Here is a 57671-nt window from a genome sequence, read left to right as displayed (position 1 = left end):
GTGTCTACATTATCTGAGATGTCTCGTGGGACTAAAGCCATGTTAACTGAAAAGCGTGGTAAATTGGGATTGACAGAAACTGGGCAGGTGTCTGCTATCATGGTGAAAGATACCTGGATTGCCTCGCCTAAAATTACAAAACGTTTATTTGAGATGATGACCCAAGTTGGTCGATTTGAAATGACGATGGCACAAGTATTGGATTCAGTGACGAAAGTGGTTGAACATGATATGCCAATTATGTTAGCCAATGCAGAGCAACTGGAAACCCTGCTTGGTAAGCCAAAACAAGTGCCAAAGAAAAAAGTAACAGAAAAAATGACTGGTATATTCAAAGGCGAAGAAATTACTTTTGCTAAAGAATGGAGTGGGCATGTTTTTACTGATGATGAACTAACCAAAATGTTAAACGGTGCCGAAATTAGTTTTCAAGCAAAGTCTAAACGTGGAAAAATCTACACGGCGACTGGTAAACTAGCCAAACAAACATTTAAAGGTAGCACATTTTATGGGTTTAAACTTAATCCGAAATCTTAATTAAATCAACATAAAAAGCATGTCAGTGTGATATCTCTCACACTGACATGCTTTTTAGTTTTCCTGTCGTCGATCAGGTAAAAACAGGGCCGAGAATGCCCCAATAAATAAGGCAATCATAAATATTATAAAAATGTAATCCACTGTGATATGCCGATCTAACAGAAAACCAACTAATAACGGGCCAATGATTGCACCTAATCGGCCAATACCTTGTGCGAAACCAGTCATTGTACCACGATGTTCAGGTAAATATTGGCCGGGTGTTAAGGCAATAATAGTGCCATATGCACCAAGATTAAAGAATGAGAGTAAACTACCAAATAGTAGCGTTGTAAATGTGTTATGTGCTTGTCCGAATGCAAACGCGCTGATACCAGTACCTAACATGTAAGCGATAAATACCCAACGTACACGTATTTTACCCATCAACCAGGCTGCCAAAAAATACCCTGGTAATTGCGCAAGCGTGATGATGACTGTATAACCGAATCCAGTCACTAAAGTATTACCACGCGTGGCTAAAATAGTTGGTAGCCACATAAACATACCGTAATAACTAAACATCACCATTAACCAAGTTAACCACAATAGCGCGGTTTGATAATTGAAAGTAGATTTAAGACTTTGGACAAGCGTTGGAGTGTAAGCAGCTATAGGGTGGGCATCAGTCAATTTACTACGTATGACCAAGGCAAAACCAACTGGTAATGCTGTCAGAATAAGCAAGCCACGCCAGCCAAGACTGTCAGCAAACAAAAAAGCTAACAAGGATGCAATTAACCAACCAACAGCCCAGAAACTATCAGCTAAAATGAGCAAACGAGATTGCAACGTACCTTTAAAGTGATCAGCGAGAAAGGTCGCTGCCACAGGTAATTCACCACCTAGACCTAAGCCAACGAAAAAACGAATGACTAAGAACCAAGTATAGTTTGGTGAAAAAGCCAAAGCTAGATTACCGAGAGAAAATAATAATAAACTAGCAGTTAAGGCGTTCTTACGACCAAATTTATCAGCAGCTTTACCGAAACCAACCGCACCAATAGCCATACCAACCGCACTAATGGCAGATAAAAATCCAGTTTGTGTCGCTGCCAAATGCCATTCAGATTGCACAAGTGGCATGATAAAAGAGAGTAAGGCGACGTCCAAGGCGTCAAATAGCCAGGCTGTGCCAATGATGAGCAATGTTTTTCGAGCAAAAGATGAGAACATAAAAAAACTCCTTTTAAGTATATAATACCTTTATTGGAGTTAAGAATAACATGCTATTAATTAAAAGTCAAATATACTTTAATTCATATAATTTCGCTGGCCGTCCCTTACCAACGACGGTAACATGCCCAGTTTCTGAAAAGAGATGATCATGTGTTTTTCGGAAATTTGAATTATCAATCGTTAATTCCGAAACACCGAGAAAATTAGCATAAATTTTACGTGCATTTTTGAGTGTGAAAGTAGGCCCTAGAATACGTAAAATTGAGGGTGCATAGTCTAGTTTATTACGGACACGTGTTATGGCTGTTCGTATGACTAGTTCATGGTCAAAAGCCAATTGTGGTTGTCGATTACCTGTGGTGCGTTCCTGATAGAACAAATCTGATGGCATGTCAGGTAATGTGACAACAAAATCAGGATGATTTAAAGTAAAAATGGTGTCCGTACTATTCATTGGTACCCAAGCCACATCTGTGGCACCAACACCGGCGGTCAAAGTAGGTAGATTGGGTAGAAAAGTCATATATGCAAGCGCAAGTTGTCTGTCAGTTGATGTCCGATTGACTGATGAAAAAGTAGCTAACTGTTCAGTATGATAATTGTCGAGTTGAATACCAATTTTGTCTGAGATTAATCGTAAAGCAGCGGTATCAGCATCCTCAGTAGCACGTAGAAAGGTTTCTGGTAAGCTCCAAAAGTTTTTGAAGGGTTCATCTGCTTTTTTAGTCAGTAATAACACAACTTTTTCGGATGTAAAATCGTAACTCCAAATCACATTAGTGACGGTTACAATGGGGCGTGAAATAATTTCTGACATCTTGTAATATACCTCCTGAACTTATTATATCCTAGTTTATAGCTAAAAAAAGCTTAGGCATGATTAGTACAGTGCATAAGCTTTTGATTATTTGACCCTTAGTTGTTTAATTCACCATCAGCAATCGCAGCGAGGGTATCTCGAGAAGGAATAAAAAAGAGTTGGCCGGATAAGATATCTGAAAAGCTCAACAAGAAATCTGATTGTGCTAACATGTTTTCAAGCATGCCTTTGGTAACCGACCAGTAGCGGGAATAGCCCATAAAGTAGGTACCAGTTTTATCTGAAGCAGGCTCTGAAAAAGGCACATTCATCCGAATGATTTTTTGTTCCTCTCCATTCTTTTCAAATTTTGAAGCAACATTATGGGCGTTTTTAAATTTGTCTTTATCTTCTAGTTCAAGATCAGTAAATTTTTCTCGTCCAATTGCTTTTTCTTGTGCCTCAGTTTTTAAATGTTGCCAAAAATCCATATTATGTAACCATTTTTGCGCAAAAGCGTAAGACCCATTGATGAACGATTTATCTTCATCCCCGACAAGTGCATACTGTGCCGCATCTTCAACTGCTGGGGCTTCCGTACCATCTATAAAGCCAATAATGGCACGACCTTCAAAATAGCGAAAGCCTTTTGTTTCGTCGACTACGGTGGTAAAATCTTTCAAAAAACGCCTAAATTGTGTTTGTGCTTCATAAACAACAGCTTCGTTACTGGCACGAATATGGAAAAAGAGGTCACCCTCAGTCGCCGGCATGCTGTATTTGGGACCATTTAATGTTTTGTAAGTTTCTAATTCATTTGGTTTAGCTGCGTTGGGAAATAGATAATCCCATGCTGCATTACTAAAACCAAAGGCAACTTTTAATCCGGATTCAGTTGCTAAATGTGAATCACGAATTTTCAACGATCTAATGATAGCCTGTGAGCGATCAGCAAACGCCTGAATCGCTTTTTGTTCGGCTAATTGATTGGTTCTGTTTAACTTTAAAACAGTGAATTGTACATGTTCGCCAATATCACGCCAAACGTCTTGTGCTTTTGCTGAATCAATTGTCATTTTGTGTCCTCCATAACTGTTATCCTTCTTTCATAGTACACCAGAATGACTTCTTTATCAAGAATGATTCTAATTTAAATACAAGCACAACAAAAAAACCGTCACTAATAATTTGGTACACTCCCTTAAAAAGAGACAGTTTAAATAATAAAACTGTTTTATAAAGGGAGTTTTTGTATGTCCAAAAATAAGGTTCATTATCTTAAAAAATTAGAGATTATTTCGAAAATTAACACTCAAGGTTTAACAGTCAGATCAGTTAGTCATGATTATAATATCTCAGTTTCGACTATCAAAGATTGGCTTCGATTATATGATAGTTTTGGTATTTCAGGGCTTGTTCCTGGTACTAGTATTAAGTATCCAAACGAAATAAAAATGAAGGCAATAGAAGATATTTTGGTCAATCATTTATCGAAGGCAGATGTGCTGAAAAAGTATAAAATAACACAAAACTCGGTTTTAAATCATTGGATAAAACGTTATAATAACGACAAAACCCTCAAACAAAGAGGTGTTGGAGTTAGAAAAATGAATAAAGGTCGTATAACAACTTTTATTGAGAGAATAGCCATCGTTAAGGAAATCATTGCCTCAGATTTCAATTATCAGGCGTTGTCTGAACAGTCTGGTGTGTCATATCAACAGTCTTATTCATGGACACAAAAATACAAAGCCCATGGTGAACAAGGATTGCAAGATCGACGTGGCAAGTCTAGAAGCAGTGACCAGCAACTGACTGAAACCGAACAGCTAAAAATAGAAAATAAAGCACTCAAAGCCAAAAATGAGCTATTAGAAATCGAGAATCAACTCGCAAAAAAATTATTGGAGTTCGAGAAAGACGTTACACGTTCTCTTTAGCTAGAAACGAACAACTTTATCGCGCAATTTTCGAACTCCATAATCAAAAACAATTCAGTGTTACGCAACTATGTCAAGCTGCCAACGTAAGCCGTAGCGGTTATTATAAGTGGATTAAGAGTGTCCCATCTCAACGTGAAAAGCAGGCCATTGAGATAGGACAAGAAATTAAACGGATATTCAAAGCATCAGATAGCACATTCGGTGTTATCCGTATTCAATGTGCATTGAAACGTGAACTAGGTTTAAGCATTAACCACAAAACGATTCGGAGAGCCCTCCATATTATGAATCTTAAATCAGAAATTAGGCGTGTTAAACCGAAATATAATTGGACACAGTCTAATGCTGTGTACACAAAAGAAAACATTATTGGCCGTAATTTTGTCGCTAACAAGGCCAATGAAAAGTGGTTCACAGACATTAGCTATTTGAAGTATGGTAATCAACAGAAAGCCTACATTAGTGCCGTAATAGATGCCTATGATAAAAGCATTGTGTCATATGTAATTAGTAAAGAAAATAATAATCAACTCGTCATTGACACTATACAGAAAGCTTTTGAAAATAATCCAAAAGCAAAACCAATTATCCATAGTGATCGTGGCTTTCAATACACCTCACAAAGTTATCACAATTTACGATTAAAGCATCAATTTAGTAGTAGTATGTCACGACCAAGCAAATGCCTTGATAATCAACCGATTGAATCATTTTGGGGAACATTTAAAAGTGAATATTATTATCGAAGACAATTTGAAAGTTATCCTAGTCTACACACAGGCATTGATTCATACATTGATTATTATTCTAACAAGCGATATGTCCCAAAATTTGGTGGTCTTACACCGCTAGAATATCGCAAAATTGCATAAAAAAAGCTATCCAAAGATAGCTAATATTTTTATTATTTACTATGTCTACTTGACAGGTAGTGGTTCATTTATTTAGTAACGGTTTTTTGTTTAATTAAATGTTAAATTGCCATCTTTCTTGGACCCAAGCAGCTTCCCAGAAGCGCCATTCCATTTCCAAGCTTAACAAGAATGTTTGTGCAACATGTTCTTGTTGTTGTGGGGTTAGTTTAGCAACTTCGCGATCTAATGCTTCAAAGCGCCAAATAGTATAACTTTTACTATCATCATTTGGGGCATAGAGTTCAATCCATTCTTTTAGTGGATTTTGCTCATTGTTAGCACCAGCTGCGACCAATTCACGACCCATTACTTCATAACTCCAAGCGCAGGGTAACAATGCAGCTAATGTATCAGCGTAGGTACCTCGATAAGCAGATTCATACATATGATTCACATAAAGAAGTGTTTCAGGACCACGACGCCAATTTTCGACTTGGTGTCCAGTAATGCCTAACATCACCTCATGTGCCTTTGATTCATTACCAATAAATTGGGCAACATCAAGTAGTTTTGCAATATCTTCATGATTATCAGTTTGTGTGACTGCTAAGGCAGTAATCGTGAGATAATCTTTTAAATAATGTTCGTCTTGTTCGACATAATAATTTAACACATCATCGGGCACATTACCTTCAGCAATAGCTTTCAGAAAAGGATGTACCATAATGGCGTCCATTGCAGGTTGCGCGCGTGTTAGTAGGTCTTGTGAAAATGACATTAAAATTCTCCTTAGTACCAGTTCGGGATTAAAAGTAGTTGAAAAGCAATCAAGATGATAATTAATATTAACCAATCGCGTTTGGCAATTGAGACAACTTGTAGATGCGTGCGCGGTGCACCTTCAGTGAAACCGTGACTAACCATACCTTCAGCTAGATTTTGTGACCAGCGAATTGCTGATAAAATCGCTTTAAAATACAATTGTGCTTGCCAAATGTGCAAAGTTTGACCACGCATTTGCGAAGCAACACGGATAGTTTTAATTTGTTGGTTAACTGCTGGCATAAAGTTAAGAACACCAACTAGCGCATAGACAAATGTGGCGCTTAACTTAGCTTTTTGTTCGAGCGTTGCTAAGAAGACATCACGTTCCTCAGTTAACTTGAGGGTAAATAGACCACCTAACCAAAGATAAGCAAACACACGTGTTAGCATAACCCAAGCCATATGTACATGGTCACCAGTACCAAAGTACATCAGCGAGAACCATGAACCAAAACCAGGTAGCAAAGGTAAGATGAATAACCATAGCCATTGTTTCCAGCTTAATTTCAAGAACAGATAAAGAAATGCACTCACACCAATGATAATCAGATTGATGGTGACACTTTTGATAAAAGTTAGCTCCAAGGCAATCACCATGACGATGGCGAATTTCATTAATGGATTCATACTTCACCTCCAACATAACTTAATTGTTCATTTTCAAAATGCAAATGAAAATCAAACCAATCTGTGACAGCTTGTAATTGGTGACTAATCACTAATACAGTTTGATGTTGACGGGTGGTAAAGTCGGCAATGATGTTTAACAAACATTGCTGTGAGTCATTATCTAATCCTGCTAATGGTTCGTCAAATAATAGGGTAGGTGTACCAACAATGAGCATCAATAAGACTTGCAGTTTCTTCTGTTGTCCACCAGATAGTTGATAGACAACATGTTGACGTAGGTCAACTAAATTGAGCTGTGTTAATATCTCTGTTATTGTTTCATCTGTCCAAATCTCAGGATGATTACTAAATTGTTGTGCCTGAATTAATTCTTCAGACATTGTCATAGCAACAAATTGTTGTTCTGCATTTTGAAAAACTAAGGCAATATCACGGACATGTTGTGCAATTTTCCGCTTAGCAATATCTTGTTGATTGTAGGTAATTAAACCACTATATGGATATAGCTTAACTAAAGTGGAAAAAAGTGTTGATTTACCAACACCATTTGGGCCGGTAATTAAAATACGTTTTTCTTTTGGAATAGCCAACGATGTGGTGCGTAACAATTGACGGGTACCATTTTTTAAGGCAACTTTTTTGAGTTCAATGATGTGTTCCTGTTCATCCGGTAATGCAGTTTTAATTTGAGTTTGAACTGGTACTTCATGTAATATTTTGGTCCGCTCAGCCTCGTCTGCTTGATGGAGATGACCATGGTTCATGACGAAGACATCATCAATCATGTCAGTGTAACCACTCCAATCATGATCAGTTATTAGAATTGTTTTCCCTTGTTGTTGATAATGCTTAATGGCTTGAATGAGTTGTAAACGGGCAACAGGGTCAACATTGGCAAACGGTTCATCTAAAAGCAAATACTCACTGTCCATTGCCAAAGCAGCGGCTAGGGCAATTTTTTGTTTTTCACCACCAGATAATGTTGACAAGTCATGATGCGTGAAATCAGTCATACCAACGGTTTCTAATACTTTTTCAATGCGATCTGTCATGTCTGTTGGCGTGACTTGTAAATTTTCTAAACTAAAGCGTAATTCTTCAAATGGTGTTTGCATCACAAATTGACGGGTAGGATTTTGAAATAAATAGCCAAGACGTGCGACACGTTGAAAAGGAACAATATCATTGATATCATAGCCATCAAGAGTCAGTTTACCATCTAAAGTACCTCCACTAAAGGTCGGATAAAGACCAGAAAGAAGTTTTAACAAGGTCGATTTACCACTACCACTAGGACCAACTAATAGATTAAAACTGTTAGGTTTTAATTTGAGGGAGACGTGAGAAAGCACCTTACCAGTAGGATAAGAAAAGTGAACGTCTTCAACAATTAAATTAGTCACGACGTAGGACACCAGCCTTCTCAATCAATTTTTGAATAGCAACAACAAGGACACCACCAAAGAAAAGAAGAGAAATAAAGCGTGTGATGAATAGTGCAACGAGTAGACCAAAGCTATATGATGTGTAACCATCTCTAAATAGTGACCAGACAAAAGTCACGATAGTTCCTGTTACAGCTGAAGCGAAAATCGCTTGCCAGCGCCAATTCTTGTAGCCTAAAATGGCAAATCCAGCTTCACTACCAACACCTTGTACTAATCCTGAGAGTAGTGTTGCCACACCCCATTGACCGCCAAGTAACATTTCAACTGCTGCAGCAAAAACTTCGCCAAGCACACCAGCACCGGCTTGTTTGATTAAGATACTGGCTAATGGTGCGGCCATCATCCAACCACCCAGCAAAAGGTTATTTGCAAAAGGTTCTAGGCCCATAGGGGTAAGGGCTGCTGAAAGGATATTATAAACTGGACCAAGAACCCAGAAAATAAAACCGATAAATACGGCAACGAACGCTAGTAACAAGACATCGCGTAATGCCCAGCGTGTTGATTTTGACTTTGAAATAGTTTGCATAATTAATATGCCTCCAGAATTTTTTTTGTAGCTTTTATCACATTTCTGGTCCAAATAGAATTGAGTCACAGTTTTTGCTTATGAATTAGTGGAAACAAAAAACTCTCGAGTCATTAATGAGCCGAGAGTTTGCTTATCTTTCTACTAAAAAAGCAATTCTCCCTTCGCTGGTGCTAGCCAGATCAGGTTCAATGGGTATCTCTCAGCCAAAGGGCACCCCAGATTGTTGAATATTAAACTACATACTAAATTTAACATAATTGTGTGCTTTACGCAAACAATTATGAGAATAACTAACATGAGAATATTAAACGAATATTTAAAAAATAACAGGTGATTATTTGATAAAAATTAGCTACAAAAAAAGCGATCAATCAGATCGCTAAGTTATTGCCCCTGCTGGATTCGAACCAGCGCGTAGTGGCACCAGAAGCCACCGCCTTACCGCTTGGCCAAGGGGCAATTACTCTAACTATTTTACATACTTTTACTTTGTATTGCAAGTACAATTTTTATCTTTGTCAGAAAATGTTTTTTCGTTTATACTATTAAAAAAAGCCTAAGGGGGAACACCATGCAGTACGCAACATACGAGAATACCGTTGAAAAACTCAAAAAGCATGACATTACCTTACATGATATTGCGGTCATCGCCTATGATAGTGAAGCTTCTTATGTACCTAATCTGACAATAGTCCAAGTTGAAGAGGCACTCGTTAGCATATTGCATAAGCGGGTTGTTCAGCATCAAATATGGGTTGCTTTAGAATTAGATCGTCTAGCTGAAGCACACTTATTGGAATCACCTTTGCAAGATTTAATCGATAACGATGATGCTTTGTTTGGGGTTGATGAGACGCTTGGTACAGCTATTGCTATGTCGTTTGACACGATTGGCGTCACTAATTATGGTTACATTGATAAGATAAAAGTCGGATTGGTTGGCGAACTAGACCGTAAAGGGAAGACAACATCTGCTGTGACAACCTTTGCTGATGACATTGTTGGCGCTTTAGCGGCTGCAGCTGCTTCTAAAGTGGCGCATAAATATGCGACCAATATTGTAGCTTCTGATAAACACTTGGCGAAATAATATTTCGCTTTTTTTATTTTAAATATATTTATTTGCAAAATCGGTCTATACCAATTATAATAAGGTTAATAAATCAGGAGGAATGTGTCGTGGATGCGTATCATTTGTAGCCATTGGCATACGTGAAATAATGGCAAAATTACTCAAAAATATTAATCTTTATACGGGTTACAAGCATATGCCGGATGCATTTATGCGGTTTACAGATAGTATTCAAGAAGTTGGTTATATGGTCGACTTTGTGGCACAAAATGATGATGAAATCGTCAAAGAGGCAACCGGTAAGTTAATTGTGCCAGGTTTTATTGACGTTCATAAGCATGGTGGCTATGGGTTAGATACAATGGATGGTGATGCTGATGCGCTCGATGAAATGGTCAATAAAATGGTCACCGAAGGTATTACATCACTATTTCCAACGACTATGACACAATCACCGCAACGTATTGAACGTGCCTTATCAACTATTAATCAAGTAGCAAAAACAAATCCAGTTATTCAGGGGATTCATCTTGAAGGTCCATTTATTAATAAAACATTTATGGGTGCGCAACCTGAAGCATACATTATCAATCCAGACACCGCACTATTAAAAAAGTGGTACGAATTATCAGGTGAACGTATTCGTTTGGTTACTTATACCCCTGAAAATGGTGGATTACCTGATTTTGAAACATTCATGTTGGCACACCAAATTGTGCCTTCGATTGGTCATTCTAATGCCACACGTGATCAATTACGCCATTCACGCGCCACGCACATGACACATTTGTATAATGCGCAACGCCCGCTACACCATCGAGAACCAGGTGTGACGGGGCATGGTATGATTGAAGAATCAATTACTGGTGAACTAATTGCGGATGGTTTCCATGTCGTACCAGAAATGTTAGAAATTGCCTTTAGATTAAAGGGTGCGCACAGATTAGATTTAGTGACAGATTCAATGCGTGCTGAAGGACTGGGAAACGGTATTTCTGAATTGGGTGGACAAAAAGTTACGGTTAAAGATAAGCAGGCGCGCTTGGATAATGGTCATTTAGCCGGATCAGTTTTGTCATACGATGATGCCTTTAGTAATATTCAGAAATTTACATCTGCAAGTATTCAAGATGCAGTACAAATGAGTTCAGTTAATCAGGCACAGGAATTTGGTTTAACTCAGAAAGGTCATCTGGCAGCTGGGAAAGATGCTGATTTTAATATTTTTGACGAGGAAAGGATGCACTTAGTGGCAACATATTCATATGGTCGCCGCTTTGCACGAGAAAGTTAATGGGAAAACCAATAATACCACGCTATATTCAAATTCATAATCAAATCAAGTCGCGTGTTGAGGCGGGTGAATGGCAAGCACAGGAGCGTTTACCAGCTGAGCGTGAGTTAGCAGATGAGTTTGATGTATCACGTATGACCTTACGTCAAGCTATTCAAACATTGGTTGATGAGGGACTGTTAGAACGAAAAGTAGGGTCTGGTACCTACGTGGCTGAACAAAAAGTATCCGAGCGTGTGCTGGGTATCACAAGTTTTACTGAGTTAATGGCAAGCACAGGGCGTGTGGCCAAGACAAAGACGGTAAGCTACAAAATTACGTCACCATCAGCATCAGAAATGATGCATCTGAAACTCTTTGAAAATGATGAAGTTTTAGTGATGGAACGGTTGCGAATGGGCGATGATGAACCAATTTTGTTAGAGCGAACGACATTACCAGTTAAATTAATTGAAGATTTTTCAAAAAATGAATTGACTGAATCGCTCTATGCGACGCTTGAAAGAGCAAACATTGTTCCAGGTCGGGCAACACAAACAATTTCTGCTGGTTTAGCTAACGAACGTTTATCTGAACTTTTGCAAATTAAACGCGGGGATGCCATTTTGACTGTCCGTCAAGTGTCATTTGCCGAAAATACTGAGTTACCGTTTGAATATGTGCGTTCGTACTATGTTGGCGAACGTTTTGAATTTACGTTGACGCGATAAAATAGATGACAAAAAACGATGGTGTGATTAACCATCGTTTTTTTGTCATCTATGATTATTTGTGACTGAACTTTTTGGCTAGGATGTCACCAACGACTTGTACAATTAATACAAATACCAAAACAAGTAGCGTTGCTAACCAAGTGGTATCGTTCGCATAGCGTTGGTAACCATAAGATAAGGCCATAGTACCAAGACCACCAGCACCAATGGCACCTGCCATGGCTGTTAAACCAATCAAACTAATCAGAGTAACAGTTGACACACGGATAATTTCAGAACGGCCTTCACGCAAATAGACACCGAAGACAATGTCCCAAAAGGATGAACCAATGGCTTGAGCAGCCTCGACAATACCACCATCAACTTCTGCCAAAGCCACTTGGATTTGACGAGCATAGAATGGGAAGACACCTAATGATAACGGTACGAGGGCTGCAGTGCTACCAATTTGTGTACCAACAATTAGTTTTGTTAGAGGTGCAATGGCGGCTAGTAAAATAATAAAAGGGACCGCACGGAACGTAGAAACAACTTTATCAAGAATCCAAAAAACTGTTCGATTGGGAGAAATACCGTTAGATGATGTAATAATCAGACCCATACCAAAAATCAGTCCCAATATACCACCAAAAAGTGCTGATCCAAAAGTCATATAAAATGTTTGGCCGATGGCAGTTAGCCAACCAGTATCACCAGTCCATCCTTGGTAAACAACATTTGGAAATGTATCTGCAAACCATTTACTCATAATTATTTGCCTCCTTTAATAACTTCAATGACAACATGATGGTCGGCCAACGTTGCGATGGCTGACTTAACTTGCTCAGCAGTACCAGCTAAAATAATTAACAATGAGCCTACAGGTGTGTCCTGTAAAATTTCAATATTACCGTACAAAATGTTAGCTGTTACTTGGAAATCTCGGAATAAACCAGTAATTAAAGGCTCATCGGTTGTGTCACCCACATAAGATAATCGTACAAATAATTCATTGGGCTTCAAATTTGTGACCAATGGTTGTGCACTAATCGTTGCGATGGCTTTATCAATATTTGTGGCAGTTTCAATAAATTCTTTGGTTAGTTGTTCATTAGGTTGTGCGAAAATATCAAGTAATGAGCCGCGTTCAATAATCTCACCATCCTGCATGACGGCAACTTTATTGGCGATTTCTTTAACGGCTTGCATTTCGTGTGTAATCAAAACAATTGTTAATCCAAATTCTTTGTTCAATTTTTTAAGCAAGGCTAAAATTTGATTAGTTGTTTTTGGATCTAAAGCAGATGTTGCTTCATCGGAAATTAAAATTTCAGGGTCATTTGCTAAAGCACGTGCAATAGCAACGCGCTGCTTTTGTCCACCAGAAAGTTGTGAAGGATATTGTTCGGCACGATCTGATAAATCAACAAGTGCTAGTAAGTCACGGACTTTTTCAGCTTTTTCTTTTGCTGGTAATTCACTGTTTTGTAGTGCAAAAGCGACGTTTTCTGTGACAGTACGTTCATTGAGCAAATTAAAATGCTGGAAAATCATGCCAATTTTACGACGACGATTACGTAGGTCGTTATTGGTAATGCGTGTTTTTTTAGCACCTTCACTATCAGCTTGGAAAAAAGTTTCATCATTTACAACAACAGAACCACTGGTTGGTTCTTGTAAGAGGTTAATGACACGAACAAGGGTTGATTTACCAGCACCTGAATAGCCCACGATACCGTAAACATCACCACGTTCGACGTGTACTGAGACATTTTTAACGGCTTCAATGGTGCGTTTCTTTTGATGGAAAGTCACATTAATATTATCAAGTGCAATAATGGGATTACTCATAATTCATAACTCCTAATCAGTTCTTTAATCACGTCTATATGTTGATTATAGTCAGTTAGACGAATATTTTCGTTTGGGGCATGGTCTAAGGCATGGCTATAGCCAATACCTAAACTAGCAATAGGGGCTTGTAGGGCCTCATGGATATAAAACATAGGACCAGTTCCGGGAGAAGTTGGTATCACTATTGGTTGGGCTTTGTAATAATATGCAGTGACATCAATAACACGTAAAATTTCAGAATCAGACATGTCACTACGATAACCAGGTTGCCCCAGCGTCTTGGTTACTACTATATCTGACAAACCTTGTTCTTGCAAATGATCTTTGATTCGCTGTAAAGTAACATCTGGATCCATATTAGGCACCAGACGAGCTTCGGCTTTAGCGGTGGCTGTAGCTGGTAAAACGGTTTTAACGCCAGCACTATTATAACCCGATTGAATGCCTTCAATGTTGATTGTTGGCTTGAAATAAAGGGTTTCTTTTAAATCATCACCGTTACGATCAGTATATAGTGGGACTTTAATACCATGTTGCGTAATTAGTGAGTCGCGTGTTAGTGGTAACGCTGCAACGAGTTGTTTTTCGCGCGCGTTTGGTATGGCAATGTCATCATAGAAGTGAGGAACAGCAATGTTACCATGATGATCAAATAAGGACGCAATAGCTTGTGATAAACGCAGTGATGCTGAATCAACAATAGCAGATAACGACGAATGTAAATCATTATTTGCTGTTTTAGCGGTCATGTCAAAGGTAACAATGCCTTTATTACCGCCGAAAATCTCAATTTCCTCATTCACATTTTTACCGCCTGATTCCCAAATAACCAAGTCAGCACTTAAATGATGATGATGTTTAGCCAGGTAGTCGTCTAGATGGCGTGATGAAGTTTCTTCAGATCCTTCGACAATAAAGGTAATGTTTATCGGTAATTGATTATTATGTTCAGTTAAATATTCCGCAATAGCTGACAACCTTGCCGTTAAATTACCTTTATCATCATCAACACCACGGCCATACAACTTACCATTTTTTTCTGTTAGGGTCCAAGCATCTGTTGCCCACAAATCTAGTGGTTCAGCAGGTTGTACATCATAATGATTATAAATCACAAGCTGCTTGGCATTTGGTACTGTGCTCTGGAAAGTTGCTAGGATGAATGGTGCAAAATAAGTATCGTCATAAATGACATCAGCACCTAATCCACGAAAAGCATCAGCTATGAGATGTGCTGCTTCGGGTAAATAGGCTTCTTTTGCAGAGACACTTGGTATAGCAACCAATTCACGTAATAATTCAATATACTGTTTGCGTATTTCCATGGCTGACTTCCTTTTCAAAAATAGTAATTGTTGCAGTATGTACATGACAGATTATACTATCATGTGTTGATATAAAAATTAAAAACTTACTTTTTATAGTCCCATACAGTAATTTGTGATGAACCATAAAGTTTTTTAACAAGATCTTTTGTTTCTTTTGTCTGGAAAGCTTTTACAACATCTTTATAAACGGCTTTATCTTTGTCTTTCTTATTAGCGGCAATAAAGTTGAAGTACTTTTCCGTGTCTTTATTCAGGCCTTCAATATAAATGGCTGAATCAAGGTCTAACTTAGCAGATTTAGCAAAGTTTGTATTGATAACTGCCGCACCGACTTTGGGATCCTTTAGTGATGAAGGTGTTTGTGAAGCGTCTACTGGTGTGACTTTTAAGTTTTTAGGATTAGAGGTGATATCTTTTGGTGTAGCTGTGTTGGTATCTTTAATTTTAAGTAAGCCTGCATCAGCTAAAAGATGAATGCCACGATCTTCGTTGGTAGTATCATTGGCAACTGTAATTTGATCACCGGATTTAATTTCTGATATCTTTTTATGCTGGTTTGAATAAATACGTAATGGGGTAGTCCAAGTATCACCAATTGATACAATATCTGTTTTGTATTGTTTGTTCCAGTTTTCTAAGAATGGGTAGTTTTGGAAAGCGTTTAAATCAATATCGCCATCTGCTAGCGCCTTGTTAGGTTGCAAATAATCTGTGAATTTTTTCGTTTTTAGTGTAATGCCATACTTATCTTTAGCTGTTTTAGTAACAGAATCCCAGATTTCATCTTCGCTTTTACTACCAGACATCACACCAACTGTAACAGTTTTATTATCTGCTGACTTTGATGTACCAAAACTCACATAAGCAACAGCGGCGACCACAACAACTGCAACACCAGCAATAATCCAATTTGTTCTTTTACTCATAAATTTTCTCCTTTTTTACATATAAATATGTCATTTAGTAACTTACTTACTAAAATCAGTATCCCAAGCAGCTAACTCAACACCCTTGTATTCTTTTTGGATGGTATCTTTAGTTGCTTTTGTTTGATAGGCTTTGACGACATTTTTCAATATAGCTTTATCTTTATCTTTTTTGTTAGCAGCAATGATATTGACCCATTGATGTGAATCCTTGTTAATTGGTTCGACATAGATGGCTTTCTTATAGTCTAAGCCTGCTGTATCAGCGTATGTACCATTAACAACAGCACCTTCTACATCTGATAATGAGCGTGCTGTTTGGTCAGCAGCTAGTTCTTTAATTTTCAGTTGCTTAGGGTTTTTGGTAATATCTTTGGCGGTAGCTGTCTGTAAGCCAGACTTTAAATCAATTAATCCTGCTGCCTTTAAGACATACAATGAACGACTTTCGTTTGAAGTGTCATTCGGTACTGCAATTGTGTCACCTTTTTTGTATTCTGATAATTTTTTGTGGGTATTTGAATACAAACGAATGGGTGAGATAACTGTGTCACCGATAGCAACAATGTCGTCACCAGTGGATTTGTTTGATGCATTTAAGAAAGAGTAATGTTGAAAAGCGTTCAAATCAATATCACCATCAGCTAGTGCTTTGTTTGGTTGAGTATAATCTGAAAATTCCTTGAACTTCAGGGTGATACCATACTTATCTTTGGCTGTATTAGCAACAGTTTTCCAAATTTCGGCATCTTGTTTTGAACCTGACATAATGCCTACTTTAACAACTTTATCATCTGATTTTGATGAATTGCGACCTAAAGTAGCATATGCAATGCCACCAATGACGATAACAGCAATACCGCCGATAAGCCATTTACTTGTTTTACTCATTACTATAATCTCCTATACATGTGTCTGTTGTTTAGATTTTAGAAATACGATTAAACAGTAACCAATGCTTTGGTGAGGGACGTGTCATAATTAATAGAAAACAAAAAAACCGCCCTGTATTTAACATACAGAAGCGGCTAAAAAGCGCGTTACCATTCTGAGTTTTAGCCTGTTATTACTAACGGGCTGCTCACTAACCATCGGGTGTCGGGATATGATCCTAACCGAATGGTGTGCCCAGTAACGAGGGCCAAACCGTTGTCAGCTAAATGGTAAACCAATTCGCTAACACCAATCACAGGTCATTTTCGCAGTTGCACGCACACTAATTTTCATCGACCATTAGTTTTCTAAGCTTTGTTTAACTACTACTTTTCTGTTCAACTTGTTTATTTCTAAAATCGTTATCTTTAATCATACTAATCAGCACGTTATTTGTCAACACTTTTATTTTGAATGATCATGGATAATAAAGAAAATAGTAATCAGAACTACACTAGAAACCACCAAGGTTAGTTCTTTAAAGTAGTTTGTTAGAAAAGCGGATATCAGTGCGCCAAATAAAAAAGCGAGGATAATTAATGAAAATAAGCCAGCATTTTGGCGTGCTTTGGGTTCTCTAGTATAGAAGAAAGTAACCAAATTAGCACCAACACTACGTAAATTACCAGTTGACATCACGCTAGTGAATGGGAGACCTTGAACTTTTGGAAAGGCGTCTAATTGAATAGCTAAGAAAAAAGATAATAACGTAATAAAAGCAGTTCCAGATAGGTGATTACTTAATAATACCACCATAATAATACCTATTGATTCCACCAGCAGGCTATGTTGTTGTGTGGATAACAGTCCAGGTTTAAAGTTGTGTTTCAAAACACTGTTAAAAGCCGCACCTAATAGAAAGAATACAATCGGTATGATAAAATCCAAAGCATCAAGAAATTGTCCTCTAGCTAAAAAAATGCCAGCTTGAATAATATTACCGGTTTGCAAGCTAGCGAAACGGTCGGCGTGGTATTGAAAGGTATAAGCATCGACAAATCCTGCATTAGTAGCTAGTAATAAAGCTATAGGTAGTCGCTCGTGAATGGGGTGTACAGTACAAATTTCTGACATATTAAAGCACGTAAGCACTTAGTATATGACAATGGTATTAGTCATGAATAGTGCGGTTCCTTCCAAAATTTTTTTACTTTTTTATTTTACGCTAATTCGAGTCTATTTTGGTAATTATAATTAACGATAGCCATTTTTGGGGTTTGGTACTCGTATTTTTTATGTAAAAAATCATCTATATTACTGCTTGCGCGGGTGCAAGTGCTTTGGTACAATGAAGTTATGATAATTCCTGAGGGAGTAACTGGCGGTTTTTTCCGCGATAATACCGTCAAAGCAAGTAAGGCTAAAGGCCTTACTTATATCGAACGACAGTTCCGGTACTATCTTAAATAGTGAGACTCATGTAAATGGCTGGTGCGTAATCGTTTCAGCCCATTTATGTGAGCTTTTTTATTTGAAGTGAGACACAGGAGTAAAGCCGCAACAGGCGTAGGAGGAATTTTATGGCAGACAAGCCATTATACAATCAAGATAATGCGACAGTATTGTCAGATTTACAGACAGAGGCACAGTCTGGACTAACAAGTTCGGAAGCAGCAAATCGTTTAGAAAAGAATGGTCCTAACCAACTAAACGAAGCAAAATCAACTTCATTGTTTGAAAAATTTATCAATCAATTTAAAGATTTTATGATTATTATTTTATTGGTTGCTGCTTTAGTAGCGGCATTTACCGGTGAATTAGTTGATGCTGTTTTTATTTTAGCTATTGTTATTATTAATGCCGTATTTGGTGTTTTTCAAGAAGCTAAGGCTGAAAATGCTATTAATGCGCTGAAGGAAATGTCAACACCAAATGCTAACGTTGTTCGTGATGGCAAAGACATGTCGGTAAAGTCAACAGAGTTAGTTGCTGGTGACATTGTAAGCTTGGAGGCGGGAGATATTGTTCCAGCTGACCTACGTTTTATTAAAACAGTTTCCTTACAAATTGAAGAAGCTTCCTTAACTGGTGAATCCGTTCCGGTAGATAAGGTATCTGACGTGTTGTCCGATACAGATTTGCCATTAGGTGATCGAACTAATCTTGGTTTCATGAATACAAACGTGACTTATGGTCGTGGTATTGGTGTGGTAACAGGCACTGGTATGCACACAGAAATTGGTCATATCGCTGGTATGCTTGAAAAAGCCGATGATACAAAGACACCACTACAAGAAGATTTGATGAAATTAGGTCGTGTCCTTACTTATTTGATCTTAGGTATTGCCGCTGTGACATTTGTTGTCGGTATTCTTCGTGGTAAAGAGACAATTATTGATATGTTGTTAACATCAATATCTCTTGCTGTTGCCGCTATTCCTGAAGGTTTGCCAGCTATTGTGACAATCACATTGGCACTTGGTACAACACGCATGGCTGCGCGTAATGCGTTAATTCGTAAGTTGCCAGCTGTTGAGACACTTGGTTCAACTGAAATTATTGGTTCAGATAAGACAGGTACATTGACACAGAATAAGATGACTGTGGAAAAACTTGTTGTTAATGCTGAAGTATCTGATGCGGCTACAACCGAAGAGTTAACAGGGACGTATGCCCGGTTGGCTGATATACTAGCTTTAAATAATGACACCAAACGTACAGATAATGGTTATGTTGGTGATCCAACAGAAACTGCTCTAATTGCGTTTAATGAAAACCATAAACGTGATATTGATAAGTTATTTACTGATATGCCACGTTTATCAGAAATTCCCTTTGATTCAGAGCGTAAACTAATGTCAACAGTGCATCCTGCACCAGAAGGCTATATCATTACGGTTAAAGGTGCGCCGGATGAATTATTGAAACGTGCAACGCAAATTGAAATGAATGGTGAAGTTGTCACATTGTCAGAAGATATTCGAGCTAAATTGTTGTCAATTAACTCGGATTTAGCAACGCAGGCTTTACGTGTGTTGGGATTTGCTTATAAGCTAAGTGATAAAGTACCTATTCCTGATGACATGACATCTGAACTTGTTGAAAATAACTTGATTTTTACTGGTTTCGTTGGCATGATTGACCCAGAACGTCCAGAAGTGGCACAAGCTGTCGCTGAAGCTAAGGCAGCCGGTATTCGTCCGATGATGATTACAGGAGATCACCGTGACACAGCCGCAGCAATTGCGATGCGTTTAGGTATTTTGGATGAAGCAGACAAAGAGACAGCTGTTATATCTGGTTCTGATTTAGACAACATGACAGACGAAGAGTTTGCTGCAAATGTGCACAAGTATAATGTTTATGCACGTGTTGCACCAGAACACAAAGTTAAGATTGTTAATGCTTGGAAAAACAAAGGCAAGGTTGTGGCGATGACTGGTGATGGTGTGAATGATGCGCCTGCACTAAAAGCAGCTGATATTGGTATTGCTATGGGAATCACTGGAACCGAAGTGTCTAAGGGTGCTTCTGATATGGTGCTAGCGGATGATAACTTTGCTACCATTGTTCACGCCGTTGAAGAAGGACGTAAGGTTTTTGCTAACATCCAAAAAGCGTTGCAATACTTGCTAGCATCTAACTTGGCTGAAGTCATTTCTATCTTTGTCATGACATTATTAGGTTGGAACATTTTAGCACCAATCATGATTTTGTGGATTAATTTGGTGACTGATACTTTGCCAGCTATTGCATTAGGTATTGAGCCAGCTGAAAAAGGTGTTATGTCCCACCAACCACGTGGTCGTACTGCTAGTTTCTTATCTGGTGGTGTTGGGCCTGCAATTATGTGGCAAGGTGTATTGCAAGCGGTTATCGTTTTGTCAGTTTACGGTTTTGCTTTGGCCTATCCCGTACACGCGGGTGATCATTTGGCGCACCAAGATGCGTTGACAATGTCATTTATGACACTTGGTTTGATGCAAATGTTTAATGCCATTAACGTTAAATCAGTTTATGGCTCAATGCTTGGTCCGCAAGCATTTAAAAATAAGAGTTTCAACTGGGCTTTGTTGGGATCATTGTTAGTGATGTCTGCAGTTGTGGTCATTCCTGCGTTGAACCCGCTCTTTCACGTATCTCATTTGGATACCTACCAATGGGCAATTGTATTATTTGCAGGTATTAGTATCATTTTGATCGTTGAATTGGTAAAATTGATACAACGTACAATTTTCAAAAAAGGACATAAGAATATTGCCAAAATTTAATCCAAAACAAGCACAAGCTTACATGAAAACTTTGCAGGTTGTGTTAACAAATACAGAAGAAACAGCCACACATGTGGAACCATTTTTTACAAAATTGGATGATGCTAAAACAGCAGATAAGATTTCAGAAATACCTGCTGCTGAATTTGCAGAAATCAAAGCAGAATTTGAAGATGCAGTAGAAAATTATCGTCACAATGCTGAGCAGTTAAACCAAGCTGTCGCGCCTGTTCGGTTATTGGGAACGCACAAATCACTGGCTGCTGCTTACACATACTACGCTGATGCAACAGAATTAATGGCAGATGCTGTTATTGTATCTGAACAAAAGATTGATGATGCCAAGTATGAAAAATCTGAAGAAGAACAAGGTCTATACCTTGGAAAAATTCAAACAGCAGTGTCAAAAATTATGAATTCACACATGTAAACACGAAAATAAACTATAAATAAAAGAGCAACCAGATTTAATCTGGTTGCTCTTTTATTTTGCATCTTCTGGGTTAACACCATAAACTTCTATATGGAAGCCTGTAATATTTAGCCCACTAACTTCACGAGCTGCTTTAAAAAGCGGCTCAACATCAAAATTATCAGCATCAATAATTTCTTTAGTCACATTATTAATAATGTGATAATGTGGTTCACCATAGAAATCATAATGCCTTTTTTCATCTTGATGTGTATCAATCACAATGACGATACCATCATCGACAAATTTATCAAGGGTATTATAAATCGTGGCTAAACTAATATCCGTTAAATCAGAATGAATCATCTCTGCTGTTGGATGCGTTTTGTGTGTCATTAAATATTTTAAAATTGATAAACGCTGGAAAGTGATTTTAAAACCGTGACTTTGCAGTATCTCGCGAGCATTTTTATCATCCATGGCACACCTCCTAATGCTTAATATTATACCATGTAATCTGGAATATTTCTAATTAACTTGATTTATGACTTAAAGTTTGGTATAAATAAGACTAGAATAATTCTAAAGGGGGAGAAGATGGACAAGCAAAGTTTAATGCAACGAAACAATATTATTCGTGCAGCGGTTATGGGGGCTAATGATGGTATTTTGTCTGTTTCTGGTATTGTTTTAGGTGTAGCGGGTGCCACAAGTCATACTGATACAATTTTGTTAGCAGGTTTTGCAGGTATGTTGGCTGGTACGGTTTCAATGGCGATGGGTGAGTATGTTTCTGTTAGTTCGCAACATGATGCGCAAGAACGTGTACGTCGAGAACAAATGGCTGCGCTGGCAAATGATTATGATAGTGAATTTATTTTTGTGAAAGAAAAATATGAAACGGCAGGCATCTCAACGCAATTAGCGCAACAGGCCACACAAGAAATGATGGCACAAGATCCATTAGTTACGACTGTACGAGAGCGTTATAATTTTACGTTGGATCATGAATTAAGTGCCAAAGGTGCAGCATTTGCTTCGTTAGTGAGTTTTCCAGTGGGGTCTATTTTACCAATGGTCGCCATCTCTATGACACCCACCAGTTTGCGTGAAATTACTACTTTCTTAGCGGTTATTGTTGCTTTAACGTTGACGGGTTATGCATCTGCTGTATTAAATGGTGCGAACAAAACGCGGGCGTCAGTTCGTAATGTCATTGCGGGTGTCTTTACAATGGCTATCACATTTGCGATAGGATCGTTGTTTAGATAAAGAGGGGGAATGAGTGTTGAACTCATTGTTAACAAAGAATGGATATAAAAATTAGACAAAATAATAAATCAAAAAAAGAACACATGACAATGGATGAAAAGCTAAATGCTGTTCGTGCCGGTGTGTTAGGTTCAAATGATGGTATTTTAACAGTTGTTGGTGTGTTGTTTTCTGTTGCTGCAGCTACAACAAATAGTTTTGCAATTTTTATTGCTGGCTTAGCTGATTTATTAGCCTGTGCCTTATCAATGGCCTCTGGTGAATACGCATCAGTTAGCTCGCAATCAGATAGTGAGAAAGTTGTTGTTGAACAAGAACGAGAGCTATTGAAAACAGACTTTGCTAGTGAACATAAAACAGTTGAAAATTTTTACGTTGATCGTGGTGTGACACGTCATACAGCAGAACTTATTGCAGATGAACTACTATCAAAAAGTCCATTAGAAACAATGCTTAGCGTTAAATACGATATTACGTTAGGACATTATTTGAATCCTTGGTCTGCTGCTTGGGCATCATTATTTAGTGCGGCGCTCGGTGGTATATTTCCGTTAGCTGCTTTGATTTTGTCACCAGTGCGTTATCAATTCATAGCCACAATTGGCGCTACGGTTGTAGCAGTAGCTTTAACAGGCTTTTTAAGTGCTTCAATGTCAAATGGTTTAGTAAAACGAGCAATGCTACGCAATGTTATCATTGGTTTGGTAACAATTATGATCCACTATGGCGTTGGAAAAATATTTTAAACACAATTCCAACAATATTTAGTCAATCTTTGGCATAATAGAGGTATGATTAATCAAGCAAAACAATATTGGCGGGTATTAGATACGCGTTTTAAACTGTCAACATTAGGTGAAATGTTCTCACGATCCCAAGTTGGATATGTGGGACCTACTTTTGCTTATTATGTGATTTTGACGGTTTTCCCAATTGTGATATCTGCGGGTATTATTATTTCAATTACTAATGTCAGCCAAACGAGCTTAATTACGGCAGTAGAAAATGTATTGCCAAGTAACATTGAAACGGTATTATTGCCAATTTTAAAATCAGTTTTGTCATCACAGAGCACATCGTTACTGTCGTTGTCTGTTTTGTTTACATTGTGGACCGTTTCGCGTGTGATTGCTGTTTTTAGAAAATCCTTTAATATGATTTCAGATGTTGATGAACGGATTAGTGATCTATTAACTCGGCTCTGGTCTTTTATTTGGTTATTGGTTATCATTGCCGTATTTGTTGCGTTAATGATTGGTAGTAATATTTTGACACTTGTTATTCAAGTTTTGCCAAATAACGATTTGACCCATTTTTTGCAACATCAATCACGATGGTTTATCTGGATTGGTATGTGGGTTGCGTTGGTGATGTTGAATTATTTTTTACCAACAAAGGCAGGGAGAGCACCAGTACGCTTTGTTTTGGTTGGCAGCATAATTGAGCTGATCATGTTAAATTTACTGAATATTGGATTTACATGGTACGCCAAAATTGGTATTAGACAATACGATTTTTACCAATCAATGAGTTCAATTATCGTATTATTGATTTGGTTAAATCTTATTGCGACGATTTTAGTAGCAGGCTTCGTTTTGATTAAGTGGATAACACTTATTCAACTTGATGATGAGACACGTTTGAGAATACCTAAAAAAAGTTGAGAGAGTAATTTAAATGTTTGAAGCGAGTGATTTTGAGATTTTTGATGAACAGACGTTAGCCGGACGCATGGCATTAATTCGCGATGTGATTGATCCAAAATTTGAGCAATTTGCTGAAATTGCTTTGCCTATTTTGAATCAGGATGGGCAAAGTTGGTTTGCTCATATTGCTAAGCATCTTCGTCGTACAACTTATGCTCCGGATAATACGTGGGTAGCTTTTGCACCAAATAAACGCGGCTATAAAATGATGCCGCATTTTGAATTAGGTATATGGGCAGATCATATATATTTATACTTAGCTGTTGAAGAGAACATGAAACCCAAGCAAACAGCGCCAATAGTTAGTAAATTAACAGCTGTTAGCCCAATGATTGCTAATTTACCAGAGCAATTTGTGATTAGTCAAGACCACATGGTGAATCAGAACGTGCCTTTATCGGCTTATGAAGCGACTGTATCGCGTTTTGAAAATGTGAAACACAGTGAGGTTTTAATTGGAATCAAAATTATGCGTGGTGATGCATACTTAGGGACATCAGCTGTTACAGAAAAGTTGATTTCAGCATTAAAAACCTTACTGCCAATTTATGAAAAATTAAAATAAAAACAGTCATTGCTGGTACTCAAGCAATGACTGTTTTTACTTGTAGATAAGCAACATCGACAAGGCAAGTAATAAAACATAGCCCATGTGTTGCCAATTACCAATTTTAGCTTTTACAAATTGTAAAACAAAGGCTAGTAGGCTAAATAGGATGATAAAGATAGTACTCAAGGCAACAGTGTGGCTAAATAAGGTTACCCAGAACAAACCTAATGTCAAAATACTGAGTTTACGACCATCAGGATTAGGCATCAAAATAGGTGTGAAATAGAAACCAAAACCTAAAAACATAGGTACGAGTTGCCATAAAAAGCGCTGTGTCAGAAAGCTGTTTTGTATGTAAAAGATGGCGACAGGAATAGTAAATGTTGCGAGTACACTAAGCAATAATAAGCCCATCCAGTTTTGTAAACCAAGCCATGACTGCTGAATGACAATCAAGAAAATACTCAAAATGAGTAACAAAAAGAATATTTCTTGGCGTGTTTGAATCAGTGAACTAAAGGTAAATAAAATACTTAAACCAAAGAATAAGTAGCTAAGTAAACTACGAAAATTCTGAGTGAGCATCAATGTCACACCAATGGCTATGGTTAACGTATAGCCGAATAAGGGTAAGACTTGTGATGTAATTGAAGATCCAAGTAAGGCCTTGGTGTGCAGTAAAGGTTGACGCCACCAAATGATGTTTAAGCTAATGACGATAACAATGAGTGGTACCCATCGTCGCCAATCAAATAAACCAGCGGGCGTAAAACTTTCATAGCTACGTTTTGCTTGTGGATTTGATGTCAGACGGTCTGGCATTGGGCGACCGTCAGGTAATTGATATGATTTTTGTTGATAATTACTTTCCATAAGTAATATTGTACCTCATAAATAAATGAATGTTGCATTTTTTCTTTAGCTCTGCTATTCTTAAAGTACAATTTAAAAACAGCTATCAAGAGCAGGCGAGTGATACAGCACGATGACCCTGCACCAACCGGTTTTAAAGTGACCGACAAAGTGTTTATAAGAAGATAATAGCCATTAATGATTATGGCGTGTTTTATTCTGATAAGCCTCTGTCACACTTTAACCAAGGTGGTCCATCTGTATAGATAGTCGTCACGTTAGCGCGTACCGACTATTTGTTGGTTCGCGCTTTTAATTTGCGACAATCTAGCTTTTTTATTTTGAAATTTTAGGAGGATCATGTCAATCATGACAAAATTTTTTACTTCAGAATCAGTTTCAGCTGGGCATCCTGATAAGATAGCGGATCAAATAGCTGATGCTATTTTGGATGCTGTTTTAGAACAAGATCCACATGCGCGTTCAGCAGTAGAGGTGACTACTTCTACTGGCGATGTGTCAATATTTGGTGAATTATCAACAACAGCTTACGTTAATATTCGTCAAATCGCTACTAATACTATCCGTGAAATTGGTTATAATCAAGCTGATTTAGGTTTTATGGCGGATTCAGTTAACGTTTCAAATAGAATTGTTGAACAGTCAGGTGATATTGCTCAAGCTGTTGATAATGCTGATGATGACCCAGACCAGCTAGGCGCTGGTGATCAGGGAATGGTATTTGGTTATGCGACGAATGAGACGGATTCTTATATTCCGTTAACTTTGGCGTTGTCACATCGTTTAATGCGTAAAATTCGTGATGTTCGTGAAGATGGAACATTAGCTTATTTGCGTCCTGATGCTAAGGGTGAAGTCAGCGTGGAACTTGATGATAACAACAAAGTTAAGCGTATTGCTGCTGTTGTTTTGTCAACACAACATGATGAAGAAGTAACCTTAGAGCAATTACGTGCTGATGTCCGTGAGTTTGTAATTGATAAAGTATTGCCACAAGACCTAGTTGACGAAAATACTATCTATTATATTAACCCTTCTGGTCGTTTTGTCTTAGGTGGTCCGCAAGCCGATTCTGGATTGACAGGTCGTAAAATTATTGTCGATACTTACGGTGGTGCAGCGCATCATGGTGGTGGTGCTTTTTCTGGTAAAGATGCAACTAAAGTTGATCGTTCAGCTGCTTATTTTGCACGTTATGTGGCAAAGAATTTAGTCGCTGCTGGTGTAGCCGATAAACTGGAATTACAGGTTGCCTACGCTATTGGGGTTGCTCAACCAGTTTCATTAAATGTTGATACTTTTGGTACAAGTAAAATAGATGAAAATAAAATCAACGATATTGTTGCTGAATTGTTTGATTTTCGTCCATTGGCCATTATTAATCAGTTAAACTTGCGTCGTCCAATTTATAAGCAAACAGCTGCCTTTGGACACTTTGGTCGTACAGATATCGATTTACCTTGGGAAGCGTTAGATCAAGTAGATAAAATCAAAGCACTGTTTTAATTTTTGATTCGTGCAATATGTTAAAATAAGATATGGCTAAAAAGCAATCCACAATACAATTTTTACTTTTAGGTATGGCAATTGGTGAAAGTATGACACAACTTTCTAATAGCCAACAGACCATTTTACTCAATGATTCTAGGTCATTTCAGAGTGAATTGCATTGGGGCACGCAGACTAGTTTATCTTTAACAACTGTTGCCAGTTTAGCACGTGGGTATCAGTTAGTTGATGTGATGAATCATTTTCAAAATTGGTACAAGAAGAGACAATTCGCACCAGAAAAAACATTACAACGAATCGATGCCATTACAAAACGTGCGATTGATAATTATATCAAAAATCATGATGCACTCTCATCTGGTATTTTAGAAGATACGGCTGATAGTGAAAATATTTTAGCTAGAATGTTACCAGTTGCGCTCTACTTACACCATGAATATGGGGTATCGTTTATTAATGATGAAGTGGCCATGCTTACCTTGCACCGTATTGCCGGGTTAACACACAATGACGAGGGTGCACTGGTAAGTGTTGGTATGTTGAGTCTGATTGTGAGTCAGATATTAGATGGACAAGAGTTACAAGATGCTGTGGAAAATGGATTGGCGTTTGGTTTCGAATATTATTCAAGACATAAAGTATTTGAATCAGAGCTCAAAGCGTTTGAAAAGTTAAATTTACCAGATTTTGCTAATATTGAATTCGGCAGTGTAGGCCTTGATGGGCGTAGTTCAAGTGCACTAGAAGCAATTATCTGGGCTTTACTTAATAGTCATAATTATAAGCAGGCCATTCAGAATGCATTTTTTCATGGGCATGCTAACAATGTTGTGCCTGCGGTTGTAAGTGCAATTGCGGCTATTGTTTATCGTGATGAGTGGTTTGTCGATACGAGTCAACATTTAACATCGCGCAAATTAATTATGAGTGTCATTAATCAGGCAGAAAGATTAGGCAGATTTAATTAGAGAATATAAAAACACGGTATGGTAGTGATTACACTGCCATACCGTGTTTTTATAGCCAGAAAGGGTATTCTTGATGATTAACTGTGAACTCATAGGTACCAATACCTAAATTTTCACCATCAATTTGGCTGGGTTGAATATTGCGCACATGTATTTGTGCATTGGGTAATAATTTGATGTGATGAACAGTATGAAATTTAAGATGGCTACCATCTTTTTTGAGTGCAGCAAACATACGCAAAAATTTAAAGAATGACATTTTTTCGGCAATAACAATATCCAATTGTGTTTCGTGTAAGTCTGCACCGGGCAAAATAGCAATGCCACCACCAAAGTACGGTTGATTAGTCAACGCGACTAAGAATGCGCTGGGTATCTGAATATATTGATCACCATTAATAATGGTCATTTGGAAAGCCTCTTGATGTGTAAAAGCTGATAGGATTGCCGGTAAATAACTCATACTACCTAAGCCAATAGCATTGAGATAATGCTTTAATTTACCGTTATTTGTAAGAGACACAACAGCAGCATCTAAGCCAATACCGAGACTATTGATAAAATACTTTGTTGTTTGTCGCGGAATATCACCATCAATCCGACCAATTGTCAAAATTTGAGATTGATGGATCGATTTTAAATGGTGTAAAGCTTCAGAGGCTGAACCGATGTGGGCACCACGAGCAAAATCATTGCCAGAACCAGTTGGAATATAGGCGAGAGGAATCGCCACTGCACGAGAGGCTTGTAGTAAGCCATTTAGCGTCTCATGTAAAGAACCGTCACCACCAATTACTAGAATGACTGCTTTATTGTCCTGAAGGGTCTTCGCAAAGTGCTTCGCCAATTTTACGGCATGTCCACGATACTTTGTATCATGCCAAGCAACAATATTTGGCATTTTTTTGACATCATTTATAATATTTGATTGTTCCCCGCCACCTGCACAAGGATTGTTAATCACGTAAAAGTTAGGCATATTCTGCTATTTCTTTCAATAAAAATTAGTTTCATTGTAACAAAAAAGCCCGTTAAGGGCTATCATAAATATTATTTAACCTAAGAAATGACGAAGTTGTGCCATACGGTTAATCAAAGCAGTAATAGCAATTGAAGAACCTTCTTTGATTTGAACAACTTGAAGTGCAATTTCTGCGTGTTGTTGTTGTTCGCGTGTTTTAGGACCGATTTCAAGATTGAAAATATCTTTCATGATCATAATATCGCGTGCCACATCTGCCCAAGCTGAGCTGTGTGTTTTTAAAATTTCTAAAGCGTCAAGGTTAACATAGTTGGCGAGTTCACGGAAGTCGTCTGCCATACTTGGATAATGTCGGACAAATGTCTCTAAGTGACTTGGTTTTAAGTTTTTCAATGCACGACCAAAACCAATAAATTCGGGTGGGACACCAATTGAATAAAAAGCACCAGTAAAGTTAATCGCACGTGGTAACTCAATACCATCTACTGAACGTGAATAGCCAAGAACACCAACGTGTTGACGGCGGTCACGTCGTTTAGGAAATGCTTTGAAAATTGGCTGCATGTCTGGTACGAGTTGATCAAGCGTGTGTGCATAAAATTCTGCAGATTCTTCAGCGATTTCTGTCAATATTTTTTGATCAGCTGCTGAAATTTTTAATGGTTCAACCACAGGCAATTGTGCTTTTAATTCAGTAATGGCTGCTGTAACTTCTTCAAGCGGGAAATCATAACGGAAGGCTGATTGCACAGTAGCTGTACGAACGCCGGGGAATTCTTTAAGGTAGCGTTGAATACGCTTTGGCGACAAACCACCACGGAAAATAGCAGATCCAGTACCAGAAATAGGGTATATCTCAATGTTTTCTTCTTGGGCAAATTCATGCAAACGTGCAATAGCAAGTTTATTACCGGTAATTGAACTCATGAAACCAGCTGTTAGAGCTGAATCAGAACCAGCCAAGAAGACACGTAGATATTTTGGTCGGAAGCCAAAATGTTCTTCATGTAACTTCAAGTAAGTTTTTAGAATTTCAGGGGCGTGTAATTGTGTATTGAAGTCTTCGAACAAAGGAATCATTTCGATGTAAGGATTATTTTTATCTGACTTCGTAAACTCTACTGACTTGAATTTAGCTAATTTTTCGAACAAAATTTGCATTTCAATGAGTTGGTCAGCGCGCTGAGTCATTGGTAAGATAGTTTCAAATAATGGTCGTTGATCAAATCCTAAGTCATGTGAAAAATCTTCTGAACTTAGAATTGCTGTCATGGCTTGCATCAAATTGTAGCCTTTTTCTTCCCAAATATTTGGGAAACGGAAAGTAAGAAACTTATCTCTTCCGATTTGATGTGATTTAAAATAGTCATATTCTGTGCTAAATAAACGATCTATAACGGCAGCATCTGCGTGCTTACCTTCCCAATCCCACATATATTCGTCAACATCAAGCTCACTGAAATTCTCGAAGGCCTCGTTCATTTCGCGATAGGCGCTAATAAAGGGTTGTTGTGAAGAATCCCAGAACGGCGCATTAGCGTTATCTGGGTGCTGTGTACCCATAATTGAAGGTATTTTTCGTTGTGCCATGATAGCTCCTTAATCTTGTACTTATACTATTCTAACATAAGCGTTAAAAATAAAAAAAGTAGATTCTAGGTTTTAACCGAATATTATGTTCGATTTTCCATGAACGTTCGTTAATTTAACATATCACGCTATGATAAATTTTAAAAATAAAAAACCACTGACCAACGCTATAATTAATTTAGCGGGAAAGTGGTTTTTTATTTATATCATAATGAGCATTGGTAAAATCATTGGTTTACGAGCGGTTTCCTTGAAAAGGAAACGCGAAAGGTCATCAATGACTGCTTGACGAATATCAGCTTCGCTAGCATTAGCATTATTCATCACGCGGCGCATTGTACTAAATATGATACGGCGTCCTTCGTTAATGAGGTCACCTGACTCACGCATGTAGACAAAACCACGTGATAAGATATCAGGTCCAGATAAAATTTCTTTTTTCTTGAGGTTAATTGTCGCCGTGACAACAACTAAACCATCTTGTGATAGCTTTTGACGATCATGTAAGACAACCGATCCAATGTCGCCAATACCTGAACCATCAATATAAGTATCATCACCAGGAAAATGACCAGCAACACGAGCATTTTCACCATCTAGTGCTAAGACATCACCATTACCTAAAATAAAAGTATGATCTTCTGGAATGTCTAATTCATGAGCCAGTGACGCATGAACTTTTAACATACGATATTCACCGTGAACTGGCATGAAATATTTTGGTTTCATTAAAGCAAGCATCAACTTTTCTTCTTCTTGGCCACCATGACCAGAAGTATGAATGTTGTTAACTTTACCGTAGATGACGTTAGCACCGCCTTCTTCAAGTTTGTTAATCACAGCATTGACTGAAGCTGTGTTACCAGGAATTGGAGAAGAGGAGAAGATGACATTATCTTTTGGCTTCAGGCGAATTTGTTTATGGGTACCTTCGGCAATTCTTGCAAGGGCAGCCATCGGTTCACCTTGAGAACCAGTTGATAAGATCAAAAGTTCGTCATCTGGAATATGTTTGATTTCAGATTGTTCAACAAGCATATCATCTGGTATTTCCAAGTAGCCAAGGGCACGGCCATTTGTTACAGCTGATTCCATTGAACGGCCAAATACAGCGATTTTACGTCCGTGTGAAATTGCTGCATCTGTTGCCATACGCACACGGTTCATATTTGACGCAAATGTTGCAAATATGATACGACCATGTTCGATTTTATCAAAAATACGATTAACAGATTTCGCAACCCACGCCTCTGATTTAGTCCATTCTGGTCGTTCAGCGTTGGTTGAATCACTCATCATAAGTAATACACCATTTTCACCGATACGTGCCATTGACCAAAGGTTAGGTGGTTGCTTTGTTGTTGGTGTCAGGTCAAATTTAAAGTCACCAGTTTCCACAATTGTACCAACTGGTGTATGAACTGCAACACCAAAAACATCAGGTATTGAATGGGTGGTGCGGAAGAATTCGACAGATAGTTTGTCAAATTCTAAGACAGTACCATCTGTAATTTCGTGTAGTTCAACACGATTAAGCATCTGCTTTTCTTCAAGTTTATTCTTGATTAAAGCCATGGCTAATGGGCCAGCATACACTGGAACATTAACTGCTTGTAAAAAGTAGGCGATTGCACCGATATGGTCTTCGTGTCCGTGGGTGATAACCAGTGCCTTCACGCGATCAATATTATCGACTAAATAAGTATAGTCAGGAATGACGTAGTCGATACCAAGTAAGTCGTCTTCCGGGAACTTAATACCCGCGTCGACAACGATAATTTCATCTTGATATTCAATACCGTACGTATTCTTACCGATCTCGCCTAAACCGCCTAGCGCATAGACTGCGACTTCGTTAGATTTAATATCTACAGAATATGTCATAGTTAGAATGTTGTAATTTCGAAGCTAGGGTTGGCTTTTTCGTAAGTTAAAGCCTTGTCACTTAATTCTTCGATGAACTCCACATTATAAGTTGTGTTGCTTTCAATAATTTCCCGTGCTTGTGGCATACTTTCTGCGGACAAGTAAAGTGAAACAGTTGTTTCACGCTTGGGGTTACGTTCAGGGTGTGCTTGATAATAAACTTTGTAAATCATATTGCCTCCAATAGTAGTAATTTTAATTTGTCACGGACGAAAACCTATATAATAGTGTACCACATAGCGCATTAAAACGGGAGAAATGTCTGATTATGGACTTGAAAAAGGCATAAAATATTGTTAAATTGATATCAAAGGATATGTATATGACAGTTAAATCAATAACAGTGTTCATGGGAGCACAGTGTGGAAATAATGTAAAATATGGTGACATCGCTGAAGAAGTTGGTCAAATGATCGCTGAAAAGCATCTGCGTTTGGTTTATGGTGGTGGTCGAGCCGGATTAATGGGACTGACTGCACGTAGTGCGATGACATATGATGGTGAAGTTTTAGGTATTTCACCAAGAAATTTGGCTGAAGATTCGATTGAAGCTGATGAAATTACTACGCTTATTAAGGTGGATACGATGTCTGAGCGTAAGCAACTACTAATGGATAATGCCGATGCTTTTATTGTATTACCTGGTGGATTTGGGACGCTAGAAGAGCTAGCTCAAGTTATTAGTTGGAACCGCATTGGATTGCACGCCAAGCCATTAATTTTGTTAAATATTGATGGTTTTTATGATGGTTTATGGCAGTGGATAATAGATAGTGTCCATCATGGATTTGTAGATGACCATGATTTGGAATATATTCAAATATTTACCACAACAAAAGCGGCATTAGATTACATTGATCAATTTTAGATGTTATCTTTTGCTTAACAATCATAAGGTATATTGAGAATAGAAAGGGCGTTAACTGATGGCTCATTTGGAGCTGATGGCAGAATTTATTAATATTTATATGTCTGCATTGAAAAATTTAGAAAAATTAATTTCACAGCCAACAAGTGAGTTCGGCGTGTCATTTGAACAATGGCTGATTATGTCTTCGGTAGCGGCAAGTTCAGTACCTTTAACAATGACTGAAATTGCGACAGAACGTGGTGTGACTAAAGGTGCGATTGCACGCCAATTAAAGCCGCTTTTTGAACGAGACTATCTCAAACAGTCGCATGATGACCAGGATCGCCGTCGTGTCTTATTATCTTTAACAGTGGAAGGGCAACGAGTCGAAAAAATTGTGACGCAACGTGTGGGTGCGCGATTTGATAAGTGGTTAGATATATATGGACTGGATGAAGGGCGTGATTTATTAAAGACATTTCACCGTTTAAATCAATTGATTATCCAACCAGAACTTAATAAAGGAAAAGATTGAGGGATATCAGCTTTTGTGGTATGATTTAAAATAGTCTGAAAACGGTAATTAGTGCCGTTTTCTGTTATAATAAACTATATTATTAATAAAAGAGGATACTAATCATGGCAATTGGCATGAACAACTTGAAGAATGGTTTGACTATTGAATACTCAAACTCAATTTGGCGTGTTTTGGACTTTCAACACGTTAAACCTGGAAAAGGTGGCGCTTTCGTTCGCTCGAAGTTAAAGAACTTGCGCACTGGCGCAGTTAACGAAGTGACGTTCCGTCCTGGTGACAAGTTTGAACAAGCTGATATTACAACACGTCCCATGTCATATTTATTTGCCGAAAATGATGGTCGTGTTTTCATGGATGTTGAAACATACGAACAAGTTAATTTACCAGACGATAAGATTACTTCAGCATTGAAGTTCTTATTGGAAGGTATGGAAGTTAAGATTACTATGTATGGTAATGAAATTTTAGGTGCTGAATTACCATCAACAGTGACTTTGAAAGTGACTGAAACACAACCAGGTATTAAGGGTGCAACAGCTACTGGTTCAGGAAAGCCTGCAACTGTTGAAACTGGTGCAACAATTACTGTGCCTGACTTCATTAATGAAGGCGAAACAATTATTGTTAACACAGAAGATGGTTCATACAAAGGTCGCGCCTAATAATTATTCCCTAGCCTAAAGTGTGAGCATGCCATTTTTTAATAACAATTATCAAAAAAATAAAATGTCAACATGTCGCATGATTCTGTGGCAGGGGAGCATAGGTGGAAAGTTCCCCAGTGGAACTTTTTATTTTACTAAAGAATACTTTCGAGGATGGAATAATGGCCAGAGAAATCAAGCATAACAAGCAAAATACAAAAAATATTATTTTGGCAACAGAAAGTCAGGTTGTGGGAACAACACAAGTCACGCCAGAAGTGATTGAAGTGATCGCACAAATTGCTACACAAGAAGTGCCGGGTGTTTATTCAATGCGTGGTAAACTATCTGATCGTTTCACTAGTGCTTTTGGTTCAAATGCTCGAGGTAAAGGGGTTGAATTGACGCAAACCGAAGATGGTTTGATGATTGATGCCTATGTCTTTTTACAATACGGTGTGGCCGTTCCTAAAGTTGCGCTTGCGATTCAAAATGCTATCCGATCACAAATTGCATCGACAGCAGATCTTAGTATTGCGCAAACTAATGTGCACGTCAGCGGCATTATTCCTGAAAAAGTACCCAGTGAAATTGACCCTAATAACTTGTTTGGTAAAACAGAAACGACTGAGGTGGTCGATTAATGGCTAATTTAACACGGCATGAGGCACGCCAAGCAGCGTTCCAAATTTTATTTGCCCTTGAAAAAGACCCACAAAACAATAACATTGATGATTTATATGATATTGTTTTAGAAGGGAAAGATTTTGATGACTATTTACCACGATTAATTAATGGTGTGTTGGGTACAAAATCTGAATTGGATGAACAAATTACAGCGCATTTAGCTGATGGATGGGCAATTAACCGTATTAACAAAGCAGATTTGGTTATTTTACGTTTAGCGATTTATGAATTAACGAATCAATTGGTACCTTATAAAGTGGCGATTGATGAAGCCTTGATTTTAGCTAAAACTTTTGCTGACGAAGACGATCGTAAGTTTGTTAACGGTATGTTGAAAAACTTTGTTTTAGTTGATGGATCAACAACTGAATGATAAATTAAAAGCCGCCAAGCGGCTTTTTTCTTATGTTATACTTAAAAGTGTTGTCATTATATTACTAGGCAACAGTATTTATTGAATAATCTAAATAACAAAAAATGAAACCGAAGAAAACGGAGGAATGCGTAAAGCTACGGATGTATTAATATATAGAAATACTAATATCTAGCATTACGTGTAAACATAACATGGCAATTTATGATTTAACAAAAACACCAGCTGATAGCTATGATTCACATACGCATTTGAATGATGATAAACTTTTTCATGACGTGCCCGCCTATATTGGCCGTGCAAATGAATTTCGTGTGATGGAGATGAATATTGTTGGGTATGATGCATTGGCTAACGAGCGTGCCTTAACCATTGCACAAGCACATGACAATATTTATGCTGTACTTGGTTTTCAACCAGAAGATACAACGGCATTTGATAGCGCAGCGGCTGAAAAATTAGAAATGCAGTTACAACAAGAAAAGGTTGTAGGTGTTGGTGAAACTGGGTTGGATTATTATTGGGAGACAGTAGCTCACGATGTGCAAAAAGAAGCTTTTAAAAAGCATCTGGCCTTAGCAAAAAAATATGATTTGCCAGTAATTATTCATAATCGTGACGCCTTTTCTGATGTATATGACATGCTAAAAGCAAGTGGTGTACATAAAGGTGTTATGCACAGCTTTTCAGGTACACCGGAGCAAGCTTTGGCATTTGTAGCGTTAGGCATGCACATCTCATTTAGTGGGGTTGTCACTTTTAAAAAAGCTGATGATGTCCGCCAAGCAGCTCAAGCAGTTCCTTTGGAACGTCTTTTGGTCGAAACGGATGCGCCATATCTAACGCCAACACCATTCCGTGGTAAAGATAATGAACCTGCATTTGTTAAATATGTTGTTGATTCTTTAGCTGAAACGTTGAATTTATCACCTAAAGAGATGTCAGATATCACACGCACCAATGCGCATCGCTTATTTTTAAATCATGACTAAACTATTACCAGAAATCAATGAAGTGGTCATTGTTGAAGGCCATTCAGACACACAAAATTTAGCTCGAGCAGTTGTTGCAGATACTATTGAAACTGGTGGTAGTGCGGTCAATGCATCAGCATTAGAGCGAATTAAATTGGCTGAAAAAAAGCGTGGCGTAATTATTTTAACTGATCCTGATTTTAACGGGCAACGTATTCGTGAACTTGTAACCAAAGTGGTACCAACTGCAAAACAAGCATTTATTACGCAAAATCAAGGTCGGGCAGCGAAGGATAATCCACATCAGACATTGGGTGTGGAACATGCTTCACCAGCAGATTTGCAAGCAGCGTTAGCGCAGCTAGTTACCCCTAAAAAAAGTGCAATGAGCGATATTGATAAGGCTTTTTTGTTGCAGCAAGGGCTGTTGGCAGGTGCTAATGCTCGGCAACGTCGTCAATTGGTTGGCGATGTTTTACATATTGGTTACGCCAATGGCAAGCAATTTTTGCGGCGAACACAACAATTTGGTATTACTAAATTACAAATTTTGACCGTACTGAAAGGAAATGATTAGATGGCAGATGTAATCGATATCGCTAATCCAATAAGGACACAAGCAATTTTAAATAAATACGGGTTGCATGCAAAAAAGAAATTAGGTCAGAATTTTTTGACTGATTTGAACATACTTCATGGTATTGTTGATACAGCTGAAATTACTAATGATGATTTTGTGCTTGAAATCGGACCGGGTATTGGATCATTGACAGAACAGTTAGCACGTGCAGCCAAAAAAGTTGTTGCACTTGAGATTGATTCACAAATGGTAGCGGTATTATCAGATACTTTACAACCATATGATAATGTCAAAGTAATTGAAAACGACGTGTTAAAAGTTGACTTGAATGAGTTGATTGCTGCTGAATTTGGACAAAATGCCACTGTTAAAGTAGTAGCTAATTTACCGTATTATATTACGACACCCATTCTGATGCAGCTTTTACGAGCCAATATTTCTTGGGATAATATTGTCGTCATGATGCAACGTGAAGTGGCTGATCGCCTCAATGCAAAGCCTGGAACGAAAGAATATGGCGTATTAACGCTGACATTACAATATTTTGCTCAAGCACAGTTAGCAATGAAGGTCGCCGCAGTATCATTTAATCCTGCACCAAATGTTGATTCGGCTGTTGTTAAGTTGACGCCATTAACACCTGAAATTGTCGTGGATCAACCAGAACGTTTATTTGGTGTAATTAAGGGTAGTTTCTCTCATCGTCGTAAGAGCTTGTGGAATAATATGTTACAGACATATGGTAAGGATGCTGCGACTAAAGAAAAAATCACAACGGCACTCGAATCAGCAGGTATTTCACCGGCAATTCGCGCGGAACGTTTGGAATTGGCAGAATTTACAACGCTATACTTAGCTTTGAGGGCACAAGGGTTAACCAAATAACCGTATAATTTTGCATTTTTTTATTTAAATATACACTATACCTTGATTTTAAGGCTTATTTATGTTATAATTAAATAAGTTTTTCACGAAAGGTGGTATAAAAATGCCAAGTAGTTTACAAGACATTAAGACCAAGCTTGATGCTCATGTTGGAGAAGAAGTCACTGTCGTGGCACAAGCGGGTCGCAAGAAAATAACGGAACGTAGCGGTGTACTTCGTTCCACATTTCCTTCACTATTCGTAGTGGAATTAGATGAAGACGCCAATTTTGAACGTGCTTCGTATAGCTATACTGATGTATTGACAAATAATATTGATATTACCTTTGCTGATTAAGTAAGATTGCCCTATTGGGCTTTTTTTGTGACTATGAGATAATCTATTTATGAATAAACAAACTCTTTATGCTATTTTGACAATTGCACTAGTGCCGATCGGTATTTTACTCATTTTTATGAGAATGACAGTTGAAATGCCACCACCAGCACACACACCAGTTAAAATTGTAACCGATAATACTGCTTATCAACAAATAGCTGAATCGCTTACTCATAAGAATGGACACGTTGTCGTCGTCAATGGGGCGCTGACGACAACAACTGATAAACAGAATTTCCAAGCAGCTGAAGTAGTAATCACTGACAGTCATAAAAGTCAGTTACTCACACAGCGGCGTAAAATGAAATTACATTCTAAACTTTTGATCGCTAGTGATGTTTTAGATAATCAAAACTACACAAATTACTGGCTCAGCCCAGATGTCATTTTACAAACAATCACGCGCTTAACTAATTTATTAAGTGATATGGATCCACAATATCGTAATAGTTATGTTAAAAATAGCGAAAAAATGAGTCAAGAGACACAACTTTTAGCTGATGAAATTGAAATATTAAAAACCAAAAAGAATGTTAATTATGTAGCAACGAATCAGGCGCAACAACTTTTCATGTCTCAACTTGGTTATAAATCAGTGGTATCTAATTTAGAATCGCTATCTGATGATGATTTTAATCACCTTGAAAAGGAACTTAAGTCTGGCAAAATACAGTTCATTTTAAGAGCCAGTCAAGATCAAACCGAGCATGATAGACGATTGGTAAAATTAGCAGATAATGCTAAAATACCAGTAATTACTTTTAATCAAGTATTACCGCATGATCAGAAGGTCTGGCAGTGGCAAATGGAGCTGGTTAAACAATTAGAAAATGCTGTTACAATAGGAAGTGGTAGAGTATGAGTATTATCAAAACAAAAGATTTTGGCATACGCTATGGCGAAAAAATTGTGTTGTCGCACGCCAATATTGACGTGCCCATAGGACGTTTTTTTGCTGTTTTGGGTGAAAATGGTGCAGGGAAAACGAGCTTCGTCAAGGCACTAATTGGTCAAAATCAACAAATTAGTGGTGACTTACAAGTTAATGCACAACGAATTGGTTTTGTACCGCAGTTTAGAGAAATTACGCGAGATTATCCACTCACTGTTTCAGAATTTGTTGGGCTTAATTATAATCAGGGTTGGCATTTGTGGACCAATAGTTCCGAAAAAGAAGCCATTCAAGATGCCTTAAAGCGAATGGATTTATTAGACATACAGAATAAACGCTTAGGCCTAGCTTCTGGTGGCCAAAAGCAGCGTGCCTTTGTTGCGCAAGCACTTGTTCAAAATCCAGATCTGTTAATCTTAGATGAATCAACAGCAAGTCTTGATCATGAGCATAAAGTACAGTTATTACGTATTGTGAAACAATTACAAGAAACAGAAAATTTGACCATCTTATTTATTACTCATGAACTTAAATTGGTTTCGGAATTTGCCGATGGTTATTTATTGTTTGAAAATGGGGAAGCTACGCAAGGCGAAGCTAGTCAGTTGCAATCTTTGACAACACGTTTGACATATAGTCACTTTGAAGACGAGGTACATCATGTTTAGTTATAGTTTTATGCAGAATGCGTTTATAGCTGGTACGATTGTTAGCATTGTTGCAGGTATCGTTGGCACTTTCGTTGTGGCCCGAAATTACGCCTTTTTAACGCACAGTTTGAGTGAAATTGGTTTTGCCGGCGCAGCATTTGGATTGTTTGCTGGTTGGCCAGCACTGCTTGGTATGATGATAGCCACTAGTGGTGCTTCTATCGCTATAGGGGCATTGGAGTCAGGTTATACAAAACGTGATAATGTAACGAGTGCTATTTCAGCATTAGCTATTGGTCTTGGTATTTTATTTTTAGCATTAGGGCATACAAGTACGACCGCTGCAACTGGTATTTTGTTTGGTTCAGTGTTGGGCATTAGTCGTGACGATTTGTGGCTATTGGTGGCGTTAGCCATACTTGTTGTGGCTGTTTTATTGGTTAACTATCGATCATTACGGCAGTTAGCTTTTGATGAAACGGGTATTTTCTTGCAAAATTGGCGTCAAAAATCAGTACGTTATATCTTTTTGGTGATGATTGCACTATCAGTTAGTATTTCATCACAATTAGTTGGGTCACTGTTAATTTTTGTTTTAGTTACGCTACCAGCTGCAAGTGCAAGGTACTATACGACGACGGTTATCAAATTAATGGGGTTAGCTATTGTTTTAGCTTTGTTTGGTACATGGGCTGGATTGACTTTAGCCTATCTAACGAATTTACCAACGAGTTTCTTTATTGCTATTATTGAAGTTATTATTTATTTAATATCTGTGTGGCAATTTCAAAAAAACGCTTAAATACCGAACATTTAGGTTCGAATACTGTTATAATTAAATTTAAATATGACTACTTATAAAGGAGAATACGTGCTAAATATGTTTTTGGCATGTTATATAATATGAAAACACGTCGTTCTGATCGTCTTGTTGATATGGCGCGCTATATGCTTGAGCGCCCACGTACACTAATATCTTTATCTTACTTCGCTAAGCGTTATGATTCAGCGAAATCTTCTATTTCTGAGGATTTATCTATTTTAAAACGTACATTTCATGAACGAGGCACTGGTTTATTAGAAACAGTACCAGGTGCAGCAGGTGGTACGCGTTTTACGCCATATATGACTGAAGAAGAAGCTAAAGAATTTATTGAAGGAATTCGTCAGGAAGTTAATGACGAAACACGTGTGTTGCCTGGTGGATATGTTTATTTATCTGATTTATTGGGCCGTCCGGATGTCTTGCGCCAAGCTGGACGCTTAATTGCAACACAATATTTACATGATAATATTGATGCTGTGATGACTGCTGCAACAAAAGGTGTCCCATTAGCTCAAGCAGTTGCTGAACAGCTAAATGTGCCATTTGTCATTGTCCGCGATGATGCCAAAGTAACGGAAGGACCAACTGTATCGGTCAATTATCTAACGGGTTCATCGAAACGTGTTGAAAAAATGGAATTGTCAAGACGCTCATTACGTACCGGTTCTCGTGTTTTAATTGTGGATGATTTTATGAAAGCTGGCGGCACAATACAAGGCATGCAAACGTTGGTCAGTGAATTTGATGGCACTGTGGTTGGAACAGCTGTTTTTGCCGAAGGACGTTCTACAACAAGGTTACTTGATCGGTTTACATCACTATTGCACGTTGATACTAATTTGAAAAATGGTGAACCAATTTTAGTGACTGCAGGAAACTATCTAGAAGAAATTTATAAACATGAGGCATAATTTTTCATGATTGATGAAGTAAATGTTTTAGTATTGGCAGCGGGACATGGTTCTCGTATGAAATCAGTGACACCTAAAGTGTTACATCAGGTAGCTGGTAAAACAATGATCGATTGGGTATTAGATGCAGTCGAACCATTATCCACACGCAGACCGATTACTGTAATTGGTGTGGGTGCAGAAAGTGTTCAAAATCACGTAGGCAAACGCAGTGATTTTGTGCTTCAGTCAGAACAGTTGGGAACTGGTCATGCTGTTCAACAGGCAGAAGAACAATTAGTTGCTAGTGAAGGTGTTACCTTGATTATGTCTGGTGATACACCTATGTTTCGCACTGAAACACTAGCAGAATTTATTGCTGAACACAAAAGGTCCAATAATACAGTGACTGTACTAACAGCGATTGCTGATGATCCAACTGGGTATGGTCGAATTGTTCGTGCAGATGATGATACAGTATTAAAAATTGTAGAACAAAAAGATGCCAGTGTAACTGAACGAAGAATTCGTGAAATCAACACTGGGGTTTATATATTTGATAATAAGTTGTTATTTAAGGCTTTAGCAGAAGTTAAAAATGATAATGCGCAGGGTGAGTACTATTTACCAGACACATTGAATATCTTGCGCCAGGCAAATCAGCAAATTGGTGCGCACACATTACAAGATTTTACAGAATCCTTGGGAGTTAATGACCGTGTAGCATTGGCAACAGCTAATCATGTGATGCGGGAAAGAATCAATCATAAGTTAATGCTTGCTGGTGTTGAATTATTGGATCCATTACATACTTATATTGATGCTAATGTTGTGATCGGACAAGATACAGTTGTTGAAGGTGGCGTGACTATTTTAGGACACACTAAAATTGGTGAGAATAGTGTGATTACACAAGGATCAAGAATTTCAGATAGTCTTATAGGTAACATGACAACGATCACATCATCACATATGGAAGCTGCCATAGTAGCCGATCATGTGACTATTGGACCTTTTGCGCATTTACGTCCAGATGCTGAGTTAGGTAATTACGTTCATGTTGGTAATTTTGTTGAGGTTAAGCAGGCTAAATTAGCGGCTAATACAAAGGCTGGTCATTTGACATATATTGGCAATGCTACGATTGGCGAAGATGTCAATATCGGTGCTGGTACCATATTTGTTAATTATGACGGTGTAAATAAATCAAATACAACGGTTGGCGATCGTGCATTTATTGGTTCTAATACAAAACTGGTAGCACCTGTTCATATTGCGCCTGAGTCCATTACGGCTGCAGGTTCGACGATTACTAATGATGTGCCAGAACATGCAATGGGCATTGCAAGGACACGCCAAACGAATAAAGATGATTTTTGGAAACGTATGCCACATAAAAAATGATGTCAATCTCGACTAATAACAGCACGTTGCTACCAGTTATTTGGTAGCAACGTGCTGTTATAGTTTTTGTATTTTGATGCCAGGTAATATATAGTAAATCATACTTAGAATTCACTGATAAGGACAATTTTATGCAAATTACAGGCGAAAAGGCTCTAACAAATATCTCAGAAAATGGTTACTATAGTGCGATTTATGTTCTTGAGGATGGGACAGAAATTGCATTAGATGAGTTATTTGACGGCTTAGATGAACATATACAAGCTGATACTTTTATGCACCTTGAAGTACAAATTAATGGCGGTATAGAAGAAGATGGGACAACGTTAAGTTTAGAAACTAATGTTATTAATTTGCCATTACGTTATACGAACCAATTAAAAAAGCTTATCTTGACCGAAAAAGAAGACAATGACGTTTATTTATACATGATTGTAGAAAATCCAAATGTCAGTCAGTCGCGATTGAAAATTAGTTTAGCTAGTTCAGTGGCTGCTTATCTTGATGAATCAGATAGCGTCAAAAGTAAAATTTCAAATTGGTTTGATGAACAGCTAGCACATATTGTGACGGTACAACAAGAATTAGAAAAAGAAGAAACCGCAACGGAAACAAAAGAATAAACATTGGGTTTAGTCAATATATTCAATTTTTCCAGTGGTACGTGTTATTTGATTGCCGCTGATGGCGGTAAAATCTAAAACATGCCGTGTGGTTGAGTTTTTTACGCTATTTAATACACCTAGGTCATAGGTATCAATAACATATTCGGCAATGGCTTGTCGAGTATCACCATGAAAGTTAGGTATGTAAAGATCTGCCATAACGGTATGTGTTGGGTTGGCTGTACGTCGAATACTATGTTTTTCAAGTTTTGTTAGTTTAATCATATAGTTATTATATCAGCTTTGTGTTAGTGATAGCATCATGTTGATCAATCAAATGATATATATTTGAATAGTTTTTTTCTTAATTATATGCTATACTTGTTTTATGCGATGAGTCGAAGCGCTTGAAAAATTAGCGCCGAAGGCGGCCTGCCGTGTTTAATCACAAATCTCGTATAGATGCAGGTGTTAATGGTGGTTGTGGAACCGCCGTTTTCTCACCATGACTAACAGTGCTTGCACTGCGGTGACGCGACTTTGTTGTTGGCGTGACAACCAATAACCGCCCGTAGAAGCGTATTCTACATGCCAAACTAGCACCTAACTTTTGTTAGGTGCTTTTTAGTGCTGACAAACAAATTATCGTATCATATCATAGAGGTAAATACTATGATGGATACATTTGATGTCATAAAAAATAAATTAGCTGATTATAAGATATTGATAGCTATAGTTTTCGTGATTTTAGTTAGCGGGATTTTTCTTTTAGTGCACACTAGAACAGAAGATACCCCAGTAGCAGCTTATAGTGCCAAGGCTGTGAGTAGTGGTAGCGATGCGGTTAGCAGCACGTCATCTACTGTTAAATCAACTACTGCGATTATGGTTGATATTAAAGGGGCTGTTAAGACACCTGGTGTTTATGATATTATTGATAACCCACGCGTGCAAACTTTGATTGCTAGATCAGGTGGTGTAACTGCACAAGCAGACATAAACCAAGTCAACTTAGCGCAAAAATTGACTGATGGTCAAATGATTTACATACCGGTGAAAGGTGAGCGTTTACCAAATCATTCAACAGCCAATACACCAAATACTAATAGTAATCAGACTCAGGTTAATTTAAACACGGCCACAATTGAGGAATTACAAACTTTAGAGGGTGTTGGCGCAAAAAAAGCTGAACAAATTATTGCTTACCGTGACGAACATGGTGGTTTTAAATCGATTGAAGAAATTAAACAAGTTGCTGGGGTTGGCGATAAACGTTTCGAAGCCATCCAAGATAAAATAACAGTCTAATGCCAGGACGTCATTTATTACTAGTTAGTTTGACGATTGCTGCTATTGGGGCAGTTATTTATCGTATCAATGCCATAACGATAACATTGATGTTGATTTGTGTACTCTTATTAATGATTAATTTTAATCGTTACTTGTTCATTTTGTTATTGAGCTTGGCTGTGCCATTCACGCTATATTTTATATATGATGCGCATGATTTAAAACAACAAATCAGTCAAGTACATCCAGATAAACAACAAATTAATGGCATTATTTTCCCAGATAGCGTCAATATAGATGGGGATAAATTAAAAACAGATGCGCATCTTGAAAACGGTCAAGTTGTCCGATTATATTACACGTTAACTTCTGAAACAGAAAAAAATAATTGGCTATGTGAAACACAAGTTATACGGTTTAGTGCTAGTGCCAAAGTTTCTCGAATAAAACCAGCAACGAATTTCAATCAATTTGATGCTCAAAAATATTATGAAACTAAGCATATAACACATCAAGCGAATGTTGAATTTTTGCATTGTGATAGCGGACAAGCAAAAAATTGGTACCAAAAAATCCGATATCAACTGCATATATGGCATGCGATGAGTTTACAAAATGCTGAAAAATTACCGCAACCTTTAAGTGACTATGCCCAGGCATTAATTTTGGGAAAAACGCCACAAACGCTGTATGAAAATAATCCTGGTGTCCAGGTATTGGGGCTTATACATTTATTTAGTGTTTCTGGCTTTCATGTTTCATACTTATTGATGCTATTAATGGCTGGTTTTAAACGATTGTATATACCAAAAGAAATTGCTTCAGGTATTGGGGCACTGGCATTAATTATGTATTTCATTTTTGCCGGTGAGCCAGCAGTATTGGTTAGAGCACTAATTGCTGGATTACTACTCATGTTTCAGCAAGCGAGCCATTGTAAAATAAAATCATTCAATATTTGGGCACTGAGTTTATTAGGTAGTTTAATCTATGCACCGGGTATTTTATTAACTTTAGGCGGACAATTATCATTTGCTCTGACTTTTTGTTTATTATTTACACAAAAACTTAATTTTTGGCAGGTCAATTTATTATTGAGTGTTGTCAGCTTTCCCTTAATTGTTGTGCAACAATATCATTGGCACCTCTTGCAAACATGCGCTAACTTTGCGGCAATACCGGTGTTTGGTACACTGATTGTACCATGTGTGATGATCGGTTACTTTGGTCAATCAGTTACTGGGGTGGTTTATTGGATGAATGCAACGATTGCTAGCTTTGCCAAAACACTAGATTGGCTGGCAACTTGGCCGGGGGATCTAATTGTAGGTAAAATACCTTGGTTATTTGTTTTGTTATTACTCATAGCAGGCTTGTTGTGTTTTGTAAGAGAAAAGAAAGTCGCCCTTTATGCACGAGTATTATGGCCTATTATATTTGCAATAACTTTGATTTGGACACATTTTCCAGTACATGGTGAACTGACGACATTTGATATTGGGCAGGGGGATGCTGCATTGATTCGAACACCATTTAATCGTACGGTAACACTTATTGATACAGGTGGAAAGGTGACTTTTGGTCAGCAAAAAAATTGGCAGAAGCAACGTTTTACACAAACAAATGGTGAAGCTGTGATAGTTAATTATTTACATAGCTGTGGTATTTCGCGAGTGGACCACTTGGTTTTAACTCATCAGGATTTTGACCACATCGGTGACGCTAAAATTATTTTACAGCAAATGTCAGTTAAATATGTGATTGTGCCTGCAGGTATGATGAAAAAAGAGGCGTATATGCGAGAAATACAACCCTATTTGAAAAAAGCGCAAGTTATTGAAGCAATCGCTGGAACAAAAGTACCCAAATTACCATTACAGATTTTACATCCATTTGTTGCTGGTGAAGCTGATAATGAAAACTCTATTGCTTTGTTTGGTAAGATAGGTGGTAAGCAACTATTTACTGCTGGCGATTTAGATCAAGGTGGTGAGGTTGCAATAGCCAACCATTATCCAAATCTGGTTGTTGATTTAATTAAATTTGGGCACCACGGCTCTAAAACATCGACTAATCCAGAAATTATGAAACGTTGGCACCCACAGATCGGAATTGTTTCGGCTGGCCGGCATAATCGTTACAATCACCCCAGTGAGGAAACATTAAAGACTGCTCAAGATAATCAGATTCTTGTCTATAATACACAGGCGCATGGTATGATAAAATATAGTTATTTCAGAGAAAAGGGTCATTTTAAGGTCAAATTAACTGATGAATTTACAACAACTACAGCAGAACATTGATAATAATGCTTTGGCAAATTTTTATGTTGTCATGGGTGATGAAGAAGCATTGATTCAACGCGCACAATCTGCTTTTAAACAGCTTATTTCGGTTGCTGATCAAGATATGAATTATTCACAATTCAATCTCACCAATCAGTCATTAGATGATGTGATAAGCGATGCAATGTCAATGCCTTTTTTTGGTGATCGGCGGGTCATCATAGTTCAAAATCCTGAGTTTTTAACACCAAAGGGGAAATTAACTGAGCATACTCAAGCACAATTTTTGCAGTTACTAGAACGTCCTGTTGCTGAAAATGTTGTGGTATTGTTCATTAATGATTTGAAAGTTGACAAACGTAAAAAAATTACAAAACAGTTACTTAAAGTGGCAGAACATATTGAATTACCTGCCTTAACTGACAAACAAGCGCAACAAGCAATTATGCAACAATTGAATCAACGTGCCTATAAAATTGATCAAGATGCATTGCAGGAATTAACGTTAAGGACCAACGCTCATTTTACAACTATGCAAAATGAATTACCAAAGTTAATTGCTTATACGGTGGCGAGTAAAAGAATTAATTTAGCAGCTGTAACTGGTTTAGTGCCAAAAACATTGACTGCTAATGTTTTTGATTTAGTAGATGCGGTGATGACCAGAAAAATTAAGTCAGCACTCATGATTTATCGTGATTTATTACAAAATGGGGAAGTGGCTTTACGTATTAATGCAGTTTTGACTGGACAATTTCGTTTGTTGATTCAAGTAGCGGGTCTTTCGGGTACTGAACAAGAAATTGGTAGGCAACTCGGAGTGCACCCATATCGAGTCAAATTAGCAAAGCAAGCATTAAAAAAATATACAGCTAAAGCTTTACGTTCCGGGTATTTAGGCATGGTTGACATCGAAGTTCAGTTAAAATCAACGGCACAAGACCCAGAATTACTTTTTGAACGTTTTATATTAAATGATACGAGTAGTACTAGTGATTATGATAAAAAAGCATCTGTGAAGTGAAAAACTTCTCAGGTGCTTTTTTTATCATTCGAGTATAAATAAAAACACGTAGATTATTTAAAAATCTACGTGTTTTTTATTGATTACTTAACGTACTTAGCTAGGCGTGACTTTTCACGTGAAGCCTTGTTCTTCTTAATCAAACCTTTTGAGTAGGCGTGATCAATAGCTGAAGAAGCAGTCTTGTACAATTCTGCCAAGTTGTCTTCACCAGCAGCTGCAGCTTTTTCAAAACGCTTAACAGCTGTACGGTAGGCACTGGCTTGAGGTTCATTACGGTCGTGTTGCTTCTTAGCAAGACGAACACGTTGAATAGCTGATTCAATAACAGGCATATGTCTTTTCTCCTTAAATTTGATACGAGGTTTTCATGTAATCCGAGGATTAACGACGCAAACCTAAGCGTTGGATCAATTCACGATAACGTTGAATATCAGTGTTGCGGAGGTAACGTAACAAGTTACGACGGCTACCAATCTTCTTCATCAATCCACGTTGTGAGTGGAAATCATGCTTGTGAGCTGCCATGTGTGTGTTCAGTTCGTTAATATCAGCAGTTAAAACTGCGATTTGTACTTCAGCTGAACCAGTATCGCCTTCGTGGCGAGCATATTCCGTGATGATTTCGTTCTTACGTTCTTGTGTAAGGGCCATAATCATATCCACCTTTCTAAAATGTCGCCGAGAACTGTGTAAAGCGACGGTGAGACGCTAAACAAAGTGGTCGGTCGTGTTGTTTCTACAACAGGATTAATTATACGCGATTATCATTAAAATGCAAGAGGAGAGATGTAGGGAGTTATGGTAAAATGATTAAGTATAACAAAAAGTTTTAGTTGCAGTAGTAATTAAGAGAACTGAAACACATTTAAAGGAGTAAGTAAATGTCTGAAACAACCATTTCCAAAGAAGAAGTTGCTCATGTTGCTAGTTTAGCTAAGTTAGCATTTAATGACGCTGAACTTGAGCAATTTACAACGCAATTGAGCGATATCTTAAATATCTTTAATACACTTAGTGAAGTGGATACTGACAATGTCGAACCAACTTATTCAGTGACAGAAAATATTAATCATTTACGTGATGATATTGCCGATAATTGGCACCAAAAAGAGGCATTACTGAGCAATGCACCATCATCAGCTGCCGACTTAATTAAGGTACCAGCAATTTTGGATGGTGAGGGAAAGTAATCATGACAATTAATTTTTTTGATAATGACTTGAATTCACTGCACGATCAATTAGTGAATAAAGAAATAACAGTTACTGAGTTAACACAAGCTGCATTAGATAATATTGAAAAGACAGATGATCAGTTGAATGCATTTATCATGACAAATGCACAAGAAGCTATGAAAAAGGCCAGTGAGATTGACGAAAAAGGTGAGTTTGCGCATATTTTGTCTGGTTTACCGGTAGCTTTAAAAGATAATTTGTCAACCAAAGGCATCCCAACGACTGGTGCATCACATATTTTGGAAGGTTTCAAGCCAGTTTATGACGCAACAGTTGTTGATAAGCTACAAAATGCGGGTGCGATTTCTGTGGGTAAGGCTAACATGGATGAATTTGCTATGGGTGGTTCTACAGAGACGTCTTATTACAAGCAAACGACTAATGCCTGGAATCATACTAAGGTGCCTGGTGGTTCATCTGGTGGTTCAGCGGCTGCTGTGGCTGGAGGACTAGTTCCATTTGCATTAGGATCAGATACTGGTGGTTCAATCCGACAACCTGCAGCATTTAATGGTATTGTTGGTTTAAAACCAACATATGGTCGCGTTTCCCGTTGGGGGCTCTTTGCTATGGCTTCTTCATTAGATCAAATCGGACCATTTACACGGACTGTAAAAGACAATGCTTTAGTATTAAATACGATTGCTGGTTTTGATGCCAAAGATTCAACGTCATCTAATCGTGATGTACCAGATTTCACTTCTAAGTTATCGGGAAATGTTAAAGGCCTTAAAATTGCCGTACCGAAAGAATATTTTGGCGAAGGTATTGATCCTAAAGTTGCCGCAACGGTGAAAGCTGCTATCGCACAATTAGAGGCGTTAGGTGCCATAGTTGATGAAGTGACTTTACCACATACAAAATATGGTGTGGCTGCTTACTATATTATTATGTCATCCGAAGCCTCATCGAACTTACAACGTTATGATGGTGTGCGTTATGGTTTCCGTGCTGATAATGTTAAAACACTGGAAGATTTGTACGTTAAAACACGATCAGAAGGTTTTGGAGACGAAGTTAAGCGTCGTATTATGTTAGGAACTTTCTCACTGTCGGCAGGTGCATATGATGCTTTCTTTAAGAAAGCAGCTAAAATCCGTACTTTACTCATTGAGGACTTCAATAAAGTCTTTGAAGATTATGATGTCATTGTGGGACCAACTGCACCAACAGTGGCATATGGTTTGGGTGAAGAAATTGATGACCCAACAGCGATGTACTTGGCAGACGTATTAACGATTCCGGTGAACTTAGCTGGATTGCCAGGCTTATCAGTCAATGCCGGATTTGTCGATGGCTTACCAGTTGGCTTGCAAATTATTGGCAAGCCATTTGATGAACAAACAGTTTATCAAACTGGTTTTGCTTACGAACAAGCGAGTCGTCTTTTTGAAAAAAAGCCAGATATTGCTAAAGCATATTAAAAAGGAGGGACACATTAATGGGAACTGGAAATTTTGAAACAACAATTGGGCTTGAAGTCCATGTTGAGATGCAAACAAATTCAAAACTGTTGTCACCTTCACCGGTACATTATGGTGATGAGCCGAATGAAAACACGAACGTCATTGATTTTGGTTATCCTGGTGTTTTGCCCGTAGCCAACAAAGGGGCGTTGGAATATGGTATGCGGGTGGCATTAGCTTTGAATGCGACAGTATCACCTTTTATTCGTTGGGATCGTAAAAATTATTTTTATCCTGATAATCCGAAATCATATCAAACAACACAATCACAAACACCAATTGGAACCAATGGACACTTGGATGTGACATTGACCGATGGCACAATCAAACGTGTACGGATTAAAGAAATGCACGTGGAAGAAGATGCGGGTAAAAATACCCATGGTGATGATGGCTATTCATATGTTGATTTGAATCGTCAAGGTACTCCCTTGATTGAAATTGTATCAGAACCAGATATTGCTTCACCTGATGAGGCGTATGCTTACTTAGAACAATTACGCCAAGCTATTTTGTTTACAGGTGTGTCTGAAGCTAAGATGCAAGAAGGACAAATGCGTGCTGATGTCAATATTTCAATTCGTCCTTATGGTTCGAGTGAATATGGTACGAAGGTAGAAATGAAGAATATTAATTCATTTACCTATGTCCGTAATGCTTTAATTTTTGAAGAACAACGTCAAGCAGAAGTATTACGTTCAGGTGGCGTTATTCAACAAGAGACGCGTCGTTACAACGAACCAACAAAGTCAACAATGTTGATGCGTGTGAAAGAGGGGGCTGATGACTATCGTTATTTCCCCGAACCCGATTTAGCACCCGTTGTGATTGACCAACAATGGATTGATGAAGTGGCAGCCGAGTTGCCAAAATCAGCTAGTCAACGTCAAAAAGATTATGTTGATACGCTTGGGATTGCGCCATATGATGCCGAAGTCTTAACACAGACTTTGGCAATGGCTGATTTTTATGATGCCACAGTGGCTGATGGTGCCGATGCTAAGCGCGCAGCCAATTACCTCATTGGGGATGTTAATGCCTACATGAACAAGCATCAAGTCGAACTACAAGAGACAAAATTAACACCAGAACATCTATCAGGAATGATTAAATTAATTGAATCTGGCACAATTTCAACGAAGCAAGCTAAGCAAGTCTTTGAAGCAATCATGACGGGTGAAGAACCTGAAGCTTTTGCTAAGAAAAATGGCTTAGTACAGATTAGTGATCCAACAGTTTTGCTTGGCTGGATCACAGAAGTCTTGGATAATAATCCACAGTCAATTGAAGACTTTAAGGGCGGTAAAGACCGTGCAACTGGTTATTTGATCGGGCAATTGATGAAAATGTCCAAAGGTCAAGCCAACCCTGGTGTTATGAATAAGCTGCTGTTAGAAGAACTCGCAAAACGATAATAATTTTTAATCAGGCTTTGGCCTGTGTACATAGTATGATGAAAGGATAGTGTGCACGGAAACGTGTTGGACAGTGTAATGATTTTAGTGAACAAATAGTTTTTCTAATTATCAATTAGAAAAACTATTTGTTCACTAGTATCTTGCAGACAGCTGTCAGTTCACACTTTAAAATGAAAGCACGAATTATTTATAATCCAACGTCAGGGCGCGAAACGATCAAACGTGAAATGTTAGATATATTACAAGTATACGAACAAGCAGGTTATGAGACGTCCGCTTTTGCTACTACACCAGAACCAATGTCTGCAGCAAAAGAAGCAGCGCGAGCAGCAAAGGTAGGGTTTGATTTGATTGTAGCCGCAGGTGGTGATGGTACAATCAATGAAGTTGTTAATGGATTAGCCCCATTAACTAAAAGACCCATGATGGCTGTTATTCCAGCTGGTACAACCAATGATTATGCCCGTGCTTTAAAATTGCCACGAGATGAACCGTTAGAAGCTGCAAAGGTCATTTTTCAACATGAGACGATCAAGATGGATATTGGTCAAGTGAGCAATCATGATGAAACAAAATATTTTATGAATATTGCAGCGTTGGGAACGATTAGTGAAGTAACTTACACTGTACCTTCTTTAATGAAATCTTTGTATGGCTACGTTGCATATCTAGTGAAGGGTGCAGAATTAATTACGCGTATTAAGCCAGTTAATGCCAAGGTAACGTACGATGATGGCGAATATTCTGGTAAAATATCAATGATTTTTTTGGCGCTAACGAACTCAGTGGGCGGTTTTGAGTCAATCGTGCCTGATGCTAAATTAGATGATGGTAAATTTACACTGTTAATTATTAAAGAGTCGAACTTGGCGCAAATTTTACAAATGATTGCTCAAATGTTAAATGGTGGCAAGCATATTGATAATTCACAAATGATTTACAAAAAAACGAGTAAAGTAGAAATCACACCACTTGATGATGATCAATTGAAAGTCAACTTAGATGGTGAGTATGGTGGTGATGCGCCAATGGTATTTAATGATCTTCAGCAGCATATTGAATTTGTTGCTAATCGATCAGGGATGCCTGAAGCAGCTACTATTTCTACTCAGAAAGCACAACAGTTTGTAAAAGATGTTGAAAAGCTAAATACGAACTAATATTTTAAGTGGGTGTCGAAAAACCCTGAAAGGAAAGTAGTATCACATTAAGTTATTATTGTGATACGCAAAAAATTATGGCAAAAGCTAATCGTGTATACAAAGAGAAGGCGCCAGTAGTTAAAAATCAAGAGGTTGAAGCTACTGTCGTGGATATAACCTATCAAGGCATGGGGGTTATCAAAATTGATAACTTTCCCATCTTTGTGGTAGATGCAATTCCTGGTGAAATAGTTAGAGTTGGTATTACAAAAGTATTGAAGAGTTATGCTTTTGGACGTGTATCAAAGCGTATACAATCATCACCTAACCGTGCCGAAAATGTGAATCAAGATGCTATTGCAACTGGTATTGCACCACTAGCTAACTTGAAATACGACGCACAATTAATTTTTAAACAGGAACAGGTTGTGCAATTATTTAAGAAAGTTAATATCGATGTTGATGTAAATGCAACAATTGGTATGGAAAATCCATATAGGTATCGAAATAAGGCACAAGTACCAGTAAAAATGATAAATGGTCGTTTGGAAACTGGTTTTTACCGTCGTGGATCACATAAACTGGTACCAATTGAAGATTTTTATATTCAAGATGAAAAAGTTGATGAAGCAGTGACTGTGACACGAGATATTTTACGAGATTTAGGTATTTCAGCTTATGATGAGACGACTAAAAAAGGTGTTATCCGTCATATTATGGCACGCCGTGGATACTATTCACATGAATTAATGGTAGTTATTGTGACACATAGTAAAAAGTTACCAGAAGCAGAGGCAATTGCTACACAGTTACAGGCAAAACTCCCTGAATTAAAGAGCTTTATCCACAACATTAATCATGAAGGCAATAACGTGATTATGGGTGAACAAAACGAGACTATTTGGGGTGCTAATGAAATCCATGACCAATTAATGGGCAAAGATTTTGTTATCGGACCTAATTCGTTTTATCAAGTTAATCCACAAACCATGGCAGTATTGTATTCATTAGCAGCCGAAAAAGCTAATTTGAAGCCAACTGATATTGTGGTGGATGCTTATTCTGGTATTGGAACAATTACTTTATCAATCGCTGACCAGGTGAAGAAAGTTTATGGTGTTGAGGTTGTAGCAGATGCTGTAGCTGATGCCAAAAAGAATGCTAAGAATAATCATGTTGATAATGTTGAATTTGTCACAGCAGATGCACCCGAACAAATGGAAAAATGGGCAACAGAAGGTCTAAAACCAAATGTTGTTTTTGTTGATCCACCACGAAAGGGATTGACAGCAGAACTGATTTCAGCAGTGAGTGCAATGAAACCTGAGACTTTTGTTTATATTAGTTGTAATCCAGCGACATTAGCACGTGATGCGGTTCAAATTTTGGACGAAGGATTTGAAATTGATGGTCCTGTACAACCTATTGACCAATTCCCTCAAACAACGCATGTTGAAGCTATTACAGTATTTAAGCGTGTTAACAAGTAGTCATGTTTTGGGACTTATTGTGTAACAACTTAAATAAATATTTGACAAATATAGGTTAACTCTGTATTATATATTAGGGCTCCCATTTATTGGGACAGACGTTAAAAGCTCCCAAGGTAATCTTGGGGGCTTTTCTATTTTATTTTTACCCCTGAAACGTTGTGCGCGCATCGCGCTAAATCATGAGGAGGCATCATGACAGATAAACAAGTCAAATACATTTTCGTTACCGGTGGCGTTGTGTCATCTCTTGGCAAAGGGATTGTAGCAGCATCACTTGGTCGTTTGCTTAAGAATCGTGGCTTAAAGCTCGCAATTCAAAAGTTGGATCCTTATATTAATATTGATCCAGGTACGATGTCACCTTACCAACACGGTGAAACTTTTGTGACAGGTGATGGCCTGGAAACAGATTTGGATATGGGACATTACGAGCGGTTCATGGATATCAATACTAACATGTATTCCAATGTGACTACTGGTCGTATTTATTCTGAGGTTCTAGCAAAAGAACGTCGTGGTGATTATAATGGTGGTACAGTTCAAGTCATTCCGCATATCACTGATGCTATCAAAGATAAGATGAAAAAAGCTGCGGAATCAACAGATGCTGATGTGGTTATTGTTGAAGTTGGTGGTACTGTTGGTGATATTGAAAGTTTGCCATTTATTGAAGCATTACGCCAAATGAAATCAGATTTAGGCAGTGAAAATGTTTTTTATATTCATACGAGCTTGATTGTTTACTTAACAGCTGCTGGTGAAGCTAAAACAAAGCCAACACAACATTCGGTGGCGCAGTTACGATCATTAGGTATTCAACCTGATATGATTGTTCTACGGACATCAGAACCACTTGAAGACAGTTTGAAAAAGAAGATCTCAACATTTACAGATGTTAAGGCAGATGCCGTAGTCGAATCTCGTGATGTCGAAACATTATATGAAATTCCTTTGAATTTACAGGCGCAGGGAATGGATGATGTTGTTCTAAATAAACTACAAGTTGATGCACCAAAAGCTGATATGGATAATTGGGCTAAGATGGTTGAAAATATCAAACACCCTCAGCAATCAGTTAATATCGCGATAGTTGGTAAATATACTGACTTGCCAGACGCTTATATTTCGGTAAATGAAGCTTTGAAACATGCTGGTTATGCGAAGAAAGCTGATGTTCATATTAAGCACATTAAGTCCGAAACTGTAACATCAGAAAATGTTGAAGAGTTGTTGGCGGACGTTGATGGTATTATGATTCCTGGTGGCTTTGGTCCCCGCGGTACGGAAGGTAAAATTGCAGCTATCCGCTATGCTCGTGAGTCAAATATTCCATTCCTAGGTGTTTGCTTGGGCATGCAGTTAGCATCAGTTGAATTTGCACGTCATGTTTTGGGTTATCAAGATGCAAACTCAACTGAATTAGATCCAAAAACAACTGCACCCATTATTGATTTGATGAAAGATCAAGAAAATATTGAAGACTTGGGTGGCACATTACGTCTTGGCTTGTATCCTGCTAAGTTGGTGCCAAACACATTGACGGCTAAGGCTTATGATGATGTTGATGAGATTCAACAACGTCATCGTCATCGCTACGAATTCAATACACGTTATCGTGCGGAATTTGAACAAGCAGGTATGATATTTGCAGCGACATCACCAGATGATCGTTTGATGGAAGTGATTGAATATTCGAAAAATGATTTCTTTGTAGCAGCACAGTACCATCCAGAATTCTTATCACGCCCTGAACGACCAGAAGGTTTGTATCGTGATTTTGTAGCAGCAGCACTGCAACAAAGCAAAGGTTAATACGTGACCAAATGTTTAAATCATGATATTAGTAGAATGATAAGTAGGAACACGCGAACGCGTGTTTTTATTTTGCCAAAAAGTATACAAGGCTTGGTATAATAAAACTATGTTAGCAAATCCCTCGAAACACATCGAACAAAAACTCACGTTACTGCCAGCAGAACCTGGGTCATATCAAATGAAGGATAAAAACGATAAAATTATTTATGTTGGTAAAGCTAAAAATCTAAAGAATCGTGTACGTTCTTACTTCAAGCAAGATCATGATGGCAAGACAGCCGAGCTAGTCCAAAATATTGTTGATTTTGATTTTATTGTTACTAATTCTGATAAAGAAGCTTTTTTGTTAGAAAATGAGCTGATTAAAAAGTATAAGCCATATTACAATATTCGACTAAAATATGGTACAGGCTATCCTTATATTAAAATTAGCAAA

61 protein-coding genes, 1 tRNA gene and 1 riboswitch (2 of these 63 cut by a window edge) are annotated in these 57671 nt (G+C 37.9%); of the genes, 39 read left to right on the top strand and 23 right to left on the bottom strand.

What is annotated here, in order from left to right:
* Positions 1-537, top strand: the end of a protein-coding gene (locus FGL89_RS03025; RefSeq protein ID WP_147000416.1) for a DNA topoisomerase. 1539 nt of this gene lie to the left of the window's left edge; 537 of the gene's 2076 nt are visible here — the last part of the coding sequence; the start codon falls outside the window, past its left edge; it ends in the stop codon at positions 535-537.
* Between the two features lie 54 nt (positions 538-591).
* Here the strand turns inward: FGL89_RS03025 and FGL89_RS03020 are convergent, their stop codons facing one another.
* The 3 genes from FGL89_RS03020 to FGL89_RS03010 form a co-directional block, all read right to left on the bottom strand.
* Positions 592-1755, bottom strand: coding sequence for an MFS transporter (locus FGL89_RS03020; RefSeq protein ID WP_014973870.1), 1164 nt, complete (start codon positions 1753-1755; stop codon positions 592-594).
* Between the two features lie 67 nt (positions 1756-1822).
* The gene (locus FGL89_RS03015; protein WP_147000414.1) at positions 1823-2575 is read right to left on the bottom strand and encodes an NUDIX hydrolase; all 753 of its coding nucleotides are present in this window, start codon (positions 2573-2575) and stop codon (positions 1823-1825) included.
* Positions 2576-2673: 98 nt separating this feature from the next.
* The gene (locus FGL89_RS03010; protein WP_147000411.1) at positions 2674-3633 is read right to left on the bottom strand and encodes a Dyp-type peroxidase; all 960 of its coding nucleotides are present in this window, start codon (positions 3631-3633) and stop codon (positions 2674-2676) included.
* A 177-nt stretch (positions 3634-3810) separates the two neighbouring features.
* Between FGL89_RS03010 and FGL89_RS03005 the strand changes: the two genes are divergently transcribed.
* Positions 3811-4497: a helix-turn-helix domain-containing protein gene (locus FGL89_RS03005; protein ID WP_147000409.1), complete on the top strand. Its 687-nt coding sequence runs from the start codon at positions 3811-3813 to the stop codon at positions 4495-4497.
* Positions 4428-5372: an IS3 family transposase gene (locus tag FGL89_RS03000; RefSeq protein WP_147000407.1), complete on the top strand. Its 945-nt coding sequence runs from the start codon at positions 4428-4430 to the stop codon at positions 5370-5372. Before FGL89_RS03005 ends, FGL89_RS03000 begins: the two co-directional genes overlap by 70 nt.
* A 94-nt stretch (positions 5373-5466) precedes the next feature.
* On the opposite strand, the gene FGL89_RS02995 is transcribed toward FGL89_RS03000, so the two are convergent.
* The 5 genes from FGL89_RS02995 to FGL89_RS02975 all read right to left on the bottom strand — a co-directional run bounded on the left by FGL89_RS02995 (position 5467) and on the right by FGL89_RS02975 (position 9248).
* The gene (locus FGL89_RS02995) at positions 5467-6132 is read right to left on the bottom strand and encodes a TenA family protein (RefSeq protein WP_147000405.1); all 666 of its coding nucleotides are present in this window, start codon (positions 6130-6132) and stop codon (positions 5467-5469) included.
* Positions 6133-6143: 11 nt separating this feature from the next.
* Positions 6144-6806: an energy-coupling factor transporter transmembrane component T family protein gene (locus FGL89_RS02990; RefSeq protein WP_014973874.1), complete on the bottom strand. Its 663-nt coding sequence runs from the start codon at positions 6804-6806 to the stop codon at positions 6144-6146.
* A complete protein-coding gene (locus FGL89_RS02985) occupies positions 6803-8212 on the bottom strand; it encodes an ABC transporter ATP-binding protein (protein ID WP_147000403.1) in 1410 nt (469 codons plus the stop codon). Before FGL89_RS02985 ends, FGL89_RS02990 begins: the two co-directional genes overlap by 4 nt.
* On the bottom strand, positions 8205-8786 hold the full coding sequence (locus tag FGL89_RS02980) for an ECF transporter S component (protein WP_014973876.1): 582 nt from the start codon (positions 8784-8786) through the stop codon (positions 8205-8207). The genes FGL89_RS02985 and FGL89_RS02980 overlap by 8 nt, the downstream gene beginning before the upstream one ends.
* A gap of 141 nt (positions 8787-8927) precedes the next feature.
* Positions 8928-9017: riboswitch (TPP riboswitch) on the bottom strand.
* 159 nt (positions 9018-9176) lie between these two features.
* Positions 9177-9248, bottom strand: a tRNA-Gln gene (locus tag FGL89_RS02975).
* Positions 9249-9360: 112 nt separating this feature from the next.
* On the opposite strand from FGL89_RS02975, the gene FGL89_RS02970 reads away from it, so the two are divergent.
* The 3 genes from FGL89_RS02970 to FGL89_RS02960 all read left to right on the top strand — a co-directional run bounded on the left by FGL89_RS02970 (position 9361) and on the right by FGL89_RS02960 (position 11865).
* Positions 9361-9879, top strand: coding sequence for a phosphatidylglycerophosphatase A family protein (locus FGL89_RS02970; protein ID WP_014973877.1), 519 nt, complete (start codon positions 9361-9363; stop codon positions 9877-9879).
* Positions 9880-10009: 130 nt separating this feature from the next.
* Positions 10010-11155, top strand: a complete 1146-nt coding sequence (gene nagA / locus FGL89_RS02965) for an N-acetylglucosamine-6-phosphate deacetylase (protein ID WP_147000401.1) — start codon at positions 10010-10012, stop codon at positions 11153-11155.
* Positions 11155-11865, top strand: coding sequence for a GntR family transcriptional regulator (locus FGL89_RS02960; RefSeq protein WP_147000399.1), 711 nt, complete (start codon positions 11155-11157; stop codon positions 11863-11865). Before nagA ends, FGL89_RS02960 begins: the two co-directional genes overlap by 1 nt.
* Positions 11866-11920: 55 nt before the next feature.
* Here the strand turns inward: FGL89_RS02960 and FGL89_RS02955 are convergent, their stop codons facing one another.
* The 6 genes from FGL89_RS02955 to FGL89_RS02930 all read right to left on the bottom strand — a co-directional run bounded on the left by FGL89_RS02955 (position 11921) and on the right by FGL89_RS02930 (position 17962).
* On the bottom strand, positions 11921-12616 hold the full coding sequence (locus FGL89_RS02955) for a methionine ABC transporter permease (RefSeq protein WP_147000397.1): 696 nt from the start codon (positions 12614-12616) through the stop codon (positions 11921-11923).
* A gap of 2 nt (positions 12617-12618) precedes the next feature.
* Entirely contained in the window at positions 12619-13698 is a 1080-nt protein-coding gene (locus tag FGL89_RS02950; RefSeq protein WP_147000395.1) for a methionine ABC transporter ATP-binding protein, read from the bottom strand.
* On the bottom strand, positions 13695-15026 hold the full coding sequence (locus tag FGL89_RS02945; protein ID WP_147000393.1) for a M20/M25/M40 family metallo-hydrolase: 1332 nt from the start codon (positions 15024-15026) through the stop codon (positions 13695-13697). The genes FGL89_RS02950 and FGL89_RS02945 overlap by 4 nt, the downstream gene beginning before the upstream one ends.
* An 86-nt stretch (positions 15027-15112) precedes the next feature.
* Positions 15113-15955, bottom strand: coding sequence for a MetQ/NlpA family ABC transporter substrate-binding protein (locus FGL89_RS02940; protein ID WP_147000391.1), 843 nt, complete (start codon positions 15953-15955; stop codon positions 15113-15115).
* Between the two features lie 42 nt (positions 15956-15997).
* Positions 15998-16846, bottom strand: a complete 849-nt coding sequence (locus FGL89_RS02935; RefSeq protein ID WP_014973884.1) for a MetQ/NlpA family ABC transporter substrate-binding protein — start codon at positions 16844-16846, stop codon at positions 15998-16000.
* 447 nt (positions 16847-17293) lie between these two features.
* A complete protein-coding gene (locus FGL89_RS02930) occupies positions 17294-17962 on the bottom strand; it encodes a YoaK family protein (RefSeq protein WP_147000389.1) in 669 nt (222 codons plus the stop codon).
* Between the two features lie 446 nt (positions 17963-18408).
* Here FGL89_RS02930 and FGL89_RS02925 point away from each other — a divergent pair, with 446 nt between their 5' ends.
* Positions 18409-21099 (top strand): calcium-translocating P-type ATPase, PMCA-type, encoded by a 2691-nt coding sequence (locus tag FGL89_RS02925; RefSeq protein WP_147000387.1) that lies wholly within the window; start codon positions 18409-18411, stop codon positions 21097-21099.
* The gene (locus tag FGL89_RS02920) at positions 21086-21529 is read left to right on the top strand and encodes a hypothetical protein (RefSeq protein WP_014973887.1); all 444 of its coding nucleotides are present in this window, start codon (positions 21086-21088) and stop codon (positions 21527-21529) included. Before FGL89_RS02925 ends, FGL89_RS02920 begins: the two co-directional genes overlap by 14 nt.
* Positions 21530-21583: 54 nt before the next feature.
* On the opposite strand, the gene FGL89_RS02915 is transcribed toward FGL89_RS02920, so the two are convergent.
* Entirely contained in the window at positions 21584-21991 is a 408-nt protein-coding gene (locus FGL89_RS02915; RefSeq protein WP_147000385.1) for a Fur family transcriptional regulator, read from the bottom strand.
* A gap of 117 nt (positions 21992-22108) precedes the next feature.
* Here FGL89_RS02915 and FGL89_RS02910 point away from each other — a divergent pair, with 117 nt between their 5' ends.
* The 4 genes from FGL89_RS02910 to FGL89_RS02895 are packed head-to-tail and all read left to right on the top strand — an operon-like array spanning position 22109 to position 25054.
* The gene (locus tag FGL89_RS02910) at positions 22109-22783 is read left to right on the top strand and encodes a VIT1/CCC1 transporter family protein (RefSeq protein WP_147000383.1); all 675 of its coding nucleotides are present in this window, start codon (positions 22109-22111) and stop codon (positions 22781-22783) included.
* A 38-nt stretch (positions 22784-22821) separates the two neighbouring features.
* Positions 22822-23529: a VIT1/CCC1 transporter family protein gene (locus FGL89_RS02905; protein WP_147000381.1), complete on the top strand. Its 708-nt coding sequence runs from the start codon at positions 22822-22824 to the stop codon at positions 23527-23529.
* 45 nt (positions 23530-23574) lie between these two features.
* Positions 23575-24447 (top strand): YihY/virulence factor BrkB family protein, encoded by an 873-nt coding sequence (locus tag FGL89_RS02900; protein ID WP_147000379.1) that lies wholly within the window; start codon positions 23575-23577, stop codon positions 24445-24447.
* A 13-nt stretch (positions 24448-24460) separates the two neighbouring features.
* Positions 24461-25054, top strand: a complete 594-nt coding sequence (locus tag FGL89_RS02895; RefSeq protein ID WP_014973892.1) for a DUF1054 family protein — start codon at positions 24461-24463, stop codon at positions 25052-25054.
* A 36-nt stretch (positions 25055-25090) separates the two neighbouring features.
* Here the strand turns inward: FGL89_RS02895 and FGL89_RS02890 are convergent, their stop codons facing one another.
* The gene (locus tag FGL89_RS02890) at positions 25091-25912 is read right to left on the bottom strand and encodes a hypothetical protein (RefSeq protein ID WP_147000377.1); all 822 of its coding nucleotides are present in this window, start codon (positions 25910-25912) and stop codon (positions 25091-25093) included.
* Between the two features lie 348 nt (positions 25913-26260).
* Between FGL89_RS02890 and metK the strand changes: the two genes are divergently transcribed.
* Complete coding sequence (gene metK, locus FGL89_RS02885; protein ID WP_014973894.1) at positions 26261-27418, top strand: methionine adenosyltransferase; 1158 nt, start codon at positions 26261-26263, stop codon at positions 27416-27418.
* A 32-nt stretch (positions 27419-27450) separates the two neighbouring features.
* The gene (locus tag FGL89_RS02880; RefSeq protein ID WP_147000375.1) at positions 27451-28389 is read left to right on the top strand and encodes an ADP-ribosylglycohydrolase family protein; all 939 of its coding nucleotides are present in this window, start codon (positions 27451-27453) and stop codon (positions 28387-28389) included.
* Between the two features lie 49 nt (positions 28390-28438).
* On the opposite strand, the gene FGL89_RS02875 is transcribed toward FGL89_RS02880, so the two are convergent.
* From FGL89_RS02875 to FGL89_RS02860, 4 genes are all read right to left on the bottom strand, one after another.
* Positions 28439-29368: a diacylglycerol/lipid kinase family protein gene (locus tag FGL89_RS02875; protein WP_147000373.1), complete on the bottom strand. Its 930-nt coding sequence runs from the start codon at positions 29366-29368 to the stop codon at positions 28439-28441.
* A gap of 75 nt (positions 29369-29443) precedes the next feature.
* Positions 29444-30961, bottom strand: a complete 1518-nt coding sequence (gene ppcA, locus FGL89_RS02870) for a phosphoenolpyruvate carboxylase (protein WP_147000371.1) — start codon at positions 30959-30961, stop codon at positions 29444-29446.
* Between the two features lie 201 nt (positions 30962-31162).
* A complete protein-coding gene (rnjA, locus tag FGL89_RS02865) occupies positions 31163-32845 on the bottom strand; it encodes a ribonuclease J1 (protein ID WP_014973898.1) in 1683 nt (560 codons plus the stop codon).
* A gap of 2 nt (positions 32846-32847) precedes the next feature.
* Entirely contained in the window at positions 32848-33060 is a 213-nt protein-coding gene (locus tag FGL89_RS02860; RefSeq protein WP_014973899.1) for a DNA-dependent RNA polymerase subunit epsilon, read from the bottom strand.
* A 149-nt stretch (positions 33061-33209) separates the two neighbouring features.
* Here FGL89_RS02860 and FGL89_RS02855 point away from each other — a divergent pair, with 149 nt between their 5' ends.
* From FGL89_RS02855 to FGL89_RS02790, 15 genes are all read left to right on the top strand, one after another.
* On the top strand, positions 33210-33755 hold the full coding sequence (locus FGL89_RS02855; RefSeq protein ID WP_014973900.1) for an LOG family protein: 546 nt from the start codon (positions 33210-33212) through the stop codon (positions 33753-33755).
* Between the two features lie 58 nt (positions 33756-33813).
* Positions 33814-34272: a MarR family winged helix-turn-helix transcriptional regulator gene (locus FGL89_RS02850; protein WP_014973901.1), complete on the top strand. Its 459-nt coding sequence runs from the start codon at positions 33814-33816 to the stop codon at positions 34270-34272.
* 104 nt (positions 34273-34376) lie between these two features.
* A complete protein-coding gene (gene efp / locus FGL89_RS02845; protein ID WP_014973902.1) occupies positions 34377-34937 on the top strand; it encodes an elongation factor P in 561 nt (186 codons plus the stop codon).
* A 164-nt stretch (positions 34938-35101) separates the two neighbouring features.
* The gene (locus FGL89_RS02840; RefSeq protein ID WP_147000369.1) at positions 35102-35563 is read left to right on the top strand and encodes an Asp23/Gls24 family envelope stress response protein; all 462 of its coding nucleotides are present in this window, start codon (positions 35102-35104) and stop codon (positions 35561-35563) included.
* Entirely contained in the window at positions 35563-35979 is a 417-nt protein-coding gene (gene nusB, locus FGL89_RS02835; protein ID WP_014973904.1) for a transcription antitermination factor NusB, read from the top strand. The genes FGL89_RS02840 and nusB overlap by 1 nt, the downstream gene beginning before the upstream one ends.
* A 194-nt stretch (positions 35980-36173) precedes the next feature.
* Positions 36174-36971: a TatD family hydrolase gene (locus FGL89_RS02830; RefSeq protein WP_147000366.1), complete on the top strand. Its 798-nt coding sequence runs from the start codon at positions 36174-36176 to the stop codon at positions 36969-36971.
* A complete protein-coding gene (gene rnmV / locus FGL89_RS08615; protein WP_186727199.1) occupies positions 36964-37530 on the top strand; it encodes a ribonuclease M5 in 567 nt (188 codons plus the stop codon). The genes FGL89_RS02830 and rnmV overlap by 8 nt, the downstream gene beginning before the upstream one ends.
* Complete coding sequence (gene rsmA / locus FGL89_RS08610; RefSeq protein WP_186727198.1) at positions 37531-38418, top strand: 16S rRNA (adenine(1518)-N(6)/adenine(1519)-N(6))-dimethyltransferase RsmA; 888 nt, start codon at positions 37531-37533, stop codon at positions 38416-38418. It begins immediately after the preceding gene.
* 103 nt (positions 38419-38521) lie between these two features.
* Positions 38522-38755: a Veg family protein gene (locus FGL89_RS02820; RefSeq protein WP_014973908.1), complete on the top strand. Its 234-nt coding sequence runs from the start codon at positions 38522-38524 to the stop codon at positions 38753-38755.
* A 49-nt stretch (positions 38756-38804) separates the two neighbouring features.
* Complete coding sequence (locus FGL89_RS02815) at positions 38805-39659, top strand: metal ABC transporter solute-binding protein, Zn/Mn family (protein WP_147000364.1); 855 nt, start codon at positions 38805-38807, stop codon at positions 39657-39659.
* Positions 39656-40357 (top strand): ATP-binding cassette domain-containing protein, encoded by a 702-nt coding sequence (locus tag FGL89_RS02810; RefSeq protein ID WP_014973910.1) that lies wholly within the window; start codon positions 39656-39658, stop codon positions 40355-40357. Before FGL89_RS02815 ends, FGL89_RS02810 begins: the two co-directional genes overlap by 4 nt.
* Entirely contained in the window at positions 40350-41141 is a 792-nt protein-coding gene (locus FGL89_RS02805) for a metal ABC transporter permease (protein ID WP_014973911.1), read from the top strand. Before FGL89_RS02810 ends, FGL89_RS02805 begins: the two co-directional genes overlap by 8 nt.
* A 101-nt stretch (positions 41142-41242) precedes the next feature.
* Positions 41243-42076: a pur operon repressor gene (gene purR / locus FGL89_RS02800; protein WP_014973912.1), complete on the top strand. Its 834-nt coding sequence runs from the start codon at positions 41243-41245 to the stop codon at positions 42074-42076.
* 6 nt (positions 42077-42082) lie between these two features.
* Entirely contained in the window at positions 42083-43459 is a 1377-nt protein-coding gene (glmU, locus tag FGL89_RS02795) for a bifunctional UDP-N-acetylglucosamine diphosphorylase/glucosamine-1-phosphate N-acetyltransferase GlmU (RefSeq protein WP_147000362.1), read from the top strand.
* Between the two features lie 131 nt (positions 43460-43590).
* Positions 43591-44082, top strand: a complete 492-nt coding sequence (locus FGL89_RS02790; protein ID WP_014973914.1) for a hypothetical protein — start codon at positions 43591-43593, stop codon at positions 44080-44082.
* A 9-nt stretch (positions 44083-44091) separates the two neighbouring features.
* On the opposite strand, the gene FGL89_RS02785 is transcribed toward FGL89_RS02790, so the two are convergent.
* Positions 44092-44349, bottom strand: coding sequence for a hypothetical protein (locus FGL89_RS02785; protein ID WP_014973915.1), 258 nt, complete (start codon positions 44347-44349; stop codon positions 44092-44094).
* A 387-nt stretch (positions 44350-44736) separates the two neighbouring features.
* On the opposite strand from FGL89_RS02785, the gene FGL89_RS02780 reads away from it, so the two are divergent.
* From FGL89_RS02780 to holA, 3 genes are read left to right on the top strand one after another with little or no spacing between them, the layout of a single operon-like run.
* A complete protein-coding gene (locus FGL89_RS02780) occupies positions 44737-45372 on the top strand; it encodes a helix-hairpin-helix domain-containing protein (protein ID WP_147000360.1) in 636 nt (211 codons plus the stop codon).
* Complete coding sequence (locus tag FGL89_RS02775; protein ID WP_147000358.1) at positions 45372-47657, top strand: DNA internalization-related competence protein ComEC/Rec2; 2286 nt, start codon at positions 45372-45374, stop codon at positions 47655-47657. The genes FGL89_RS02780 and FGL89_RS02775 overlap by 1 nt, the downstream gene beginning before the upstream one ends.
* On the top strand, positions 47626-48663 hold the full coding sequence (gene holA / locus FGL89_RS02770) for a DNA polymerase III subunit delta (protein ID WP_147000355.1): 1038 nt from the start codon (positions 47626-47628) through the stop codon (positions 48661-48663). The genes FGL89_RS02775 and holA overlap by 32 nt, the downstream gene beginning before the upstream one ends.
* 83 nt (positions 48664-48746) lie before the next feature.
* Here holA and rpsT read toward each other — a convergent pair whose 3' ends face one another.
* Both rpsT and rpsO read right to left on the bottom strand, forming a co-directional pair.
* Positions 48747-48998 carry a 30S ribosomal protein S20 gene (gene rpsT, locus FGL89_RS02765; RefSeq protein ID WP_014973919.1) on the bottom strand — a complete coding sequence of 84 codons (252 nt, stop codon included), beginning with the start codon at positions 48996-48998 and terminating at the stop codon, positions 48747-48749.
* 49 nt (positions 48999-49047) lie between these two features.
* Positions 49048-49317, bottom strand: a complete 270-nt coding sequence (rpsO, locus tag FGL89_RS02760; protein ID WP_013103687.1) for a 30S ribosomal protein S15 — start codon at positions 49315-49317, stop codon at positions 49048-49050.
* A 230-nt stretch (positions 49318-49547) separates the two neighbouring features.
* Between rpsO and gatC the strand changes: the two genes are divergently transcribed.
* The 7 genes from gatC to uvrC form a co-directional block, all read left to right on the top strand.
* A complete protein-coding gene (gene gatC, locus FGL89_RS02755) occupies positions 49548-49856 on the top strand; it encodes an Asp-tRNA(Asn)/Glu-tRNA(Gln) amidotransferase subunit GatC (RefSeq protein WP_147000353.1) in 309 nt (102 codons plus the stop codon).
* 2 nt (positions 49857-49858) lie between these two features.
* Positions 49859-51325: an Asp-tRNA(Asn)/Glu-tRNA(Gln) amidotransferase subunit GatA gene (gene gatA, locus FGL89_RS02750; protein ID WP_147000351.1), complete on the top strand. Its 1467-nt coding sequence runs from the start codon at positions 49859-49861 to the stop codon at positions 51323-51325.
* 17 nt (positions 51326-51342) lie between these two features.
* The gene (gene gatB, locus FGL89_RS02745; RefSeq protein WP_147000349.1) at positions 51343-52782 is read left to right on the top strand and encodes an Asp-tRNA(Asn)/Glu-tRNA(Gln) amidotransferase subunit GatB; all 1440 of its coding nucleotides are present in this window, start codon (positions 51343-51345) and stop codon (positions 52780-52782) included.
* Positions 52783-52955: 173 nt separating this feature from the next.
* Positions 52956-53945 (top strand): diacylglycerol kinase family lipid kinase, encoded by a 990-nt coding sequence (locus FGL89_RS02740; protein WP_014973923.1) that lies wholly within the window; start codon positions 52956-52958, stop codon positions 53943-53945.
* Positions 53946-54022: 77 nt separating this feature from the next.
* Entirely contained in the window at positions 54023-55417 is a 1395-nt protein-coding gene (rlmD, locus tag FGL89_RS02735) for a 23S rRNA (uracil(1939)-C(5))-methyltransferase RlmD (RefSeq protein WP_147000346.1), read from the top strand.
* Between the two features lie 195 nt (positions 55418-55612).
* Positions 55613-57232: a CTP synthase gene (locus tag FGL89_RS02730; RefSeq protein ID WP_147000344.1), complete on the top strand. Its 1620-nt coding sequence runs from the start codon at positions 55613-55615 to the stop codon at positions 57230-57232.
* A gap of 109 nt (positions 57233-57341) precedes the next feature.
* Positions 57342-57671 carry the 5' end (the start) of an excinuclease ABC subunit UvrC gene (gene uvrC, locus FGL89_RS02725; RefSeq protein WP_147000343.1) on the top strand. It continues 1482 nt past the right edge of the window, so only the first 330 of its 1812 coding nucleotides appear in the window; it begins with the start codon at positions 57342-57344; the stop codon falls past the right edge of the window.

Origin of the sequence: Leuconostoc carnosum (genome assembly GCF_007954525.1) — a bacterium.
Classification (GTDB): domain Bacteria; phylum Bacillota; class Bacilli; order Lactobacillales; family Lactobacillaceae; genus Leuconostoc; species Leuconostoc carnosum.
This window is presented reverse-complemented; position numbering and strand designations above follow the sequence as displayed.

Coding starts and splice junctions, on each gene's coding strand:
- FGL89_RS03020 (WP_014973870.1), bottom strand. CDS start 1,755: ATGTTCTCATCTTTTGCTCGAAAAACATTGCTCATCATTGGCACAGCC.
- FGL89_RS03015 (WP_147000414.1), bottom strand. CDS start 2,575: ATGTCAGAAATTATTTCACGCCCCATTGTAACCGTCACTAATGTGATT.
- FGL89_RS03010 (WP_147000411.1), bottom strand. CDS start 3,633: ATGACAATTGATTCAGCAAAAGCACAAGACGTTTGGCGTGATATTGGC.
- FGL89_RS03005 (WP_147000409.1), top strand. CDS start 3,811: ATGTCCAAAAATAAGGTTCATTATCTTAAAAAATTAGAGATTATTTCG.
- FGL89_RS02995 (WP_147000405.1), bottom strand. CDS start 6,132: ATGTCATTTTCACAAGACCTACTAACACGCGCGCAACCTGCAATGGAC.
- FGL89_RS02990 (WP_014973874.1), bottom strand. CDS start 6,806: ATGAATCCATTAATGAAATTCGCCATCGTCATGGTGATTGCCTTGGAG.
- FGL89_RS02980 (WP_014973876.1), bottom strand. CDS start 8,786: ATGCAAACTATTTCAAAGTCAAAATCAACACGCTGGGCATTACGCGAT.
- FGL89_RS02970 (WP_014973877.1), top strand. CDS start 9,361: ATGCAGTACGCAACATACGAGAATACCGTTGAAAAACTCAAAAAGCAT.
- nagA (WP_147000401.1), top strand. CDS start 10,010: ATGGCAAAATTACTCAAAAATATTAATCTTTATACGGGTTACAAGCAT.
- FGL89_RS02960 (WP_147000399.1), top strand. CDS start 11,155: ATGGGAAAACCAATAATACCACGCTATATTCAAATTCATAATCAAATC.
- FGL89_RS02955 (WP_147000397.1), bottom strand. CDS start 12,616: ATGAGTAAATGGTTTGCAGATACATTTCCAAATGTTGTTTACCAAGGA.
- FGL89_RS02950 (WP_147000395.1), bottom strand. CDS start 13,698: ATGAGTAATCCCATTATTGCACTTGATAATATTAATGTGACTTTCCAT.
- FGL89_RS02945 (WP_147000393.1), bottom strand. CDS start 15,026: ATGGAAATACGCAAACAGTATATTGAATTATTACGTGAATTGGTTGCT.
- FGL89_RS02940 (WP_147000391.1), bottom strand. CDS start 15,955: ATGAGTAAAAGAACAAATTGGATTATTGCTGGTGTTGCAGTTGTTGTG.
- FGL89_RS02935 (WP_014973884.1), bottom strand. CDS start 16,846: ATGAGTAAAACAAGTAAATGGCTTATCGGCGGTATTGCTGTTATCGTC.
- FGL89_RS02930 (WP_147000389.1), bottom strand. CDS start 17,962: ATGTCAGAAATTTGTACTGTACACCCCATTCACGAGCGACTACCTATA.
- FGL89_RS02925 (WP_147000387.1), top strand. CDS start 18,409: ATGGCAGACAAGCCATTATACAATCAAGATAATGCGACAGTATTGTCA.
- FGL89_RS02915 (WP_147000385.1), bottom strand. CDS start 21,991: ATGGATGATAAAAATGCTCGCGAGATACTGCAAAGTCACGGTTTTAAA.
- FGL89_RS02910 (WP_147000383.1), top strand. CDS start 22,109: ATGGACAAGCAAAGTTTAATGCAACGAAACAATATTATTCGTGCAGCG.
- FGL89_RS02905 (WP_147000381.1), top strand. CDS start 22,822: ATGGATATAAAAATTAGACAAAATAATAAATCAAAAAAAGAACACATG.
- FGL89_RS02900 (WP_147000379.1), top strand. CDS start 23,575: ATGATTAATCAAGCAAAACAATATTGGCGGGTATTAGATACGCGTTTT.
- FGL89_RS02895 (WP_014973892.1), top strand. CDS start 24,461: ATGTTTGAAGCGAGTGATTTTGAGATTTTTGATGAACAGACGTTAGCC.
- FGL89_RS02890 (WP_147000377.1), bottom strand. CDS start 25,912: ATGGAAAGTAATTATCAACAAAAATCATATCAATTACCTGACGGTCGC.
- metK (WP_014973894.1), top strand. CDS start 26,261: ATGACAAAATTTTTTACTTCAGAATCAGTTTCAGCTGGGCATCCTGAT.
- FGL89_RS02880 (WP_147000375.1), top strand. CDS start 27,451: ATGGCTAAAAAGCAATCCACAATACAATTTTTACTTTTAGGTATGGCA.
- FGL89_RS02875 (WP_147000373.1), bottom strand. CDS start 29,368: ATGCCTAACTTTTACGTGATTAACAATCCTTGTGCAGGTGGCGGGGAA.
- ppcA (WP_147000371.1), bottom strand. CDS start 30,961: ATGGCACAACGAAAAATACCTTCAATTATGGGTACACAGCACCCAGAT.
- rnjA (WP_014973898.1), bottom strand. CDS start 32,845: ATGACATATTCTGTAGATATTAAATCTAACGAAGTCGCAGTCTATGCG.
- FGL89_RS02860 (WP_014973899.1), bottom strand. CDS start 33,060: ATGATTTACAAAGTTTATTATCAAGCACACCCTGAACGTAACCCCAAG.
- FGL89_RS02855 (WP_014973900.1), top strand. CDS start 33,210: ATGACAGTTAAATCAATAACAGTGTTCATGGGAGCACAGTGTGGAAAT.
- FGL89_RS02850 (WP_014973901.1), top strand. CDS start 33,814: ATGGCTCATTTGGAGCTGATGGCAGAATTTATTAATATTTATATGTCT.
- efp (WP_014973902.1), top strand. CDS start 34,377: ATGGCAATTGGCATGAACAACTTGAAGAATGGTTTGACTATTGAATAC.
- FGL89_RS02840 (WP_147000369.1), top strand. CDS start 35,102: ATGGCCAGAGAAATCAAGCATAACAAGCAAAATACAAAAAATATTATT.
- nusB (WP_014973904.1), top strand. CDS start 35,563: ATGGCTAATTTAACACGGCATGAGGCACGCCAAGCAGCGTTCCAAATT.
- FGL89_RS02830 (WP_147000366.1), top strand. CDS start 36,174: ATGGCAATTTATGATTTAACAAAAACACCAGCTGATAGCTATGATTCA.
- rnmV (WP_186727199.1), top strand. CDS start 36,964: ATGACTAAACTATTACCAGAAATCAATGAAGTGGTCATTGTTGAAGGC.
- rsmA (WP_186727198.1), top strand. CDS start 37,531: ATGGCAGATGTAATCGATATCGCTAATCCAATAAGGACACAAGCAATT.
- FGL89_RS02820 (WP_014973908.1), top strand. CDS start 38,522: ATGCCAAGTAGTTTACAAGACATTAAGACCAAGCTTGATGCTCATGTT.
- FGL89_RS02815 (WP_147000364.1), top strand. CDS start 38,805: ATGAATAAACAAACTCTTTATGCTATTTTGACAATTGCACTAGTGCCG.
- FGL89_RS02810 (WP_014973910.1), top strand. CDS start 39,656: ATGAGTATTATCAAAACAAAAGATTTTGGCATACGCTATGGCGAAAAA.
- FGL89_RS02805 (WP_014973911.1), top strand. CDS start 40,350: ATGTTTAGTTATAGTTTTATGCAGAATGCGTTTATAGCTGGTACGATT.
- purR (WP_014973912.1), top strand. CDS start 41,243: ATGAAAACACGTCGTTCTGATCGTCTTGTTGATATGGCGCGCTATATG.
- glmU (WP_147000362.1), top strand. CDS start 42,083: ATGATTGATGAAGTAAATGTTTTAGTATTGGCAGCGGGACATGGTTCT.
- FGL89_RS02790 (WP_014973914.1), top strand. CDS start 43,591: ATGCAAATTACAGGCGAAAAGGCTCTAACAAATATCTCAGAAAATGGT.
- FGL89_RS02785 (WP_014973915.1), bottom strand. CDS start 44,349: ATGATTAAACTAACAAAACTTGAAAAACATAGTATTCGACGTACAGCC.
- FGL89_RS02780 (WP_147000360.1), top strand. CDS start 44,737: ATGATGGATACATTTGATGTCATAAAAAATAAATTAGCTGATTATAAG.
- FGL89_RS02775 (WP_147000358.1), top strand. CDS start 45,372: ATGCCAGGACGTCATTTATTACTAGTTAGTTTGACGATTGCTGCTATT.
- holA (WP_147000355.1), top strand. CDS start 47,626: ATGAATTTACAACAACTACAGCAGAACATTGATAATAATGCTTTGGCA.
- rpsT (WP_014973919.1), bottom strand. CDS start 48,998: ATGCCTGTTATTGAATCAGCTATTCAACGTGTTCGTCTTGCTAAGAAG.
- rpsO (WP_013103687.1), bottom strand. CDS start 49,317: ATGGCCCTTACACAAGAACGTAAGAACGAAATCATCACGGAATATGCT.
- gatC (WP_147000353.1), top strand. CDS start 49,548: ATGTCTGAAACAACCATTTCCAAAGAAGAAGTTGCTCATGTTGCTAGT.
- gatA (WP_147000351.1), top strand. CDS start 49,859: ATGACAATTAATTTTTTTGATAATGACTTGAATTCACTGCACGATCAA.
- gatB (WP_147000349.1), top strand. CDS start 51,343: ATGGGAACTGGAAATTTTGAAACAACAATTGGGCTTGAAGTCCATGTT.
- FGL89_RS02740 (WP_014973923.1), top strand. CDS start 52,956: ATGAAAGCACGAATTATTTATAATCCAACGTCAGGGCGCGAAACGATC.
- rlmD (WP_147000346.1), top strand. CDS start 54,023: ATGGCAAAAGCTAATCGTGTATACAAAGAGAAGGCGCCAGTAGTTAAA.
- FGL89_RS02730 (WP_147000344.1), top strand. CDS start 55,613: ATGACAGATAAACAAGTCAAATACATTTTCGTTACCGGTGGCGTTGTG.